Source organism: Inhella sp., assembly GCF_041912635.1.
Classification (GTDB): Bacteria; Pseudomonadota; Gammaproteobacteria; order Burkholderiales; family Burkholderiaceae_C; genus Inhella.
The window spans coordinates 166,145-218,517 of sequence record NZ_JAYRMO010000002.1 but is presented as its reverse complement, the minus strand read 5'-3'; the positions used below and the strand labels follow the sequence as shown (position 1 = coordinate 218,517).

Here is a 52,373-nt window from a genome sequence, read left to right as displayed (position 1 = left end):
GGCTTGAGGCAGCAGCAGCATCTGCTGCGGCTCGTAGGGGAGGTAGGGCGCGGCCATAGCCTCCCAACGCACCTCAGGCCTCACCTGCAGTCAGGGACTTCCCTTCTGCCGCCCAGACTCCTAGGGGACGCGAGCATGTGGCTCCCACACAGCAAGCAAATTTGCTGCAGCGCACAATTGCGCCTTCAACGACCAGGAGCTGCTGTGCGACGCGTGGTGTTCAACCAGAAGGGCGGGGTGGGCAAGTCCACCATCACGACGAACTTGGCGGCAATTGCCGCCGCCCAGGGCCAGCGCGTGCTGCTGATCGACCTGGACCGCCAGGCCAACTCCAGCCGCTACCTGATGGGTGACACCCCGGCCGCCGAGGGCACCGGCAGCGCGCCCTTCTTCGAGAGCTCGCTGAAGTTCAGCGTGCGCCCGGTCAAGCCCGGCGACTTCATCACCGAGACGCCGTTCGAGAACCTGCACCTGATGCCGGCCTCGGGCGAGCTGGACGAGCTGCACACCAAGCTGGAAAGCCGCCACAAGATCTACAAGCTGCGCGATGCGCTGCAGGAGCTGGAGGCGGATTACGACCAGGTCTGGATTGACACCCCGCCGGCGCTGAACTTCTACACGCGCTCGGCGCTGATCGCCGCGCAGGGCTGCCTGATTCCGTTCGACTGCGACGAATTCGCCCGCCGCGCGCTCTACGAGCTGCTGGAGAACGTGCAGGAGATCCAGGCCGATCACAACCCGGATCTGCGCGTCGAGGGCATCGTCGTCAACCAGTTCCAACCGCGCGCCAGCCTGCCGCAGCGCACCGTGCAGGCGCTGATGGACGAGGGCCTGCCGGTGTTGCAGCCCTTTCTCAACAGCAGCGTGAAGGTGAAGGAAAGCCATGAGCGCGCGCTGCCCCTGGTGCACCTGGAGCCCAAGCACCCGCTGACGCTGGCCTACTGCCAGCTGTACGACGCACTGGCCTAAGGCGGCGCTGAATAAGTCCCCGTGATGGCGCGCGCCCTGGCTTGGGATGGGATGCAAGGCGCAAAGCAAAGCCATAGCCCCAGCTATGGCGAGCATTTGCAACGCCGCAGCCCGCCCAAGCCAGGGATGCGCGACGCACGAGGGACTTGTTCAGCGTTGCCCTAAGGCAAGGGCCCGAACACCGCGCTCAGCCGCGCCGCGCCCAAGGGGCTGAGGCCCAGCGCACGTTCGCCCGTACGGGCCTGCAGCCAGCCCTGTGCCAGCGCGTGCTGCAGCAGGGCGCGCGGCCAGGGGCCGGCGAGGTGGTCGCGGCGTTCGCTCCAGTCCAGGCAAGGGTGTGCCGCGGCGCGCGGGCGCAGCCCCCGCGGCCGCCAGGGGGCGGGGTCCATGTCCAGGCTCTGCAGGCCGCGCAGGCCTTGCTCGGTCAGCAGCAGACCCGGCTCCTCGGCCTGCAGCCAACCGCGCTCCAGGCACTGCGATGCCAGGCACACGCCCAGGCGGCCGGCCAGATGGCCGTAGCAGCGGCGTGCATAGCGCAGTGCGGGCTGGCCGGCCCAGGCCTGCTCGGCGCGGCCGCGGTCGGCCACCAGCTGCAGGGCCTGCAGGGCCTGCGCCACCTCGGCATCGGCGAGCCGGTAGTAGCGATGGCGGCCGCGCGGCTCGCAGACCAGCCAGCCGGCATCCAGCAGCTTGCGCAGATGCGCGCTGGCGGTGGCCGCGCCCACGCCGGCGGCGCGCGCCAACTCACCGGCGCTGGCCAGCTCGCCGCTCAGCAGATGGCTGAGCATGGCGGCGCGGCTGGGGTCGGCGATCAGGGTGGCCAGGCTGGCAAGCGAGTTCATCGGGGAGGCACTTGGCCACGGTCGTGCAGGCCGTAGTCTCGGACCACCTCGGCCACGCGCAGCCGGTAGTCGGCGAACAGGCCGGCACGGCCCAGCGCCTGGGCGGCGCGGTGCTCCGGCTGCTCGCGCCAGGCCTTCAGGCTGGCCTCGTCCTGCCAGAAGCTCAGCGAGAGCAGGCGCCCCGGCCGGCTCAGGCTTTCACAGCGCTCGATCGAGACAAAGCCCGGCACGCGCTCCAGCTCGGCGCGCAGCGCGGCCGCCTGCGCCAGGTAGGTCTCGCGCCCGCCGGCCGCGGGTTCGACTTCAAAGATCACGGCGAACACGCTCAGTCCGCCTGCACGGGTTCGGGAAAGCTGCGCCACTCGGCGCGGATGAAGCGCTCGCGCGCGGCAAATTCGAAGTTGGCGCGCGCCTCCGGGTCGGCCTTCAGGCGGCTGCGATAGGCCTCGTACGCGGCCAGGGAGTCGAAGGAGATCAGGCCCCAGGCCTCGGTGCTGCTGCCTTCATGCGGCAGCCAGTAGCCGAGCAGGCGACCGCCCAGGCGCGGAATGATGTGCAGCCAGGCCTGGGCGTAGCGGCGGAAGTCTTCCTTGCGGAAGGGTTCGATCTCGTAGCGGATGAAGCAGGTGAGGGCCATGGCGGGCTCCGGGCGGGTCAAGGCCCTCACTGTGTGGGCCGCGCGGGTTGGAACACTTCGGCCGCGAACGAAGCATGAGCGCCCAGCCGTCGCCCTGGGCGAAGGCCCGATGGGCGGGGCCGCGGCGCTGGGGTTCAATGCGCCCCTGTGAACCCTGAAGTCCTCCCCGCCCCCACCCTGCCGGCCGATCTGGACGGCGTGCTGCGCCTGGCCGCGCAGTCCATGTTCGAGCACTTCGCCGTGGCCGCCACCGGCATGATGCTGCTGGACCGCGAGCACCGCATCGTCTGGATCAGCGAGGGCTACAAGCACTTCCTGCCGGCGCTGGGCTTCACGCATGAATCGGAGTTCGTCGGCCGCCGCGTCGAGGACGTGGTGCCCGGCACCCTGCTGGCCGAGGTGATCGAGAGCGACCGCCCGATCCTCGTCGACCTGCTGACCAACCGCGCCGGCACCTTCGTGGTGAGCCGCCTGCCGCTGCACGACGCGCAGGGCCAGGTGATCGGCGCCATCGGCCTGGTGCTGGCCGACCAGACCAAGCTGCAGCCCGTGGTGCAGAAGTTCGCCCACCTGCAGCAGCAGCTGGACGACGCGCGCCGCCAGCTGAGCGAGCAGCGCCGGCCCAAGTACACGATCAGCAGCTTCATCGGCGTGAGCCCCGCGGCGCAGGAAGTGAAGCGCCAGGCGCGCAAGGTGGCCGCGCTCGATTCCAGCGTGCTGCTGCTGGGCGAGACCGGCACCGGCAAGGAGCTGCTGGCGCATGCCATCCACGCCGCCAGCCCGCGCGCCGCCAAGTCCCTGGTGGGCCTGAACATCGCCGCCATCCCCGACACCTTGCTGGAGGCCGAGCTGTTCGGCGTGGCCGGCGGCGCCTTCACCGGGGCCGACCGCAAGGGCCGCGAGGGCAAGTTCGCCATCGCCGACGGCGGCACCCTGTTCCTGGACGAGATCGGCGACATGCCGCTGGCGCTGCAGAGCAAGCTGCTGCGCGTGCTGCAGGAGCAGGAGTTCGAGCCGCTGGGCTCCAACACCGTGCGGCGCGTGGACGTGCGCGTCATCGCCGCCACCAGCCGCGACCTGCCGGCCATGGTGGCGCGCAACGAGTTCCGTGCCGACCTCTACTACCGCCTGGCCGTGCTGCCCATCCGCGTGCCGCCGCTGCGCGAGCGCCGCGAAGACCTGGAAGCCCTGGCCGAGGCCCTGGGCGAGGACATCGCACGCCGCTCCGGCATGCCGCAGCGCACGCTGGAGCCCGACGCCCTGGCCCTGCTGGCGCAGCAGGCCTGGCCGGGCAACATCCGCGAGCTGCGCAATGTGCTGGAGCAGGCCAGCCTGATGAGCGACGCGCTGCGCCTGGAGGCGCGGCACTTCGCCGGCCTGCTTCCGGGCGGCACGGCCGCCGCTGCGGCGCCGGGTGCGCCCGCACGCATCAGTGCCCCGGCCGTGGACGCCACCGACCCCGCCGCCGCCCTGCGCCCCCTGCCCGAGCAGATTGCCGAGCTGGAGCGCCGCGCCATTGCCGCCGCCCTGGCCCACACCCAGGGCAACAAGGTGGCCACGGCCAAGCTGCTGCGCATCTCGCGCGCGGCGCTGTACGAAAAGCTGGCCCTGTACGGACTCTGAGCAGCTGTCCGGTTTCCGGACAGCTGCCGTTTGTGCGCTCACCAGCCCTGTCCGGAATCCGGGCAACTCACGATCGCCGCCCCGCGCGCCGCCCCGCAAAGTCCGGGTGAACCCGCAATGGCACGGGGCTTGCACCCTTTGCGCCCAGCGCCGGCCCTGTCCCCGTGGGGCCGCCTTCAGGAGACCCCATGCTGAACCGCCGCTCCCTGGCCCATACCGCGGCCGCCGCCGCCCTGCTTGCCCTCAGCTGCGCCGCCCAGGCCCAGGGCAAGGACATCCGCATCGCCCATGTCTACAGCAAGAGCGGCCCGCTGGAGGCCTACGGCAAGCAGACGCACACCGGCCTGCTGCTGGGCCTGCAGTACGCCACCGGCGGCACGATGACCGTGGCCGGCCGCAAGATCGTCGTGCTGGAAAAGGACGACCAGGGCAAGCCCGATGTGGGCAAGAACCTGCTGGCCGCCGCCTACGCGGACGACAAGGTCGATCTGGCCGTCGGCCCCACCAGCTCCAGCGTGGCCCTGGCCCTGCTGCCGGTGGCCGAGGAGGCCGGCAAGATCCTGCTGGTGGAGCCCGCCGTGGCCGACTCCATCACCGGCGAGAAGTGGAACCCCTACATCTTCCGCACCGGCCGCAACAGCTCGCAGGACGCCATCGCCAACGCCGTGGCGCTGGACAAGCCCGGCACCCACATCGCCACCCTGGCGCAGGACTACGCCTTCGGTCGCGACGGCGTCAAAGCCTTCCGCGAGGCGCTCAAGACCGCCAAGCTGGTGCACGAGGAATACCTGCCCACCAGCACCACCGACTTCACCGCCGGCGCGCAGCGCCTGATCGACAAGCTCAAGGGCCTGCCGGGCCGCAAGATCGTCTTCATCCTCTGGGCCGGCGCGGGCAACCCCTTCAAGATCGCCGACCTCGACCTGAAGCGCCACGGCATCGAGATCGCCACCGGCGGCAACATCCTGCCGGCCATGACGGCCTACAAGCAGTTCCCCGGGATGGAGGGCGCGGCCTACTACTACTTCGGCATGCCCAAGAACCCGGCCAACGAGTGGCTGGTGGCCAACCACTACAAGCAGTTCAAGACCCCGCCCGACATGTTCACCGCCGGCGGCATGACGGCCGGCATCGCCATCGTCGAGGCGCTGAAGAAGACCGGCGGCGACAGCAAGACGGCCAAGCTGCAGGCCGCCATGAAGGGCATGAAGTTCCAGAGCCCGAAGGGCGAGATGTGGTTCCGCGCCGAGGACCACCAGGCCATGCAGTCGATGTTCCATTTCAAGATCAAGGTGGACCCGGCGTTCGAGTGGGGCGTGCCGGAGCTGGTGCGGGAGATCAAGCCGAGCGACATGCCGGTGCCCATCCGCAACAAGCGCTGAGGGCCCCGTGCTCGAAACCCAAGACCTGACGATCCGCTTCGGCGGCCATGTGGCCGTCGACCGCGTGTCCTGCACCTTCCAACCCGGCACGCTGACGGCCATCGTCGGCCCCAACGGCGCGGGCAAGACGACCTACTTCAACCTCATCAGTGGGCAGTTGCCGGCCAGTGGCGGGCGGGTGCTCCTGAACGGCGAGGACCTGACTTCACTGAGTGCGCCGCAGCGCACGCGCCGGGGGCTGGGGCGGGCCTTCCAGCTGACGCAGTTGTTCCCGCACCTGACCGTGCTGGAGAACGTGCGCCTGGCGGTGCAGGCGCGCAGTGGTCTGGGCCTGCGACTGTTCTCGGTCTGGCTCAGCCACCGTGCCTTGATCGATGAATCGATGGCCTTGTTGGAGCGCGTGCGACTGTCTGCACGTTCGAACGATCTGGCCGCGAGCTTGCCGCATGGGGATCAGCGCAAGCTGGAAGTGGCGCTGTTGATGGCGCTGCAGCCGAAGGTCTATCTGTTCGATGAACCGACCGCGGGCATGAGCGTGGACGAGGTGCCGGTGGTGCTGGACCTCATCCGCGAGCTCAAGCGCGAGGGCAAGCACACGATCCTACTGGTGGAGCACAAGATGGATGTGGTGCGCGAGCTGGCGGATCGGATCGTGGTCTTGCATCAGGGGGCCTTAGTCGCGGATGGCGAGCCTGCTTCTGTGATGGCTTCGGCTGTGGTGCAGAACGCGTATCTGGGGGTGGCGGCGTGAGCTTCGCTTTTGCGTTGCAGCCCGCAGGGGGCTTCACCCCCTGCACCCCGACCCGCATTTCTTTGTCTTGCCAAAGAAACGCGGGGCAAAGAAAGGCGTCAATGCGCACAGTCGCCCTAGGGGCGAACTGTGATGGCGGTGCTTGGGCTCACACTGACACGAGCCCTCATCTGACTGCGACGGTCAGGACAACGAAGGCGCCCGGAGTACCGGTCGTCCCTGGTACCGCAAACCATCACCTTCGGCGCTCCGAAGAACAGACCCCCAATGAGCATCAAACCCCATCCTCTTCTGGTTGGGGGTCCGTTCATCGCAGAAAGCCCGCGATGGTTTGCGGTGGTCTAGTCGGCCGGTACTCCGGCCAGCTTAGCGGGCAGGTTTTCGCAGTCCCAGAAGGGGTGTGGGAGCCATGTGAGCCAGCCGTGCAGTCGCGGCCGACCCTAGGTCGGCTGCGTGCATTCAGCGCCTTTCTTTTCCCCCCTTTTCTTTGGCGCAGCAAAGAAAAGGGGGTCGGGTGCAGGGGTGAAGCCCCTGCGGGCTCTAACGAACAAAGCACAACCCAATGAGCCTGCTGAAACTCCACCAAGTCCACACCCACATCGGCGCTTACCACATCCTCCACGGCGTCGACCTGGAGGTACCCGAGGGTCAGGTGACCATGCTGCTGGGCCGCAATGGCGCCGGCAAGACCACGACGCTTCGCACCATCATGGGCCTGTGGCCGCACAGCCAGGGCACGATCGACTTCGCCGGCAGCCAGCACAAGCAAAGCACGCCCGAGATTGCCCAGCAAGGCATCGCCTACGTGCCCGAATCCATGGGCATCTTCAACGACCTCAGCGTGGCCGAAAACCTGCTGCTGGCCGCTCGGCAAGCCAAGCGCCTGCAAGACCTGGACGAGGCGCGGCTGAACTGGCTGTTCCGCCTCTTTCCCGCCCTCAAGACCTTCTGGCAATACCCCGCCGGCAAGCTCAGCGGCGGCCAGAAGCAGATGGTGGCGATTGCCCGCGCGCTGATCGAGCCGCGCCGCCTGCTGCTGATCGACGAGCCCAGCAAGGGCCTGGCGCCGGCCATCGTGCAGAACCTCATCGAGGCGCTGCGTGAGCTGAAGAAGCAACAGACCACCGTGCTGCTGGTGGAGCAGAACTTCGCCATGGCCAAGGCCCTGGGCGACCGCGTGGCCGTGATGGACGACGGCCGCGTGGTGCACACCGGCGCCATGCAGGAACTGGCGGAAGACGAAGGGCTGCAGCAACGCCTGCTCGGCCTGAGCCTGGGAGCCCATCAGTGAACGCGACCACAACCACAACGACAGCACCGGCCGCCCTGCCGCGCGAGCGCTTTGACGTCGCGCCCCTGGCCCTGCTCGCCGGCCTGGCCCTGCTGGCCCTCCCCCTGATCGGCAGCCCCAGCTCCTGGGCCACCCTCACCCTGGCTGGTCTGGCCATGGGCCTGATCGTGTTCATCATGGCCTCGGGCCTGACGCTCGTGTTCGGCCTGATGGACGTGCTGAACTTCGGCCACGGCCTGTTCATCGCGCTGGGGGCCTTCATGGCGACGACCGTGCTCGCTTCCCTGAGCGGCTTGGTGGCCAGCCCGAACCTGGGTGCAAACTTGCTCGCGGTGGGTGCAGCCTGCCTGGTGGGCATGGGCATGGCCGGGGCGGTGGGCCTGGCCTTTGAGCGCGTGCTGGTGCGGCCGGTCTACGGCCTGCACCTCAAGCAGATCCTCATCACCATGGGCGGCATGATCGTGGGCGAAGAGCTGCTGAAGATGCAGTACGGCGCGCAGCTCGTGCCCATCACCCCGCCCGAGGGCCTGCGCGGCGCGCTGCTCTTTGGCGACGTGGCGCTGGAGCGCTTCCGCCTGCTGGCGATGGTCGTGGGCCTTGCAGTGCTGGTGGGCCTGCTGTGGCTGCTGAACCGCACCAAGCTGGGCCTCCTGATCCGCGCCGGCGTGCAAGACCGCGAGATGGTCGAGGCCCTGGGCTACCGCATCCGCCGCCTCTTCATCGGCACCTTTGTGGCGGGCTCGGCGCTGGCGGGCCTGGGCGGCGTGCTCTGGGGCCTGTACCAGCAGGGCGTCACGCCGCAGATTGGTGCGCAGCTCAATGTGCTGATCTTCATCGTCATCATCATTGGCGGCCTGGGCTCCACCTTCGGCAGCTTCGTGGGCGCGCTGCTGGTGGGCCTGGTGGCGAACTACACCGGCTTTCTGGCGCCGAAGCTGGCGCTGTTCTCGAACATCGCGCTGATGGTGGCGGTGCTGTTGTGGCGGCCTGAGGGGCTGTACCCGGTGGCGCGGAGGGCTGGCTGATGCTGCGCAATCTGCTCTCGCACGACCTGCCGCGCAGCCGCGTGCTGGCCGCACTCCTGATCGTCACCGTTCTGGGCCTGCTGGCCACGCCCTTCCTGTTCCCCGGCACCAAGCCGATGAACGTAGCGGCCAAGGCCCTGGTGTTCATCGTGCTGGTGGCCAGCTACGACCTGCTGCTCGGCTACACCGGCATCGTCAGCTTTGCGCACACGCTGTTCTTCGGCATCGGCGCCTACGGCGTCGCGATTGCAAGTCACCGCATGGGCCCGGGCTGGGACGCGGTGCTGCTGGGGGCCGGCGCCGCCTTGCTGGCCAGCCTGCTGCTCTCGCTCGTGATCGGGCTGGCCTCGCTGCGGGTCAAGGCGATCTTCTTCGCCATGATCACGCTGGCCGTGGCCTCGGCCTTCCTGACCTTGGCCTCGCAGCTCAGCGACTTCACCGGCGGCGAGGACGGTCTGAACTTCAAGGTGCCGGAGCTGCTGCGCCCGGCCACGGTGTTCCTGGACGAGCCCTTGTTCGGCGTGGACGTGGACGGCCGCCTGCTCAGCTACTACGGCCTGTGCGCGGCGGTGGCCGTGCTGGTGCTGCTGATGCTGCGCATCGTCAACTCGCCCTTCGGCCGCGTGCTGCAGGCCATCCGCGAGAACAGCTTCCGCGCCGAGGCCATCGGCTACCGCACCGTCGTCTACCGCACGCTCTCGAACGTGCTGGCCGCGCTGTTCGCCACGCTGGCTGGTGTGCTGCTGGCACTGTGGCTGCGCTACGTGGGGCCGGAAACGGCGATGTCCTTCGAGATCATGTTGGACATCCTGCTGATCGTCGTCATCGGCGGCATGGGCACGGTGTACGGCGCGGTCATCGGCTCGGTGCTGTTCGTGCTGGCGCAGAACTATTTGCAGGACCTGATGCGCCTGGCGCAAGGGCCGCTCGCCGATGTGCCGGTGCTCGGTGCCATCACCTCGCCGGACCGCTGGCTGCTGTGGCTGGGCGTGCTGTTCATCCTCTCCGTCTATCACTTCCCGACCGGCATCGTCGGCAAGCTGAGGACTCAGAAGTCATGAACTCCCGCTACGCCCGCTGCCTGGGCCGCGAAGTCCATTTCATGGACTGGGGCGACCCGGCCAACCCCGAGGTCGTCGTGGCCTGGCATGGCCTGGCGCGCACCGGGCGGGACATGGACGAATTGGCCGCGCATCTGGCGCCGCAGTTCCGGGTGATCTGCCCGGACACGATCGGCCGCGGCCTTTCGCAATGGAGCCCGCAGCCGCGCGACGAGTACTGCCTGGACTTCTACGCCGAGCTGGCCACCGCGCTGCTGGACCAGCTGGGCGTCGATCAGGCGCATTGGGTCGGCACCTCGATGGGTGGCGCCATCGGCCTCGTGGCGGCAGCCGGCCCGCTGCAGGGGCGCATCCGCCGCCTGGTGCTGAACGACGTCGGCCCCGAGCTGGCCGAACCCGCGCTGGCGCGCATCCGCGCCTATGCCGGCCAGCCGCCCGCCTTCGCCACGCTGACCGAGCTGGAGGCCTACTTCCGGCAGATCTATGCGCCCTACGGCTGGATGAGCGACACGCAGTGGCGGCGCCTGACCGAGACCTCGGCCCGCCGCCTGCCCGACGGCCGCGTGACGCCGCACTACGACCCCGCGATGGTGGAGCAGTTCACCCACCACCCGGACGACTACCGCCGCTGGGCCGAATGGGACCGCCTGAGCCTGCCGGTGCTGGCGCTACGCGGCGTCGATTCCGACCTGCTCACGCCCGAGGTCTTCGAGGCCATGCGCGTGCGCGGCCCGCGCGCAGTGGGCGTGGTCATCGAAGGCTGCGGCCATGCGCCCGCACTGAACACCCCCGAGCAGCTCGGCCTGATCGAGCGCTTTCTGCTCGCCCACTGAATCTGGAGTTCCCATGTCCCTGAACGGCCGCACGGCGCTGGTCACCGGTTCCACCCAAGGCATTGGCCTGGCCATTGCCGAAGCCCTGGCACGCGCCGGCGCGCAGGTCGTGCTGCATGGCATCGAGCCCACCGCGCAAGGCCAAGCCGTGGCCGCGCGCCTGCAAGAGCAGACCGGCGCGCGCTGCGCCTACGTGCCGGCCGACCTGGCCGACGAAGCCGCCGCCGCGGGCTTGGTGCCCGCCGCCGAGGCGGCGCTGGCGCCGATCGACATCCTGGTCAACAACGCCGGCATCCAGCACACCTGCCCGATCGCCGAATTCCCCACCGCGCGCTGGAACGCCATCCTGGCCATCAACCTCAGCAGCGCCTTCCACACCCTGCAGGCTGCCATCCCCGGCATGCGCACGCGCGGCTGGGGCCGCATCGTCAACATCGCCTCCGTGCATGGTCTGGTGGCCTCGGTCAACAAGAGCGCCTACCTTGCCGCCAAGCATGGCCTGGTGGGCCTGAGCAAGGGCGTGGCGTTGGAGACGGCGACTGACGGCATCACCGTGAACTGCATCTGCCCGGGCTGGACGGACACCGCGCTGATCCAACCCCAGATTGAAGCCCGTGCCGCGGCCTTCGGCGGCGACCGCCAGGCCGGCATCCGCGATCTGCTGCGCGAGAAGCAGCCCAACCTCACCCTGCTACCGCCCAGCCACATCGGCGAGGTGGCGGTGTTCCTGTGCGGGCCGGCGGCAGCGGGCATCACGGGGGTGGCCTTGCCTGTGGATGGGGGCTGGACGGCGCAGTAGTCCAGGAGCGCCCCGCGAGGGGCGCAACCGCCTCAGCAGAACGGCGCCGCCAAACCCTCCACCTCAAACACCTTCTGCAAAGCCGGCCGCTCCAGCACCCGCTGCAGATAGGGTCCGATGTGCGCGAAATCGCGTGCCTTCTTGCCGGCGAAATTGCGCGTCCAGCGGCACAGGGTGAAGGCCATGCAGTCCACCGCCGTGAACTCGGGCCCCAGCAGCCAGGGCTGGCCGTGGCGGGCCAGCTGGTCGTCCAGCTGCTGCAGCATCGCCAGCACCTTGGCCTCGGCCTGGGCCTTGATCTGGGCGGGGCGCTCGGCGTCCCAGCGCTCGGGGTAGAAGTAGTTGATCAGCGCAGGCTGCAGGGTGTTGGTCAGCCAGATCAGCCACTGGTAGGCCAGCGCGCGTTCGCGCGTGCCCACGGCGGGCAGCAGGCGGCCGGCCTGGTCGCTCAGGTGCAGCAGGATGGCCGCCGTCTGGTGCAGCACCAAGTCACCGTCCACCAGCACCGGAATCTGGCCGTTCGGGTTGAGCTGGAGGTAGGGCTCACGGCGGTGTTCGCCGCCGGCCACGTCCACCCGCACCAGCTCATGCGGCAAGTCGAGTTCGCGCAGCAGGAAATGGGGCGCCATGGCGGCGCTGCTGGGGCTGAAGTGCAACTGGATCACTGGGGTCTCCGGACTTGGACAAGATGGGCCGCGATCGCCACGGCGATCTCGGCGGGGGTGTGGGCGCCGATGGGCAGACCGACCGGGCCGTGCAGGCGCGCGAGCAACTCGTCTTCGAGGCCGAAATGCTCGCGCAGGCGTTCGCGGCGCTTGGCCTGGTTGGCGCGCGAGCCGATGGCGCCGACGTAATAGGCCGGGCTGCGCAGGGCTTCGAGCAGGGCGAGGTCGTCGAGCTTGGGGTCGTGCGTGAGGGCCACCACGGCGCTGGCGGCGTCGGGGGCGAAGGCCTGCACGGCGTCGTCGGGCATGGTGCGGCTCAGGCGCGCGCCGCCGGGTTCGAAGGCGGCCAGGGCTTCCTCACGCGGCTCACACACGGTGACCTCGAAATCCAGGCTGCGCGCCAGCGGCGCCAGCACGGCCGCGATGGGGCCGGCGCCGATCAGCAGCAGGCGCCAGGGCGGGCCGAAGACTTGCTGAAGCGCGGCCTCGTCGCACTGCAGGCGCGGGGTGTCCGGGGGCGGCGGGCTGATCTGGGTGGCGCCGTCCCGCCGCGCCACCCGGCGCAGGCCGGCCTGGCCTAGCTCCAGCCGGGCGATGAGCGCCGGCAGCGCGCTGTGCGCTCCCAATCGCTCCAGGTGCAGTTCCAGCGTGCCGCCGCAGGGCAGGCCGAAGCGCTGCGCCTCGTCGGCGCTGACGCCGTAGCGCAGCAGCTGCACGGCGGTTTCGCCGAGCAGGCCGCGGCGCACCTTGTCCAGCACATCGTCCTCGATGCAGCCGCCGCTAACCGAACCGACCCAGGCGCCGTCGTCGCGCCAGGCGGCCAGGGAGCCGGGCGGGCGCGGTGCCGAGCCCCAGGTGCGCACCACGGTGGCCAGCCAGACGGCGTGGCCGGCCTCCAGCCAGGCCTGGGCCTGGCGCAGAACGGAAAGATCGACGGGCGTCATGGGCGCGCAGCATCGCAGAGCCGCGCGCGGCATCCAGGCGTCATGCTCCGGGTAAGGCCCATTGGAAGCCCGCACCCCGGGCGCGACGATGGCCCGAAACCATGAGGGGGCTGGGATGCGATACCGGGTGGAATTGATGGTCAACGGCGAGGCCGTGACGCGCGAGGTGCCGGCCACGCGCACGCTGGTGCAGCTGCTGCGCGAGGACCTGGACCTGACCGGCACCCATGTGGGCTGCGACACCGCGCAATGCGGCGCCTGCACGGTGCATCTGAACGGCCACGCCGTGAAGGCCTGCAATGTGCTGGCCCTGCAGGCCGAAGGCTGCGAGGTGCGCACCATCGAAGGGCTGTCGCCGCCCGACAGCTCGCTGCACGTGATGCAGCAGGCCTTCCAGGACTGCCATGGCCTGCAATGTGGCTTTTGCACCCCCGGCATGGTGATGGCCGCGCTCGATCTGGTGACGAACACCCGCTGCGAGACCGAGGCCGACATCCGCAACGGCCTGGACGGCAATTTCTGCCGCTGCACCGGGTATCACAACATCGTGCGCGCCGTGCAGAAGGCCGCTGACCAGTTGGTGCGTCGATGAACACGAACCCGATCGGCCAGGCCCTGCCGCGGCGCGAGGACCACCGCTTCCTGGTGGGGCGCGGCCGCTACACCGACGACCTGGTGCTGCCGCACCAGACCTACGGCTTCTTCCTGCGCAGCCCCTACGCGCATGCGCGCATCCAGCGCCTGGACACCAGCGACGCGCGCGATGCGCCCGGCGTGCGCCTGGTGCTCACCGGGGCCGACTTCCGCGCCTTCGGCGGCCTGCCCTGCGGCTGGCTGATCCACTCGGCCGACAACAGCCCGATGAAGGAGCCGCGCCACCCCATCCTGGCCGACGGAGTGCTGCGGCATGTGGGCGAGCCCTATGCCCTGGTGGTGGCCGACACGCTGGCGCAGGCCAAGGCGGCCGCCGCGCTGATCGTGCTGGAGGCCGAGGAGCTGCCCGCCGTGGCCGACACCGCGCACGCCAGCACGCACGGCACCGCCGTGCACCCGGAGGCGCCGGACAACGTCTGCTACCGCTGGGAGGTGGGCGACGAGGCCGCCACCACGCGCGCCTTCGAGCAGGCCGCGCACGTCACGCGCCTGGCCTTTCGCAACAACCGGCTGATCCCCAACGCCATCGAGCCGCGCGCCGCCAATGCCAGCCACAACCCGGCCGACGACCACACCACGCTCTACGTGGCCAACCAGAACCCACACCTGGAGCGCCTGCTGATGTGCGCCTTCGTGCTCGGCATTCCCGAGCACAAGCTGCGCGTCATCGCGCCCGATGTGGGCGGCGGCTTCGGCAGCAAGATCTTTCTGTACAGCGAGGAAACCGCGCTGGTGCACGCCAGCCGCCAGATCGGCCGGCCGGTGAAGTGGACGGCCGAGCGCAGCGAGTGCTTTCTGAGTGACGCCCATGGCCGTGACCACGTGACCGAGGCCGAGCTGGCGCTGGACGCCCAGGGGCAGTTCACGGGCCTGCGCGTGCGCACCACGGCGAACCTGGGCGCCTACCTGAGCACCTTTGCCTCCTGCGTGCCCACCATCCTCTACGCCACCTTGCTGGCCGGCCAGTACCGCACGCCCGCCATCCATGCCGAGGTGACGGCCGTGTTCACCCACACCGCGCCGGTGGACGCCTACCGCGGCGCCGGCCGGCCCGAAGCCACCTATGTGGTGGAACGCCTGGTGGAAACCGCCGCGCGCGAGCTGGGCTTGAGCCCGGTGGAACTGCGCCGCCGCAACTTCATCCGCCAGTTCCCCTGCGCCACGCCGGTGGGGCTGACCTATGACGTGGGCGATTACGACGCCACGCTGAACGGCGTGCTGGAGCTGGCCGACCTGGCCGGCTACCCGGCCCGCAAAGCGGTCAGTGAGGCTCGCGGCCTCAAGCGCGGCATCGGCTACAGCTGCTACATCGAGGCCTGCGGCCTGGCGCCCTCGCACCTGGCGGGGCAGCTGGGCGCCCGCGCGGGCCTGTTCGAGAGCGCCCTGGTACGCGTGCACCCCACCGGCAAGGTCAGCGTGTTCACCGGCAGCCACAGCCATGGCCAGGGGCATGAGACGAGCTTTGCGCAGCTCGTGGCCGGGCGCCTGGGTATTCCGGTGGAGGACGTCGACATCGTGCATGGCGACACCGGCCGCATCCCCTTCGGCATGGGCACCTACGGCAGCCGCTCGCTGGCGGTGGGGGGCTCGGCCATCGTCAAGGCGCTGGACAAGGTGCTCGACAAGGCGCGCCGCATCGCCGCCTACCTGCTGGACTGCGCGCCCGAGCAGGTGCAGTTCGAGAACGGCGTGTTCCGCCACGGCGAGCGCCAGCGCCGCTTCACCGACATCGCGCTGGCCGCCTACGTGCCCCACCACTACCCGCTCGGCGAGATGGAGCCCGGCCTGGAGAAGCTGGCCTTCTACGACCCCGCCAACTTCACCTTCCCGGCCGGCAGCCATGTCTGCGAGGTCGAGATCGACCCGCGCACCGGCCATGTGAAGGTGGACCGCTTCAGCGCCGTGGACGACTTCGGCAACGTGATGAACCCGATGATCGTCGAAGGCCAGGTGCAAGGCGGCGTGGCCCAGGGCATCGGCCAGGCGCTGCTGGAGCACGGCGTGTACGACCCCGACAGCGGCCAGCTGCTGACCGGCAGCTACATGGACTACGCGATGCCGCGCGCCGATGACATCCCCGACATCGCCGTGCACACCCTGCCCGGCACGCCCTGCCCGCACAACCCCATCGGCGCCAAGGGCTGCGGCGAGGCCGGCACCATCGGCGCGCCAGCGGCCGTCATCAACGCCATTTGCGACGCCCTGGGCGTGAAGGATGTGCCGATGCCAGCCACGCCCTTCCAGGTCTGGCAGATCCTGAAAGAAAACGCGAAATGAACTACACCCGCGCCGAATCGGTCGAGCAGGCGATCGAGGCCTTCCACGCCCACCCGGAGGCGCGCTACCTGGCCGGCGGCCAGAGCCTGCTGCCGGCGCTGCGCCTGGGCCTGGCCACGCCCAGCGCCTTGATCGACCTGGGCCATCTGCATGGCCTGCGCGGCATCCGCGCCGAGGGCGAGCACACCCTGCATGTCGGTGCACTGAGCCGGCACGCCGAGGTGGCCGATTCGCGCGATGTGCAGGGCCTGATCCCCGGCCTGGCCGAGCTGGCCGGGCAGATCGGCGACCGCCAGGTGCGCGAGATGGGCACGCTGGGCGGCAGCATCGCCAACGCCGACCCGGCCGCCTGCTACCCCGCCGCGCTGCTGGGCCTGGGCGCCTTGATCCAGACCGACCGTCGCGTGCTGCCGGCCGATTCCTTCTTCCAGGGCCTGTTCCACACCGCGCTGGAAGAGGGCGAGCTGATCCAGCGCGTCAGCTTCCCGGTGCCCGAGCAGAGCGCTTACGAAAAATTCCGCCAGCCCGCCTCGCGCTTCGCGCTGGTGGGGGTGTTCGTCAGCCGCGGGCCCTTGGGCGTGCGGGTGGGCGTCACCGGCGCCGGGCCCTGCGCCTTTCGCGCCAAGGCGCTCGAAGCCGCGTTGCAGGCCGACTGGCGGCCCGAGGCCGCGCGTGCGGTGGCGCTGGGCGCCGAGGGCTTGCTGAGTGATCTGCACGGCAGCGCGGCCTACCGCGCGGCGCTGATTCCCGAGCTCTGCGCGCGGGCCGTGGCCCGGGCCAGCCTGGGGCGCTGAAGCGGGCGGCCGGAGGTGCACACCGCCCCCGGCAACCCCTTGCGCTGGCGCCGCTGGCTGGGCACGGCCCGGCTGCTGCTGCTGGCACAGGAGCGGCGCGAGAAAGCGGTCGCGGCGCCGGAGCGGCGCCGGCGCCAGCTCGATCTGGGCGCGCTGGGCCTGCTGCTGGCCTGCGCACCCTGGCTGCTGTACTTCGCCTGGCGGGGCGTGTGGCTGCCGGCGCTGCTGTGCGGGCTGGGCGTGCTGCTGGGCCTGGCCCTGGTGCTGTGCGCGCAGCGGGGGCGCTTTCGCCTGGGGGCGCTGCTGCTGTACGGCGGGGTCTGGGCCACCGTGGCCGCTTTCGGGATTTGGGTGGACCGGCCGGTCGACGCGCTGCCGCGTGGCGTGCAATTCGTGCTGCTGCCGCTCTACCTGGCGCGGCCGGTGCTGCTGGCCGGCCTGCGCCCGCTGTGGCGCGCGCTGGCCGGGCTGCTGACGCTGGCGCTGTTCGTGCTGCTGTGCGCCCTGCCGGATGTCGGCACCGGCGCGCCCCCGCTGAGCCACGGCGAACGCCTGGCCGGCCTGGGGCTGAGCCTGGTCGGCGCCGCGCTGCTGACGCAGAACCTGGCGCGCGCCGGCGCGGCGCAGGCGCGCGTGCGCCAGGGCTTGGCGCTGGAGCTGGCGCAGGCGATCGCGCAGGACCAGCTCAGCCTGCACCTGCAGCCGCAGTGCGACGAGAACGGCAGCCTCGTCGGCCTGGAAGCCCTGCTGCGCTGGCCCCACCCGCAGCGGGGTCTGCTGCGGCCGGCGCAATTCCTGTCGCTGGCCGAGCGCGAAGGCCTGATGGTGCCGTTGGGCCTGTGGGTGCTGCGCCAGGCGGCCACGCTGGCGCGCCAGTGGCAGGGCCACCCGCAGCTCGGCACAGTGCCCATCGCCATCAACCTCTCGCTGTTGCAGGTGCAGGACGCCACGGCCCGCCAGCGCCTGCTGGAGCAGCTGGCCCTGCTGGAGCTGCCCCCCGGGCGCCTGCGCCTGGAGCTGGCCGAGCCCGTGTTCGCCGCCCACCCGCAGACCCTGGAGGCGGTGCTGGAAGGGGCGCAGGCGCTGGGCGTGTGCGGAGCACTGGAGCACTTCGGCGCCGGCTGGTCGGCGCTGACCAGCCTGGCCCATCTGCCGCTGGAGCAGCTGAAGATCGACCGCCAGTTCGTGCAGACCCTGGACCCCGGCGCGGCGCAGCGCAACAGCATCGCCCAGGCCGTGGTGCAGCTGGGCCAGCGCCTGGGCCTGGAGGTGGTGGCCGCGGGGGTGGAGACCGCAGCCCAGCAGGAGGCACTGCGCCAGCTGGGCTGCACACGCTTCCAGGGCCACTGGATCGGCCTGCCGATGACCCCGGTGGCGCTGCAGCAGTGGGCGGAGGCGGCGCGGTGAGCCCGGCCCTCGTCAAGGGTGCCGGGCGCGCCTGGAGCCCGCCCGAGCCGCCACCCGACCCGCAGTTCGAGCGCCGCCGCCAGCTGCTGCTGTGGGTGGCCATTGCGCTGATCGGCCTGCTCTCGCTGAGCTTCGCGCTGCGCTTCGGTCTGCAAGGCCAGCAGCGGCTGGCGCAGCTGCAGCTGGGCTACCTCGGCGTGGCCCTGGGCGCCGCCTGGCTGCTGCACGCCGGTCTGGTGCGCGACGCCGCGCTCTTCCTGGTGCTGGCCAGCGCGCTGGGCATCGCCGTCAATGCCTGGTGGGCCGATCTGCCGCAGCACGGCACGCCGCGCACCCTGCATCTCTACCTGATTCCGCTGCTGCTGCTGGCGCGCTTCTGGCTCTCGCGCGAGCCGCGCCTGCTGCGCAGCGCCACCAGCGCCAGCTTGCTGCTGCTGCTGGGCCTGCTGTGCGTGCTGGACAACCCCTTTGCCCAGCCGCTGGTGCTGCCGCCCGGCGAGCACCGCCGCCTGGCCTGGGCCGTGCCGGTGCTGGCGGCCGTGCTGTTCGCGCTGCTCACGCGCCTGCAGGAGCTGGACCTGCACGACCAGCTGCGCCTGGAGCTGGACCTCGCCACCGCGCTGGCCGAGGACGAACTGAGCCTGCACTTCCAGCCGCAGTGCGATGCCACCGGCCGCCCCTTCGGCGCCGAGGCGCTGGTGCGCTGGCAGCACCCGCAGCTCGGCGCCGTCTCCCCGGCGCGCTTCGTGGCGCTGGCCGAGCGCAGCGGCCTGATCCTGGCGCTGGGCGAGCAGGTGGCGCGCAAGGCCTGCGCCTTTGCGGCGCGCTGCCAGCAGCAGCCCGGCCTGCGGGATCTGAGCATCGCCATCAACGTCAGCGCCGCGCAATTCCAGGACGAGGCGGCCTTCGAGCGCCTGCTGCAGACCGTGCAGGCGGCGCAGCTGCCGGTCGGCAGCATCAAGTTCGAGCTCACCGAGTCCTTGATCGTGCAGGACCAGGCCAGCCTGCGCGCGCGCCTGGCGCGCTGCCAGGCCGCCGGCATCCGCACCGCGCTGGACGACTTCGGCACCGGGCATGCCTCGCTGGCCAGCCTGCGCGGCCTGCCATTCGACCAGCTGAAGATCGACCAGGGCTTCGTGAAGAACCTCGGCCGCCACGCACGCGCCGAGGCGTTGGCGCAGTCCGTCATCCAGCTCGGCCGCGAACTCGGGCTGGAAGTGGTGGCCGAAGGCGTCGAGACCGCCGAGCACCTGGCCCTGCTGCAGGGCATGGGCTGCAGCCGCTTCCAGGGCTACTGGTTCGCCCGCCCCCTTCAAGAGGATGAGGCACTGGCCTGGCTGCAGCGCCGCCGTGCGACGGAATCCACGTCGGCCTAGGGTTTCCACCAGAGCCGCTCCGGGGGGCGCGATGAACACACTGGGCTCACACCGGATCAACCGGGATCAGGGAGAGGGCCGTGGAGTTGCCGAGCTCGCGCCTGTTCATGGCGGCCTTGCTGCTGGAGCGCTTTCGCGCCCGGCCCTGGCTGCGCGCGGCCGAGGCCGGCTACGCGCGTCGCCAGCAGCGCATGCTCTGGGCATCGGCACTCGGTCTGGGCCTGTCCCTGCTGCCCTGGTTCCTGTTCTTCAGCTGGCGTGCCGACTGGGGCGCGGCCGGCCTGTACGCCATCGGCCTGAGCCTGGTGGCCCTGCAGGCCCTGCTGATCCGCCAAGGCCACGCGCTCGCGGCCAGCCTGGTGCTCAGCCTGACGGGCTGGCTGGCGATCTCCCTGGTGGCCCTGTGGATCGACCAGCCCAGCGCCGGCACGCCGCGCTCGGTGCTGCTGTTCTGCCTGCCGCTCTTCCTGGTGCAGCGCTTTCTGCTGCAGGAACAGCCGCGCTGGTTGCGCGACGGCGTGCAGGGCGTCAGCCTGGGCCTGCTGGTGCTGTGGGCCAGCCTGCCCGATCTGGCCCCCGGTGCACCGCCCCTGGGGCCGGAGCTGCAGCGCGGGGGCGCGATCTTCAATGTCGCCGCCGCCGCGCTGCTGAGCGCCTGGGTGCTGCATCTGGAAGAAGCCGAGCTGCGCGAGCACAAGGGCCTGGCGCTGGAGCTGGCACGCGCCATTGCCGGCGGCCAGCTGCGCTTGGCGCTGCAGCCGCAATGCGATGCGCAGGGCCGCGTGCTGGGGGTCGAGGCGCTGCTGCGCTGGTCGCACCCGCGCCGCGGTGAGCTGAGCCCCGCCGAGATCCTGCCGCTGGCGCGCGCCGAGGGCCTGCTGCTGCCGCTGGGCGACTGGGCACTGCGCGAGGCCTGCCGCCTGCTGCAGGCCTGGCAGCAGCAGCCCGGCCTGCGCGAGCTGCCGCTGGCACTGAACCTCAGCCCCGCCCAGCTGCACGACGGCGCCGCCTTCGAGCGCCTGCTGGCCCAGGTGGAACGCGCCGGGCTCGCCCCCGGCCGCCTGGTGTTCGAGGTCACCGAGGCGGTCTTTGCCGAGCAGGCCGAGCGCGTGCGCGAGCGCCTGCTGCGCTGCCGCAAACTCGGCATCGCCACCGCGTTGGACGATTTCGGCACCGGCTACTCCTCGCTCGCCTACCTGACCGAACTGCCGTTCGACCAGCTCAAGCTCGACGCCAGCTTCGTGCGCGGCCTGGGGCGCGATGCGCGCTGCCTGCGCATCGCCGAAACCGTGCTCTCGCTCGGTCATCGCCTGGGCATGCAGGTGGTGGCCGAGGGGGTCGAGACCCAGGCGCAACGCCAGCAGCTGCTGGCCCTGGGCTGCACGGTCTTCCAGGGCCGCTGGCTGGCCGCGCCGATGCCGGCCGCCGAGCTGCCGGCCTGGCTGGCACGACAGGCGCAGCGCGCAGACCCGCGGGCCGCGGCATGACGCAGGAAGCCATCTTCGGCCAGCGGCGCCGCTGGACCCTGCAGCTCAGCGCCTGGCTGGCCCTGCTGGCCAGCCTGGGCTTCGTGCTCAGCCTGCTGGCGCTGGGCCAGCCCGAGCGCCTGCTCGGGCCCGGCCTCGGCGCCCTGGGCGCCCTGGCCGTGCTGGCCCTGCTGCAACGGGGCCATGGCCGCGCGGCGGCCTGGGTCTGCATCCTGGCGCTGGCGCTGTGCGTGGTGGTGCTGGGCCTGTGGGTGGATGTACCCCTGGCCGACGCCCCCGAGCACACCCCGCGCAGCGTGCACCTCTACCTGCTGCCGCTCACGCTGATGGCCTACCTGCTGCTGGCGCGCGAGCCCGCCCTGCTGCGCCTGGCCTGCTGCGCCGGCCTGCTGGGCCTGCTGGCCTGGTTGACCCTGCAGCCCAACCCGCTCGGCATCACGCCGGCCCTGGCCGAGGCCGAGCGCGCCCGCCTGGTGGTGGCGGCGCCGCTCTTGAGTGCGCTGCTGCTGGCCGGCATCGTGCACCTGCGCAGCGCCGGGCTGGACGATCAGTCGCGCTTCGAGCTGGACCTGGCCCGGGCCATCGCCGAGGAGCAGCTCGAGCTGCACTACCAGCCGCAATGCGATGCACAGGGCCGCGCGCTTGGCGTCGAGGCCCTGGTGCGCTGGCGCCACCCGGTGCAGGGGCCGATCTCACCGGCCCGCTTCGTGCCGCTGGCCGAGCGCAACGGCCTGATCGTGCCGCTGGGCGAGCTGGTGCTGCGCCAGGCCTGCCGCTTCGCGCAGGACTGGCAGGCCCAGCCCGGTGCGCGGCCGCTGCAGGTGGCCGTGAACGTGAGCGCGCTGCAGCTGGCCGAGGACGCCGGCCTGGAGCGCCTGCTGGAGCTGGTGCGCCAGCACCGCCTGCCGCCGCAGAGCATCAAGTTCGAGCTCACCGAATCCGTGCTGGCCGACCAACCCGAGCGCCTGCGCCGCCTGCTGGCGCGCTGCCGCGAGCAGGGCGTGTGCACCTCGCTGGACGATTTCGGCACCGGCTACGCCTCGCTGGCCTACCTGAGCCAGCTGCCGTTTGACCAGCTGAAGATCGACCAGAGCTTCGTGCGCGCCCTGGGCAGCAGCGAGCGGGCCCTGGAAGTGGCGCGCACCGTGGTGCAGCTGGGCCAGCGCCTGGGCATGGAGGTGATCGCCGAGGGCGTCGAGACCGAGGCCCAGCGCCAGCAGCTGCTGGCAATGGGCTGCGCGCGCTTCCAGGGCTATCTGTTCGCGCGCCCGCTGCCGGCCGGTGAATGCCGGGCCTGGCTGCAGGCGCACGCCTGATCAGGCGCCGCTCATTCGTTGCGCAGCACCAGCTTGCCCACCACGGCACGCGCCGTCATGCGCGCAAAGGCGGCCGGCAGCTCGCGCATCGGCAGCACCTGGTCCAGCACCGGACGCACGCTGCCCTGCTCCCACAGGGGCAGCAGGCCGGCCAGCAGGGCGGCATTGGCGGCCGGCTCACGCTTGGCGAACTCGCCCCACCACACGCCCAGCAGCGCGGCCTCCTTCAGCAGCAGCAGGTTCCAGGGCAGGGCCGGGATCTGCCCTTGCGCGAAGCCCACCACCAAGTAGCGGCCGCGCCAGGCCAGGGCGCGCAGCGCGGCCTCGGCCAGCGGGCCACCCACCGGGTCCAGCACCGCATCCACGCCCTGCGGGGCGGCGGCCTTGAGCGTCTCGCGCAGACTCTCGGTGGGCAGGGCCTGGTCGGCACCGAGGTCCAGGCAGGCCTGACGCTTTTCCGGCGTCGAGGCCACGGCCAGCACCCGCGCGCCGGCCGCCTTGCCGATCTGGATGGCCGCCGTGCCCACGCCGCCGGCCGCGCCCAGCACCAGCAGGGTCTCGCCGGCCCGCAGCGCGGCGCGCTGCAGCGCATGGGCCACGGTACCGTAGGTCAGCAGCAAGGCCGCACCGGCCTCGGGCGGCAGGCTCTCGGGCAAGGGCAGCAGCGCGGCGGCAGGCGCCACCGTCTGCGTGGCAAAGCCGCCCAAGCCCGCGAAGCCGGCCACACGCCGGCCCAGCAGGGCGGCGTCCACGCCCGCGCCCAGCGCCACCACGCGACCGCAGAACTCGGCCCCGGGCACGAAGGGCAGCGGCGGCTTCATCTGGTACTGGCCGTTGACGATCAGCCAGTCGGGAAAGTTCAGGCTGGCGGCCTCGATGGCCACACGCACCTGGCCGGGGCCAGGCTGGGGGTCGGGCAGCTCGGCCCAGCGCAGGCCGTCCAGCCCCGTCGCTTGTTCACAGATCCAGGCGTGCACAGAGAACTCCAAGGGTCTGCCCGCTTGGGCGGGCGAAAGAGCGGCGGCAGCATCCGCCCACGATGCGAACGGAGTGTGCATGCACCTCGATGCCCGATGGAACTGAGCGGCCAGACCCTGCTGCCCGGCACGCCCGAGCAGGCCTGGGCGCTGCTGCACGACCCCGAGCGCCTGCGCGCCGCGCTGCCGGGCTGCGAAACCCTGCAGGCCGACGAGCCGCCCGGCCATTACCGCGCCGAGTTGCTGCTCAGCGTAGGCCCGCTGAAGGCGCGCTTCCAAACCCGGCTGGAGCTCTACGACCTGCAGCCGCCGCAGCGCTACCGCCTGCGCGCCCAGGCCCAGGGCGGCGCGGCCGGCCATGGCAAGGGCGAGGCCGAGGTGGAACTGCGGCCCGAGGCCGACCAGGGCACGCGCCTGCAGTACCGCGCCCAGGTGCAGGTGGGCGGGCGCCTGGCCCAGCTGGGCGCGCGCCTGATCGAACCGGCGGCCCGGCAACTCAGCCAGGCCTTCTTCGAGGCCCTGGCCAGCGAATTGGCCGCCGCAGCAGCAACAGCGCCGTCGGCCCCGCCGCCCGCGCCCCCCGCGGTACGCCCCTGGTGGCGGCGCTGCTGGGATTGGCTGTGCGGACGGCGGAGCTAGGGCCTGTGGGCTCGACGGGGAGCCAGCAGGCCCTGGTTACAGTAGTTCACACGCACAAGAGCACCAAGGGAGCGGCGCGGGTCGGAAGGGGGCTGAAGCCACCGCCACAGCACCCGCGCCTTGACGCATGAGCGCCACCGAGCCGCAAATCGAAGCCGCGCTGGACGAACAGCGCCAGCGCCTGGACGAAAGCACCCGGCGTGGGCTGCGCGTCGCGCTCTGGCTTGTCTTCGCCGCCGGCCTGGCCCAGGCCCTGGCCACTTGGTGGGGCGCGGGCAGCCAGCCCATCGCCACCTGGCGCCTGGTGCTGCTGAGCACTATCGGCGTGGGCATGAGCGGCGTGGCGCTGCTGGCGCAGCGCAGCCTGCGCCGTCGGGGCGTGGCGGTGGCCGCCGAGCTCTTCAGCTGGGCCGCGCTGGCGGTGCTGCTGGTGCTGCCCTGGATCACCGGCGACGGGCTCTCCGACCCCAGCCTGCCGGCGCTGGGCGTGGTGGTGGTCTGCATGGGCCTGCTGGTGTCACCGAAGGCGGCCTGGCAGGCGCTGTGGCTGAGCGTGGCGGGCCTGCTGTTGGTCACGCTGGCGCAGGCGCTCGGCTGGATCGAGGGGCCCAGCGACCTGCGCCGCGCGCCGCTGCCGGTGGTGGCGCTGGGCCATCTGCTGCCCCTGCTGCTGAGCGGCTGCCTGGTGGTGCATTACGGCCGCCTGTTCTGGAGCGCCACGCGCTCGCTGGACGAGGCGCAGGGCCTGCTGAGCCGTGCCCAGCAGGAGCAGCAGGCCTCGGTGGCACGGCTGGACGCGGCCGAGCGGCGCCAGCGCGAGCTGCTCGACGCCTCGCTCACCGCCATCCTGATCTACGACGCCCGCGATGGCAGCCTGCTCTACGCCAACCCGCAGGCGCTGGGGCGCTACGGCGTCAGCACCCTGGCCGAGCTGGACCCGGCCTGGCTGGCCCCGGGCGATGGCTACGGCCCCGAGGAGGCGCGCGCCCTCATCCAGCGCACGCTGGAGAAGGGCCCGCAGGAGCAGTGGTGGTGCTCGCGCCGGCGCGACGGCGGCCTGCTGTGGTGGGACATCAAGACCCAGCGCCTGCAGCTCGACGGCCGCGACGCGGTGGTGGTGTTCGGCCACGACATCAGCGACCAGGTGGCGGCCCGCTCCGCCCTGGCCCATGCGCGTGAGGAACTGGAACAGCAGGTGCGCAGCCGCACGCGCGAGTTGCAGCAGCAGCAGCAGCGCCTGCAGGCCGTGCTGGACGCGCTGCCCGCCACCCTGGCCATCCGCGATGCCGGCGGCCGTCACCAGCTCGTCAATCGCCACTTCGAGCTGGCCACCGGCTGGCGGCGTGAGCAGGCGCTGGGCCAGCACAGCCGCCTGTGGCTGGGCGCCGAACTGGGCGCGCAGCAGGACCGGCGCGATGCCGAGCTGCTCGCCGGCGGCGGGCTGCAGCAGTTCGAACAGGCCGTGCTGCACCCCAAGGAAGGCCCGCGCACGCTGCTGGTGAGCGCCGTGCCCCTGCCCGACGCCGAGGGCGGCACCCAGGTGCTGAGCCTGGGGGTGGACATCACCGCGCTGAAGCGCCAGCAGGAGCAGCTGGTGCAGGCGCGCGACGAGGCGCTGCGCCTGGCGCAGGCCAAGCATGAGCTGCTGGCGCGCATGAGCCACGAGCTGCGCACCCCGCTCAATGCCGTGCTCGGTCTGGCCCAGATGGCCCTGATGTCGCGCCCCGAGGGCGAGGCCCAGCCCGCCGAAGCCCGCCAGGTCTTCGAGCGCATCCACACCGCCGGCCAGCACCTGCTGGGCGTGGTGAACGAGGTGCTGGACCTGGCCAAGCTGGAGGCCGACAAGTTCAGCCCGGCGCTCGAAGCCCTGGACCCCGCCGAGCTGGCACGCGACGCGCTTACCCTGGTGGAGCCGCGGGCGCGCGAGAAACAGTTGCCGCTGCGCCTGCAGCTCGACCCGCCGCTGCCCGCGGCGGCCCGGCTGGACCGCCAGCGCGTGCGCCAGGTGCTCGTCAATCTGCTCGGCAACGCCATCAAGTTCACCAGCCAGGGCGAGGTCTGCCTGCAACTGCACACCGAGGGCCAGGAGCTGGTGTTCACCGTGCACGACACCGGCCCCGGCATTGCCGCCGCCGAGCGCGAACGGGTGTTCCAGGACTTCGAGCAGGCCGAGGGCGCGGCCGCCGAGCCGGGCACCGGCCTGGGCCTGGGCATCAGCCGGCGGCTGGCGCGCGCCATGGGCGGCGAGATCCGCCTGCACAGCCAGCCCGGCCTGGGCTCGCAGTTCAGCCTGCACCTGCCCTGGCGCCCTGCGGCGGCCGCGCTGCCGGCACCCGCAGTGGCCCCCGTGCCCCCGCCGCCTGAGGGCGGTCGCTTCAGCCGCGCCGCGCTGCAGGGCTTGCGCGTGCTGATCGTCGACGACGTGGCGATCAACCGCGAAATCCTGGGTGAGATGTTGCTGCAGCTGGGCGCCCAGTTCGAACAGGTGGGTGGCGGCGCCGAGGCACTGGCCTGGATCGCCCAGCATGGCGTGGCCCGCATCGACCTGGTGCTGATGGACATCCAGATGCCCGGCATGGACGGCTACGAGGCCACGCGCCGCCTGCACCAAGTGCACCCGCAGCTGCCGGTGCTGGCGCTCACCGCCAACGCCCTGCCCGAGCAGCGCGCCGAATCGGCCGCCGCCGGCATGCGCGGCCACATCACCAAGCCGGTGGAGCTGGCCGAGCTCGTCAGCACCCTGCGCGAGCAGGCCCAGGCACTCGGGCTGTGGCTCGGGGCCGAGCCGGAGCCGCCGGCCGCCCCGGTGGCAGCGCCGGCGCCCAACCGTCCGCCGCCGCCGCGCGAGGACCTGCCGTTGGACTGGGACCACGAAGCCGCGCTGGCGCGCTGCGCCGGCAAACTGGAGCTGCTGTGCCGGCTGCTCGGCGGATTCGTCAGCCAATACCGCCAGGAGGGCCTGCCCAGCGAGACGGCGGCCCAACTGGCCTGGGTGCACCGGCTCAAGGGCACGGCGGCCAATCTGGGCCTGATGGGCCTGTCCCGCCTGGCCGCGGCCTGCGAGGCCGAGCTGCGCAGCGAGCCCGCCGCCGCCGCCCAGCGCTCGCTGCAGCGCCTGCAAGCCGCGCTGGACCTGCAGCTCACCCAGCTGCAGGCCTGGCTGGAGCTGCAGGGCTAAACAAGCGAAAGCCTGGGGGTCCCGACGTTTACGCCTCCCTCGGGGGGGACTGCAAAAGTCACCCGCAAGCAAGGTGCAGCCAAGACGCCACAGCAGGGGTTTACCCACTGATGGCACCCCTTGGCCGGGGTTCAACAATCCCGCCCCACCCAAAGGGACATTCGCCCCTGGTCCGTGCTGCCACGAGCAGCCTAATTGTTTCGATTCGTATCTGGAGGAGTTCTGATGCGTCATCCCACCCGTCTTTGCGCTGCGCTGGCCGTGGCATTCGGCGGCCTCGCCGCCGGCCAGGTCCAGGCCCAAGACCAAAACAGCCAACAACTTGAGCGCGTGGTCGTCACCGGCTCGTCGATCAAGCGCCTGGAGAGTGAGACCGCCCTGCCGGTCACCACCATCACCCGCGCCCAGATCGAGAAGACCGGCGCCACCAATGTCGAGGACCTGCTGCGCCGCGTCTCGGCCGCCACCGCCGCCTTCTCCGACACCACGCAGGGCGCCGGCTACGCCACCAGCAACGCCAACCTGCGCGGCCTGGGTGCCAACTCCACCCTGGTGCTGCTGAACGGCCGCCGCCTGGCCAACCACCCCTTCGGCAACATCGGCGGCACCGTTGCCGTCGACCTGAACAGCATCCCCTTCGCCGCGCTGGAGCGCGTGGAAGTGCTGCGTGACGGCGCCTCGGCCGTGTACGGCACCGACGCCGTCGGCGGCGTGATCAACTTCATCACCCGCAAGGACTACGGCGGCGGCAACATCAGCCTGCGCGCCGGCAACACCGAAGACAACATCGGCGGCAAGGAAACCGGTGCCAGCCTGGCCCTGGGTTTTGGCGACATCAGCAGTGACGGCTTCAACCTGCTCGTCACCGGCAATGTGCAGAAGAACACCCGCCTGAAGGCGATCGAGCAGAAGTTCTACAACCGCGGCGTCGACGAAATCCCCGGCTCCGCGCCCCCGACCTCGGGTGGTGCCTTCCCGGGCCGCCTGGTCGATTTCGGCATCAGCCCGGGCGCCTACTCCAATGCCGGCGCCAACTTCGAGGCCTGCGACCCGAACTTCACGACGCGCGTCTCGCGCGGCCCTTCGCCCAACGGCACCGAGCGCTTCATCTGCCGCTTTATCTACGCCGCCACGCTGGACAACCTGCCCGACCAGGACAAGGCCGATGTGTTCGGCCGCGCCACCTGGAACCTGAACAAGGACGCGCAGATGTTTGCCGAGGTCTCGTTCGCGCGCAGCGCGTCGATCGGCCGCATCGCCCCGACCCCGATCTTCTGGGGTGCCACCAGCCTGGATCCGGTCAAGGGCGACTACGCGCACCCGATGATGCCGGTCAACAGCCCCTTCTTCCCGCGCGCACTGCTCAAGAGCCTGGGCTGGACGGATGCGCAACTCGCCGGCGATGCCAATGGCCTGACCGAGATCGCCATGCGCGCGATCCCCGCCGGCAACCGCATCAACGACAACACCAACACCCAGGCCCGCTTCGTGCTCGGCTCCACCGGTGTGGTAGCCGGTTGGGACTACGACACCGCCTTCAACTACGCCAAGGCCAAGGGCGACCTGGAGTACCGCGGCTACATCCACGAAGGCCGCTTCCTGACTGAGCTGGCCGCCGGCAACATCAACCCCTTCGGCTCCAGCGGCGCCGGCGGTGATGCAGCCTGGGCGCGTGCCGCCATGACCGGCCCGATGCGCAAGTCCGACAGCACCACCATGGAAGTCGACTTCAAGGTCAGCCGCGAGCTGGGCGCGATGGCCGGCGGCAACATGGCCGTGGCCATGGGCGTGGACTTCCGCCGCGAGAAGGCCGAGGACCGTCCGGTCAACGCCGACTACTCGGCCGGCAAGCACATCGGCGGCGAAGGCTCGGTGCCCGCCACCGTCGCCTCGCGCAACATCTCGGCCGTGTTTGGCGAGCTGAGCATGCCCTTCGCCAAGGGCGTCGAGGCCGGTCTGTCGGCCCGCTATGACCGCTACAGCGACTTCGGCGGCACCTTCAACCCGCGCGCCACCATCCGCTGGAACCCGAGCAAGGAACTGCTGTTCCGCGGCGCCATGGGCACGGGCTTCCGCGCCCCCACGCTGTGGGACGTGAACTCGCCGGTCTCCTCGACCAACACCGCCAACTCCCTGGTCGATCCGGACTGCCCGGCCGGCTTCTCCGGTGACCCGCGCTGCGAGATCCAGTTCAATGTGCGCAACTTCTCGTCGCCCAACCTGAAGCCGGAAAAGTCGCGTCAGGCCAGCCTGGGTGTGGTGTTCGAGCCGAATCGTCACTTCACGGCTGCGGTGGACTTCTGGACCATCACCAAGCGTGACCTGATCGGCCAGATCGGTGGTGACGCGTTGATGTCCAGCCCGAGCCTGTACCAGCGCTTCAAGAGCCGCGTGAAGCGCAATGCGCAGGGCTTCATCCTCTACATCGAGACCCCGGTGGAGAACCTGGGTGAGCTGAAGACCTCGGGCATCGACATCGACCTGCGCGGTTCGATCCCCCTGGGCGACATGGGCACCCTGCGTCCCGCACTGAACGCCACCCACATCGCGAAGTGGAAGCGCCAGAGCGAGAAGGGCGGCGCCTTCACCGACTTCGAGGGCACGGCTGGCGACGGCTCCGGCGTGCAGCCGGTGCCGACCTGGCAACACACCCTCTCGCTGGACTGGGCGCTGGGCAGCTTCAACTTCACGGTGGAGAACACCTTCGTGAAGGGCTGGACCGAGTCCGCCGGCTTGGTGGACGCCAACGTCGGCGTCAATGCCCCGCACAAGGTCAAGGACACCAACCGCTTCAACCTGGCGGCTGGCTACACCGGCTTCAAGGGCCTGAACCTGCGCCTGGGCGTGAAGAACGTGACGGACAAGGAACCGCCGTTCACCGCTGTGTCGAGCTATGGCTCGCACGCTGCGGGCTACGCCGGCTCCTTCGCCGACCCGCGCGGCCGCTACTGGTACGGCACGATCTCGTACGAGTTCAAGTAAGCCCTGCGCACTTGAACAACAAGGCCCCGCTCCGGCGGGGCCTTTTTCATGCCTGCGCGCTGCCGCGGCAGGCCCGGGTTTGAAGGAAACTGGCGCCGCCCGCCCCTTGTCGGGCTCTGCCACTCCCGCCGTGCCTGACCCCTCCCCCAAAGCTCCGCACAACGCCATGTCCTTGCCCGCACCGCGTCTGGGCCTGCGCGGCAAATCGCTGCTGGCACTCTTCTTCAGCAGCCTGCTGGCCCTGGGGCCGGCCTTCTGGCTGGGCTGGCAGGTGGTCGACAGCGTGCGCGCCCAGCTTGGCAGCGCCTATGCACGCGACACGGTGCTGCTCAAGCGCGAGCAGGTCGCCGGCCTGCTGTCGCGCGAATTGGCACTGTCGCTGCGCCAGGCGCGCTCGGAGGCCACCCGCCAGTGGCTGCTGGCCGAGGACGACCCGCAGGCGCGGGCCACCTTCTGGCGCGAGGCCGCCAGCTTCCGGCAGGACTTCGCCTCGCGGGCCTTCTCCATCACCCCGGCCCAGAGCCTGAACTACTACTTCCAGTCGGACGACAAGCCCGGCACCGCACCGCTGGAGCGGCTGAAACCCGACGCCGAGAAGGACAGCTGGTTCTTCAACACCCTGAAGTCGGACCGCCCCTACAACATCAATGTGGACGTCAACCACCAAGTGGGCGCCACGCGGGTCTGGATCAATGTGCTGGTGCGCGACGGCGGTCGCGCGCTCGGGTCGGTCGGGGCGAGCCTGGATCTGGGGGATCTGACGCGGCGCCTCGTCAGTGATGTGGCGCCGGGCCAGCAGGTGCTGATCGTCAACCGCGCCGGCGCGATCCAGATCGACCGGGACCTGGCGCGCATTGCGCTGAACTCCGGCACCCAGGCCCAGGCCGCGCGCGACCACACCATCGAGGCCCTGCTGGATTCCCCCACCGACGTCCAGGCGGTCCGCACCGCCATGGCCCGCGCCGAGGCCAAGCCTGGCACCGCGCAGGTGGTCAGCGTCAAGCTGCGCGGCGTGCCCGAGCTGCTGGCCAGCGCCTACATCCCCGACCTGGACTGGCATGTGGTGTCCACCCTGGACCTGCGCGTGGCGCCGCTGCTGCGGCTGGACACCCTGGCCGGGCCGCTGGTCGCCATCGGCCTGCTGGGCCTGGGCCTGTTCCTGGGCATTGCCCTGTCAGTGGAGCGCTTGATCCTGGCGCCTCTGCGCCAGCTCAAGCGCTCGGCCCAGGCGATTGCGGACGGGCACTACGAAGTGACGCTGCCGGCACCGCGGGCCGATGAAATCGGCGATCTGACGCGCGCCTTCGGCACCATGGCCAGCCAGGTACGGGGGCATACCGAATCGCTGGAACGCGAGGTGCAGGCGCGCACCCGCGAGCTGGAGCAGGCCAACCGCGACATGGCGCAGGCACACCGCGCCATCAGCGATTCGATCGACTACGCCCGCCTGATCCAGCGCGCCATCCTGCCCGACCGCCTGCTTGAGCAGCAACTCGGCAGCGAGCACTTCGTGCTCTGGCAGCCGCGCGATGTCGTCGGCGGGGACTTCTATGTGTTCCGCGCCAGTGCCGAGGGCGAGCTGCTCGGCGTGGTGGACTGTGCCGGCCATGGCGTGCCGGGCGCGCTGATGACGATGCTGGCGCGCTCCGCCATCGACCACGCCTTGGAGGAGGTCGGCCTGACCGACCCCGCCACGCTGCTGCATCGCATCGACGCCTCGATTCGCAGCATGCTGGTGGCGGCCGACATCCCACGCACGATCGCCACCACCATGGATGTCGGCCTGGTGCACATCGACCGCCGGACCCAACGTGCCCGCTTTGCCGGCGCCAAGGTTTCACTGTTCCGCAGCGATGGCCACATGGTTGAGGAGATCAAGCCCGGCCGGCGTGCACTCAACGAGACGCGCCGCGGCCAGTACGAGAACGTCGAGTTCAATTTGAGCGCAGGCACCAGCTATTACCTCGTCACCGACGGCTTCCTTGATCAGGCCGGCGGCGAGCATGGTTTCGGCTTCGGCAACAAGCGCTTCGCCGAGTTGGTGCGTGAGCATGCGGCGCTGCCACCCGGCCAGCAGCGCGAGGCCTTCGTCAGCGCGCTGCGCAGTTACCAGGGCGGCTTCACGCAGCGCGACGACATCACCGTCATGTGCTTCCGGGTCGACCAGGGCACCAAGGCAAGCCAACCTCAGGAGTGAGCATGGAGACACTGGATTTGTTCGAGATGCGCGCCAACTGCATTCGGCAGCGCGTCATGTTGTGTTTCAACGGCCCCATTTCGCGCAGCCTGATCGAAGAGATAGGGCACGCACTGCGCAAGTACCTGGAGGACGCCGAAGCGTCGCCGGGCGGCGCCATGGATGTGTTTGCCGTCTATGTGGAGATGACACAGAACATCCGCCACTACGCCAGCAAGATGAACTACTCCGAGGCCGACGGCGCGGCCACCGTGGTGGTGTCGCGTGATGAACAGGGCCGCTACATGATCTCTGTCGGCAATCTGGTCGAAGCGCCGGATGCCGAGCGCCTGCTGCAGCGCATCCAGCAGCTGGCCGCGCTGGACAAGGCCCAACTCAAGGCCGCCTACAAGGAACAACTGCGCCGCCCGCGCGACGCGGACTCACCTTCCGGCGCCGGGCTGGGTCTGCTCGACATGGCCCGGCGCGCGTCCGAGCCGCTGCAAGCCAGCCTCCAACCCATGCCCGCGGCCGCAGCTTCTTCTGCCTGCGCGCGGCCTTTGCCAATGCCTGAGCTGCCCATGAATTCCTTGCACATCGAAGGTTCCGTCTCCTCGCCCTCCATCCATGCCGACGCCGAGCGCGGCACGCTGGAGATGGCCGGCGACTCCTATCCAGAGAATTCGTTCGAGCTCTTCGGCCCGCTGATCGACTGGATCGAGGCCTACTTCCGCGCCGACGACAAGCCCTTGCAGCTGCGCCTGAAGCTGCGCTACCTCAACACCAGCAGCGTCAAGATCATGATGGACATCTTCGACTTGCTGGAAGACCAGCACCGTAGCGGCCGCGAGGTGGGCGTGCTTTGGCTCTATGACGCCCGCAACGAACGGGTGGCCGAACTGGCCGAGGAGTTCAAGGAGGATTGCAGCTTCCCCTTCCAGATCCAGGCCCTGGCGGAGTAAGGGCCATGTCCAAGGTCCATGGGGATGAGCTGCTGGTCAAGCTGGAAGCCCTGGCCGACCTGGCCGAGCACGACGGCAACCCCCTGCAAGAGCCGCTGCGTCAAGCGCTCCAGCTGTGCCGCGAGCAGCAGCACCGCATCGAGCGCATGCTGCGCATCGCCGATGGCTTCAATGCGGCCGCGCTGGGCCACTCGACCTCCGCCTTGCGCCGCCAACGCTCGCGACTCGAAAAGGTGGCCCGCATCGCCGACCGTTACCAGGAGCTGATGCACGAGCAGAACCTGCATCTGACGCAAGCCTCCAGCGTCGACCCGTTGACCGGCCTGGCCAATCGGCGCCAGATCGACAGCGTGCTGGGCGACGAGCTGGCGCGTGCCCACCGCCGTGGCCAGGCCTTGTGTGTGGCCATGCTGGACGTGGATCATTTCAAGCACATCAACGACGGCTTTGGCCACGCCGTGGGCGACCGCGCACTCACCAGCCTGGCGCAGGTGCTCAAGGCCAGCCTGCGCGAGCAGGACTTCTGCGGCCGCTGGGGTGGCGAAGAGTTCGTTCTGGTGCTGCCCGGCAGCACGACGGCGGGCGCCCGCACCACCCTGGAGCGCGTGCTGAGCGCCATCCGGCAGCTGGAAGTCGACACGGGCCAAGGCCTGGTGCGCATGACCGCCAGCGCTGGCCTGGCGCAGCGCCTGCCGGCTGAAGCGGCCCAGGATCTGGTGCGCCGCGCCGACATTGCCCTGCTCATGGCCAAGCGCAACGGGCGCGACCGCATCGAACTGGCACCGGAAGCGGCCTCGGCCGGCGGCGCCTGAGCCGGCCCTGCCGCCGGCTCAGCCTCTCAGGCGTTGATGCGCTGCACACCCGCCAAACGGCAGGCCATCACCGCATTGCGCAGCGCGGCAATTGCCTCGTAGCGCGTGAAGCTGCGCCGCCAGGCCAGCACTACGCGGCGGCTCGGCACCGGCTCGGTGAAGTGCAGGAACTTCAGATGCGGGGGCGGCTCGGCCGGCACCGAGAGTTCGGGCACCACGGTGATGCCCATTCCCGAGGCCACCATGTGCTTGATGGTCTCCAGCGACGAGCCCTCGAAGCTGCGCTGGATGCCCTCGGCCCCGCTGGCGAAGCGGGCGAACTCGGGGCAGACCTCGAGCACATGGTCGCGGAAGCAATGGCCGTTGCCGAGCAGCAGCAGGGTCTCCTGCTTCAGCTCCTCGGCACTCAGGGACTCGCGCTGCGCCAGCGGGTGGCTGGCCGGCACGGCAATGCGGAAGGGCTCGTCGTACAGCGGCGCAATCGCCAGGCCGGCGTCGGGAAAGGGTTCGGCCAGGATGGCGCAATCCAGTTCACCACTGCGCAGCATGTCCAGCAGCTTGACGGTGAAGTTCTCCTGCAGCAGCAGCGGCATCTGCGGGGTGCGCTCGATGACCTGGCGCACCAGATCGGGCAGCAGGTAGGGGCCGATGGTGTAGATCACCCCCAGGCGCAGCGGCCCGGCCAGCGGATCGCGGCCGCGCTTGGCGATCTCCTTGATCAGCTGCGCCTGCTCGATCACCACCTGGGCCTGGCGCACGATCTCCTGGCCCAGCGGGGTGACGGCGATCTCGTTGCTGCTGCGCTCGAAGATCTTGACGTCAAGCTCCTCCTCGAGCTTCTTGATCGCCACGGAGAGCGTGGGCTGGGAGACATGGCAGGCCTCGGCGGCTCGGCCAAAGTGGCGCTCGCGTGCCACGGCCACCAGGTAGCGCAGTTCGGTCAGGGTCATGGGGGGTGATCGTAGGGCGCCGAGGCGCGCGCATGGCTACACTGCGCCCCCTCTCGGAAGCTCGGGAAACCCCCATGCCCGAACGCAAAGCTGTGACCCTGCACAAGCTGCAGGAGATGCATGCCAGCGGCGAAAAGATCGCCATGCTGACCTGCTATGACGCCGCCTTCGCCAGCGTGCTGGACGAGGCGGGGGTGGACATCCTGCTGGTGGGCGATTCGCTCGGCACCGTGCTGCAGGCGGAACCCACCACCACGCCGGTGCAACTGGCCGACATGGTCTATCACACGCGCTGTGTGGCGCGCGGCAATAAGACCGCCTGGCTGCTGGGCGACCTGCCCTTCGGCAGCTACCACGCCAGCCCCGAGCAGGCCTGGCATTCCAGCCTGGCGCTGATGCAGGCCGGTGCGCACATGGTCAAGCTGGAATGTGGCGACTGGGCCGCCGACACCGTGCACTTCCTGACGCAGCGCGGTGTGCCCGTGTGCGCGCACCTGGGCTTCACGCCGCAAACGGTGTCGGCCCTGGGCGGCTTCAAGGTGCAGGGGCGCGGCGAGGCGGCCGAGCACGTCAAGGCACAAGCCAAGGCCATGGTCGAGGCCGGCGCGCAGATGCTGCTGTTCGAGATGATCCCGGCCGCGTTGGCGCGCGAGATCACCGCCTGGAGCCCGGTGCCGGTGATCGGCATCGGCGCGGGCCTGGGCTGTTCGGGTCAGGTGCTGGTGCTGCACGACATGCTGGACATCACCCCCGGCCGCCGACCGCGCTTTGTCAAGAACTTCATGTCGGGTTCCGACTCCATTGCCGCCGCCATCCGGCGCTATGTGGCCGAGGTCAAATCCGGCCAGTTCCCCGACGAGGCGGTGCACGCCTTTAGCTGATGAAGCTGATCCACACGATTGCCGAACTGCGCAGCGCGCTCGGCCCCGGCCAGGCCGCCTTCGTGCCCACCATGGGCAATCTGCATGCCGGCCACCTGGCCCTGGTGGCGCAGGCGCGCGCCGTGGCGGGGCCGCTGGCGCCGGTGGTGGTGTCGCTGTTCGTCAACCGCCTGCAGTTCCTGCCGCACGAAGACTTCGACCGCTACCCGCGCACGCTGGAAGCCGATTGCGCGCAACTGCAAGCCCAGGGCCATTGCGACCTCGTGTTCGCCCCCAGCGAGCAGGAGCTCTACCCCGAGCCGCAGAGCTACAAGGTGGTGCCGCCCGCCGCGCTGGCCGAGATCCTGGAAGGACAGTTCCGCCCCGGCTTCTTCACCGGCGTATGCACAGTGGTGCACAAGCTCTTCAACCTGGTGCAGCCCGCGCACGCCGTGTTCGGCAAGAAGGACTACCAGCAGCTGATGGTGCTGCGCCGCATGGTGGCGCAGATGGGCCTGCCGATCCAGATCCACGGCGGCGAGACCCTGCGCAGCCCGGAGGGGCTGGCGCTCTCCAGCCGCAACCAGTACCTCAGCGCCGAGCAAAAGGCCCAGGCCTTGCAGCTCAGCGCCGCGCTGCGCGCCTTGATTGCCGAATGGCAGAGCGGCCTGCGCGACCGCGAGCGCATGGAGGGCGAGGCCATGGACCGCCTGGCCGCGCAGGGCTGGCAGCCCGACTATCTGACGCTGCGCCGCCAGCACGATCTGGGCCCCGCGCAGGCAGGCGAGCCCCTGGTGGCGCTGGGTGCCGCCAAGCTGGGCAACACCCGACTGATTGACAACCTCGAGGCCTGAGCCTCGGCACGGTCAACGCCGGCGCACACTGCACCGTTGCCGGGCGCTCTGCCTGAATCGGGTGCATCCATGCGCACAACACGCCTTCTCTCTGCCAGCCTGCTGGCCCTGTTGCTGAGCGCCTGCGGGGGCGGCATCTACGTCGAAGTGGGCGACCCCGCCCCGCCGCTGCCACCGGTTCCGCAGCCCAACCCGCAGCCCAACGCGCCCACCCAGAACTGCAGCACCGCCGGCCTGGCCGCCGCCGCGCAAAGCCGCTGGCCGGTGGTCTGCATGCTGACCAGCAGCGGCGAGCTGGTGATTGAGCTCTACGACGAGTACGCCCCCATCACCGTGGCCAACTTCCTGGCCCATGTGAACACCAACTACTACCGCAACACCCTGGTGCACCGGGTGGACAAGGATTTCGTCGTGCAGGGCGGCGGCTACAGCCCGGGCATGGTGCGCAAACCCAACCCCTTCGCGCCCATCCAGCTGGAGGACAACACCATCTTGTCCAATCTGCGCGGCACCATCGCCATGGCGCGCAGCAGCGACCCCAACAGCGCCACCTCGGAGTGGTTCCTGAACGTGCGCGACAACACCGGGCTCGATGGCACCAGCGCCAAGCGCGGCTACGCCATCTTCGGCAAGATCATCTCGGGCCTGCCGGTACTGGACGCGATGAACATCGTGCCCGTCTACCGCTACACCGACACCGACCTGCGCCCCCGCACCGAGATCCTGACCTACTGGGTGCAGCGGGTGCGCTGACTACCTGGGTTGGATGCGGCTACGCAGCCAGGTGGCGAATTCGGCTTCGCTGAGTTCGCCGGCCGCCAAGGACACCACCGCCCCGGTCGCTTCAGCCTGTGACACCTTCAGGCACCAGCCGTTCAAGGCCAGGAACAGGCCCAAAGCCAGGAAGGCCGCACGCTTGTTGCCATCCACAAAAGCGTGGTTCTTGACGAGCCCATGGGCGTACAGGCTTGCCAACTCGGCAACATCCGCCTCGCCGTAGTGCGCAGCCTGCTCCGGCCGGGCCAGCGCCGATTCCAACAGGCCTGGGTCGCGCAGACCCGGCGCACCGCCATGTTCGGCAATCGATTCGTCGTGCAGCAGGCGCAGCACCCGCGCATCGATCCAACGCCAGGGCGTCCGGCTCATTTGGCCAGAGCGTGGAAGGTGTCGCGAAACTCGCGCATGAACTCCCGGCCAAGCGCCACCTGATCTTCGAAGCCCGGATCCAGCGGCGTCAAGGCCACGCCATCCGGCGTCTCCGTCACGAACAGGGTGTCGCCCTTCTCCACCTTCAGCCGCGCCAGCAGTTCCTTCGGAAGAATCACGCCCACGGAATTGCCCACCTGAACCAGCTTGAGTGCCTGCATCTCGGTCTCCGCGTAATTACGAACGTTATATTTTGCGCCCATGCCCCACACCCTGTCCGACTTTGATTACGAACTGCCACCCGAGCTGATTGCCCAGCGCCCTGCGCCTGAACGCACGGGTTCGCGCCTGCTGGACGGGCGGGGCCCCGCGCCGGTGGACCGTGCCTTCCGCGAGCTGCCCGGCTTGCTTGCGCCCGAGGACCTACTGGTTTTCAACGACACCCAGGTCATCAAGGCGCGCCTGCATGGGCAAAAGGCGAGCGGCGGTTCGGTCGAAGGCCTGATCGAGCGCCTGCTGCCCGGCACGCAGGAGGTCTGGGCGCATCTGCGCGCCAGCAAGAGCCCCAAGCCGGGCAGCCGGGTGCGCTTTGCCGACGCATTTGACGCCGAGGTGCTGGGCCGCTGCGGGCCCGAAAACTCGCTCTTTCACCTGCGCTTCCCGGACGACCCGCTGGCCCTGCTGGAGCGGCACGGCCATGTGCCGCTGCCGCCCTACATCACGCACGAAGACGGGGCGGAAGATGTGCAGCGCTACCAGACCGTGTTTGCCGCCAAACCCGGTGCAGTGGCCGCGCCCACGGCCTCGCTGCATTTCGATGAAGCCCTGCTGGCCCAGCTGCCCTGCCCGCGCGCGCAGGTGACCCTGCATGTGGGCGCCGGCACCTTCCAGCCGGTGCGCAGCGAGAACCTGGCCGAGCACCAAATGCACAGCGAGTGGTTCGAGGTGCCGCAGGCCACGGTCGATGCCATCGCCGCCTGCCGCGCCCGCGGCGGCCGGGTGATGGCGGTGGGCACGACCGCCCTGCGGGCGCTGGAAAGTGCAGCGGCCGGCGGGGCGCTGCAAGCTGGCGCGGCCGAGACCCAGCTTTTCATCACCCCGGGCTACCGGTTCCGGGTGGTGGACCGGCTGCTGACCAACTTCCACCTGCCCAAGAGCACGCTGATGATGCTGGTCAGCGCCCTGGCCGGCTACGAACACATCCGCGCCCTGTACCGGCATGCCGTCGAACAGCGCTACCGCTTCTTCAGCTATGGCGACGCGATGCTGTTGGATCGAACGACGGATTGAGCCCGGCGCCGTGCGGTGCTAATGTGCCCCGGCCCATGAGCGCCTACCGCAGCACCGACGAGATCCCGTACCCGCGCTTCCGCGCCCATGGCCGGGTGGACTTTCACGTCGACGGCCGCCTGCTGCGGACCGAGGCCATCGGCCCTTTTAATGCCGAGTTGGTGCAGGCCGTGCAAGGCCTGGTGCGCGAGGTGTACGGCGAAATGGCCGCCGGGCCACCCTGGGGCCAGCTGGTGCGCTTCCATGAAAGCGCGCTGGCCTCGCCCGAGACGCTGGAGCAGCTCACCCTGCTGCTGTGCGCGCTGCGTGCGCAGGGCCTGACACCCCATGCCACCGCCTATGTGCTGCCGCCGAATGTGGAAGGGGCCACGCTGATGGCGCGGCCCCTGCAGCAATGCTTCGAACAGGCCGGCTTGCGCTTCGCGCACTTCGCCGGCGATGGCGAAGCGCGCGCCTGGCTGCAGGCGCAGCTCAGCTGATCAGTCCTGCCCGCCCGTCAGCAAGGGGATGCTGCCGCCCGAGTCCTTGCCCAGCAGGCCGCTGCGCACGTACACGCCCAGCTTCTCGCGCGTGTCGGCGATGTCGAGGTTGCGCATGGTCAGCTGGCCGATGCGGTCGGCTGGCGTGAAGGCGGCGTCCTCGACCTTTTCCATGCTCAGGCGCTCGGGCGCGTAGGTCAGGTTGGGGCTTTCGGTGTTCAGGATCGAGTAGTCGTTGCCGCGGCGCAGCTCCAGCGTCACCTCGCCGGTGATGGCGCGCGCCACCCAGCGCTGGGCGGTCTCGCGCAGCATCAGGCATTGCGGGTCGAACCAGCGGCCCTGGTAGAGCAGACGGCCGAGGCGGCGGCCGTTGATGCGGTACTGCTCGATCGTGTCTTCGTTGTGAATGCCGGTGACCAGGCGCTCGTAGGCGATGTGCAGCAGCGCCATGCCCGGGGCCTCGTAGATGCCGCGGCTCTTGGCTTCGATGATGCGGTTCTCGATCTGGTCGCACATGCCCAGGCCATGGCGGCCACCGATGCGGTTGGCTTCCAGGAAGAGCTCGACCGAATCGGCGAACTCGCGGCCATTCAGCGCAACCGGCACGCCTTCCTCGAAGCGCACCGACGCCGTCTCGGCCTTCACCGCCACGTCCTCGCGCCAGAAGGCCACGCCCATGATGGGCTTGACGATGTGCATGCCGGCGTTCAGGAACTCCAGGTCCTTGGCTTCGTGCGTGGCGCCGAGCAGGTTGGAGTCGGTGCTGTAGGCCTTCTCCACGCTCATCTTGTAGTCGAAGCCGTTGGCGATCAGGTACTCGCTCATTTCCTTGCGGCCGCCCAGCTCGTCGATGAAGCGCTGGTCCAGCCAGGGCTTGTAGATCTTCAGCGCCGGGTTGGCCAGCAGGCCGTAGCGGTAGAAGCGCTCGATGTCATTGCCCTTGTAGGTGCTGCCGTCGCCCCAGACGTTGACGCCGTCCTCCTTCATCGCCACCACCAGCGCAGTGCCGGTCACCGCGCGGCCCAGCGGCGTGGTGTTGAAGTAGGTGGCGCCGCCGGTGCTGATGTGGAAGGCGCCGCTCTGGATGGCGGCGATGCCCTCGGCCACCAGCTGGGCGCGGCAGTCGATCAGGCGGGCGACCTCGGCGCCATAGGCCTTGGCCTTGCGCGGGATCTCCTCGTAGTCGCTTTCGTCCGGCTGGCCCAGGTTGGCGGTGTACGCGCAGGGGATGGCGCCCTTGGCGCGCATCCAGTGCACGGCCGCGCTGGTGTCCAGGCCGCCCGAGAAGGCGATGCCGACGCGCTGGCCGGCGGGGATGGATTGCAGGATGGTGGCGGACACGGGCAGCTTCCTTGAATGCGGGTCAGCGGGAAAACCCGGTACTTTAGGCGCTGCCACCCGTTCGGGCGGACAGGGCATGTTCGCGGCCCGCAAAGGGCCCACGCTGCCCAGAATGGCCCTCCCCCATCAGGAGAGCGCCATGCCCCCGAACCCGCTGAGCAACAACAACCTGGATCCCATGCAGATGAAGAACCTGCTGGAGCAGCGCATTCGCCAGCTGGAAGAGCGCCTCAATGGCCTGCTGCGCAACGACGGCAGCATCGAGCTGAGCTCGCACCGGCGCATCGAGCTGGTGGTCGGCAACAGCCGGCTGCTGATCGACAACAGCGGGGTGACGGTGCGCTCCTCCGGCACGGTGAAGGTGGATGCACCGCGCGTGGAGCTGCTGGGCGCGCAGACGCAGGTCAAGGGCGCGACCGTGGAGCTCGCGGCCGGCGTGGTCAAGCTGGACTGCGCCATGGCCGATGCGGCCGGTGTCCTGAAGTGCCAGACCCTGCAGGCGACCTCGGTGATTTCGGCCAGCTATTCCCCGGGGGCCGGCAACGTCTGGTGATCAGTCCGCGTCGCGCCAGTCGATTCGGCCTTGGGTCGCGTCGGTCAAACGCTGGCGCAGCGCCGCCACTTGGTCGGCCGGGGCCTGCCAGCGCAGCAGGGCCAGGGCGCCATGCTCGGCCCCCTCCACCTCCAGCCCGGCGGCGGCCAGCTCGCGCCGCAGCACGCCTTCCAACGCATAGGGCACGGCCGCGGCCAAGGCCTGGCGGCGGACCAGGGCGATGCGCTCGGCCCCCTGCAGGGCTTGGGAGACGGCGTCGCCATAGGCGCGCACCAGGCCACCCGCGCCCAGCTTCACGCCGCCGAAGTAGCGCACCACCGTGGCCAGCACGCCTTCGAGCTGCTGGTGGCGCAGCACCTCCAGCATCGGCCGCCCGGCGGTGCCGCCAGGCTCGCCATCGTCATTGGCGGCGCTGTGGCCGCCGGCCATCAACGCCCAGCAGACATGCGCGGCCTGCGGGTGCTGGGCGCGCAGCGCCGCCACGCGGCCCAGCGCCTGCTCACGGTCCGCGCAGGGCTCCACGCAAGCCAGGAAGCGGCTCTTCTTGATCAGGGTTTCGGCATGGGCCGGCGCGGCCAGGGTGTCGGACATCAAATATTTCTGCGCGGCCCTGAATCCAAACCGGGCGGGGCGTGCATCCAAGCATCACCATCCACCCTTTCGGAGCCCAACGGCCATGGAAAACGACATTTTCGTGCTCAAGCACATCTTTCCCTTCCTGATCCCCATCGTGGCGCTGCTGATCCCCATCGTGGCGATCGTGGCCCACTACGTCAGCAAGTCCAACCGCGAGCGCGCCATCCATGAAACCGTGCGCCAGCTCAGCGCCGCTGGCCAGCCCATTCCGCAGCAGCTGCTGGATGGCTCGGCCTTCCGCGGTGACGAGGCCATGAACACCAGCAAGAACAGCCCGCACAACCAGCTGCGCGCCGGCGCCATCAATTTGGCGGTAGGCCTGGGCCTGGCCGGCATGTTCTTCGTCATGCGCCCGGGTTCCTGGCTGTGGGCCATCGGCCTGATCCCGTTCTGCCTGGGCGTGGCCTTCCTGCTGCTCTGGAAGTACGAGAGCACCCACCCGGCCTGACGGCATGACCGAACAGCAGCTGGAGGCGCAGGCCATCGCCGCCGCCCGGCGCGGCGATCGGCCCAGCTTCGAGCGCCTGGTGCGCGCGCACCAGGCCTATTTGCGCCAGCTGCTGCGCCGGCTCTGCCGCGGCGACCACGGGCTGGCGGATGACCTGGCGCAAGAGGCCTTCGTGGCCGCCTGGCGCGCCTTGCCGGGCTTTCGCGGCGAGGCGCGCTTTCGCACCTGGCTCACGCGCCTGGCCATCAATGCCTTTCGCCAGCACGCGCGCCGGGTCTGGCCCGAAGCCCTCCCGGAGGAGCAGCCCGAGGCACCGGACAGCGACTTCGCGCCCGCCGCCGGCGAGCGCCTGGACCTGCAGCGTGCGCTGGCGCGCCTGCGCGAGCCCGAGCGTGAGGCCCTGCTGATGTGCTTCTACGCCGACCTCTCGCACGCCGAAGCGGCCGAGGCCCTGGGCTGGCCGCTGGGCACGCTCAAGACCCAGGTGCTGCGCGCGCGCACCAAGCTGCGCGCCTGGCTGACCGAGGGCCAGCTCCCACAGGAGAGTCCGACATGAACGAGCACCCCACGGACCCTGAACTTGACCGCTGGCTCAGCCGCGCGGATCCGGACCTGCAGGACGATGAAGCCTTTGTGCAGCGCGTGATGGCCGCCTTGCCGGCGCCGGCGCGCAAGGCCAGCCTGGCTTCTGTACACCGCCTGCTGCCCCATCTGCAAGCCCTGGCCCTGGGCTGCCTGCTGGCCCTGCTGCTGGCGCTGTGGCCGGATCAGGCCCAGGCCCTGAGCAGCGGCGGCAGCGCCGCGCTGGAAGCCGGCCTGCTGGGCCTGTGCGGCCTGGGCCTGCTCGCCTGGTGGAGCATGCCGCAGGCCTGGGCCTCGCCCTGGCGCTGATTACTTGATCATGTGCACGGCCAGCGGGCCGAAGTGCTTGCGGCCCAGGCGCTGCAGGGTGCCGTCGGCGCGCAGGGATTCGGCCGCCTCGCGCAGCTGTTTGCGGTCCGCCGCGCTCACGGTCTTGCGGTTCAGGGCCCAGCCGCCGTAGGCGGTCTCTTCGGGCCACCAGTCCAGCAGCTGGTAGCGCTCCAGCCAATCGGCCTCACGGGCTACCAGGGCCATGGGGTAGAGCAGCAACGCGTCCGCCCGGCCGACGCCGAAGGCCCGCAGCGCCGAGGGCATGTCCCCCGCCTCGCTGACGCGCCCCTGGGCGCGCAGCCGCTCCAGCCAAGCCGCCACGCGCGGGGTGTACGAGGTACCGCGCACGATCATCACCCGCGCCTTCGAAGCCTCCAAGGCTTCGCGGGAGCCCAGCCCGGCCGGCACCGGCTTGGGCATCAACAGCAGCACCCGCGTCCGGGCAAACAGCAGAAACTCATACTTCTGCGCGCGCTCGGGCGTCTGCAGGGCCGAGACCATCAGGTCCATCTGCGCGTCCGCCATCGCCTGCCAGGCCCGTTTGGAGCTGCTGTACACCGGCTCGATGCGACAGCCACTGCGCTCTTCCATGGCACTGCGGAGGTCCACGTCAAAGCCACTCTCGGCCCCACCGGGTTGCCGCTGGTAGAGGCCGGGGTACTCGTAGTACGCCATGCGCAGGGGCCCGCAGGCCAGGGCTTGAGATCCCAGCACGGCAGCGAGCAATCCAGCAAGCGAGCGCATGTGGCGAGTATGCAGCCGCCGCGCCACCGACAATCGCGCCCATGCTTCGCTATGAACTCCTGCGCCAGGAAGGCGCCGCCCGCCGCGGGCGCATGACGCTGAACCATGGCGTCGTCGAAACCCCCATCTTCATGCCCGTGGGCACCTATGGCACCGTCAAGGGCGTGATGCCGCGCGACCTCGAGGCCATGGGCGCGCAGATCATCCTGGGCAACACCTTCCACCTCTGGCTGCGCCCGGGGCTGGACGTGATGGCCCAGTTCGGCGGCCTGCACCGCTTCGAGAACTGGAACAAGCCCATCCTCACCGACAGCGGCGGCTTCCAGGTCTGGAGCCTGGGGGCGATGCGCAAGATCAGCGAGGAGGGCGTCAAGTTCGCCAGCCCGATCAACGGCGACAAGCTGTTCCTCACCCCCGAGGTCAGCATGCAGATCCAGACCGTGCTGAACAGCGACATCGTCATGCAGTTCGACGAATGCACGCCCTACGAGACCAAGGGCCGCCTGACGACCGAGCGCGAGGCGCGCGCCAGCATGGAGATGAGCCTGCGCTGGGCCAAGCGCTGCGCCGACGAGTTCGCCAAGCTGCAGAACCCGAACGCGCTGTTCGGCATCGTTCAGGGCGGCATGTTCGAGAGCCTGCGCGAGGTCTCCGCCGCCGGCCTGATCGAGCTGGACTTCCCCGGCTACGCGATCGGCGGCCTTTCCGTGGGCGAACCCAAGGCCGAGATGCAGCGCATCTTGACCCACACCGCCCCGCTGCTGCCCACCCACAAGCCGCGCTACCTGATGGGCGTGGGCACGCCCGAGGACTTGGTCGAGGGCGTGGCCAACGGCATCGACCTGTTCGACTGCGTGATGCCCACCCGCAACGCGCGCAACGGGCACCTCTTCACCCGCTTTGGCGATCTGCGCCTGCGCAACGCCCGCTACAAGAGCGACGAGTCGCCCATCGACCCGACCTGCAGCTGCCAGGCCTGCACCGGCTTCAGCCGCGCCTACCTGCACCACCTGGACCGCTGCGGCGAGATGCTGGGCCCGATGCTGACCAGCATCCACAACCTGCACTACTACCTGAACCTGATGCGCGAGATCCGCGAGGCGCTGGATGGTGGGCGGTTTGCCGAGTGGAAGGCGCAGTTCCACGCGGACCGGGCGCGCGGGGTTTAGTCGTCCCCCTGCATTGACCGAGCGCGATCAGGTCGCCGGGGTGCGGCCCTCCGCTCATGTCCTCCGGCGCGGCTGCGCCGCACCTCCCCCTTTACTTCGCTACGAGCCGCACCCCACCGTCCTGATCCACCACCAGCGTGGCGTGCCCGCACGAAGTCCTCGGTGCGGCAGGCCGAGGGTGTGGGGTGGGCACTGCAGCGAAGTAAAGGGGGAAGTCAACTGCCGCCAGGCTGTTGACGGAGGACATGAGCGGAAGTGCCCACCCCGCGACCTCGGCCCGCTCCGGCCTTAGCAGGCCGCGCTCACAACCCCCGCACGCAATCCATCGCCTCCTCGATGCGCTCGACCGCATGCACGGTCAGCCCCTCGATCGGCTTCTTGGGCGCATTGGCCTTGGGAATCACGGCCACCGAGAAGCCCAGCTTGGCCGCTTCCTTCAAGCGTTCCTGACCGCGCGGCGCGGGACGCACCTCGCCGGCGAGGCCGACTTCGCCAAACGCCAGAAAGCCACGCGGCAGCGGGCGGCCGCGCAGCGAGCTCTGGATTGCCAGCAGCACCGCCAGATCAGCCGCCGGTTCGCTGATGCGCACGCCGCCCACCGCGTTGACGAACACGTCCTGGTCGTTCGTGGCCACGCCGGCGTGGCGGTGCAGCACCGCCAGCAGCATCGCCAGGCGGTCGCGATCCAGACCCACGGAGAGGCGGCGCGCGCCGCCCACATCCACCAAAGCCTGCAGCTCCACCAGCAGCGGGCGCGTGCCTTCCAGCGTCACCAGCACGCAGCTGCCGGGCACCGGCTCGGCATGGGCCGAGAGAAAAATCGCGCTCGGGTTGCTGACACCCTTCAGGCCTTTCTCCGTCATGGCGAACACGCCGATCTCGTTCACCGCGCCGAAGCGGTTCTTGATGGCGCGCACCAGGCGGAAGCTGGAGTGCGTATCGCCCTCGAAGTACAGCACCGTATCGACGATGTGCTCCAGCACGCGCGGGCCAGCCAGGGCGCCTTCTTTGGTGACATGGCCCACCAGCACCATGCTGCAGCCGCTGCCCTTGGCGGCACGCGTCAGCAGCGCCGCGCACTCGCGCACCTGGGCCACCGAGCCCGGTGCGCTGGTCAGCTGCTCGGTGTAGACGGTCTGGATGGAGTCGATGACGCAGAAGTCCGGGGTTTCGGAGGTCAGCGTGGCCAGCACGCGCTCCAGATTGATTTCAGCCAGCACCCGCACTGCGGTGCCAGGCAGACCCAGGCGGCGAGCGCGCATGGCCACCTGGGCGCCGCTCTCCTCGCCCGTCACGTACAGCACCTTCATGTTGCGGCTCAGCGCGTCCAGCGCCTGCAGCAGCAGGGTGGACTTGCCAACGCCCGGGTCGCCGCCAATCAGCGTGACGCCGCCGGCCACGATGCCGCCGCCCAGCACGCGGTCCAGCTCCTCGATGCCAGTGGGCGTGCGCGCGGTGTCCACAGCCTCGATTTCCGACAACGTGGCCACGGCGCTGGTTTTGGCCAGGGCCTGGAAACGGTGGCTCTTGCCGCCGCCGGCCGGCTCGGCCGGGCTCTCCACCAGAGTGTTCCAGGCATTGCAGCCGGGGCACTTGCCGAGCCAGCGCGGGCTGCTGGCGCCGCATTCATTGCAGGTGTAGACGGATTTCTCTTTGGCCATGCGGCCATTCTCAGTGGGCGTGGGAATGGCCCGCTTCGCCCTTTTCGCTGGCGGCCTGCCGCCACACGCTGAAGGCCGCGCTCAGGCCCAGGCCAGCCATCAAGGCCGCCACGCCAAGGTCCGGCCAGGCCGTGCCGGTGCCGAACACGCCCAGCGCCGCCGCCATCACCGCCAGGTTGCCGATGGCGTCGTTGCGCGAGCACAGCCAGACGGATTGCAGGTTCGCGTCCCCCGTGCGGTAGCGGTACAGCACCCAGGCCACGGCCAGGTTGGCGATCAGGGCCAGCAGACCCACCGCCCCCATCACTGGCGCCTGCGGCACCTCGCCCTGGCCCAGGCGCCAAACGGCCTGTGCCAGCACCGCCAGGCCCAGCCCGCCCATCATCAGGGCCTTGGCGCGCGCCACCCGCAGGCGCGCCGCCAGGCCCGCACCCAGCACGGCCAGGGTCATGGCGTAACTCAGGGTGTCACCGAGGAAATCGATGGCGTCAGCCCACAGCGCCAGCGAGTCGGCCTGCAGCCCGGCCAGGATCTCCAGGCCGAACATGGCGCCGTTGACGAGCAGCGCAAACCAGAGCGCACGGCGCAGGCGGGGGTCTTCGGCCGGGGTGGTGGGGGTGTGGCAGCAGTGGGCGCCCATGGTGGTGCAAGTGGAAGTCGAAACCGACGGGATTGCAAAGCCTGAAGCCTGTGCAAGGTCAAGCACCATGACCACGGGTTAACCAGGGGTTTCATGTTTCAATCGGCGCCCCGCTGTTGGAGATCTCCCATGGAACTGAGCACCTGGCTCGCCTTTTTTGCCGCCTCCTGGGCGATCAGTCTGTCCCCCGGCGCCGGTGCAGTGGCCGCCATGAGCAGCGGGCTCAGCCATGGCTTCCAGCGCGGCTACTGGACGACCGGCGGGCTGATCCTCGGCATCTGGACCCAGGTGCTGCTGGTGGGTGTGGGCCTGGGCGCACTGGTGGCCACTTCCACCACGCTGTTCACGGTCATCAAGTGGGCCGGTGTGGCCTATCTGATCTACCTGGGCGTGCAGCAGTGGCGCGCCCCGGTGGTGGCCCTGAAGGCCCAGGACGATGGCGTGAGCGGCGGCGCGAAGGCGCGCCGGCGCGATCTGGTGCTGCGCGGCTGGATGGTCAACACCATCAACCCCAAGGGCACGGTGTTCCTGCTCGCCGTGGTGCCGCAGTTCCTGCACCTGGATCAGCCGCTGGCGCCGCAATACCTCGTCATCGCGGCGACGCTGGGCTTCACCGACCTGGTGGTGATGGGCGGCTACACCGCCCTGGCCGCCAAGGTGCTGGGCGCGCTGAAGGACCTGCGCCTGATCCAGCTGATGAACCGCGCCTTCGGTGGCCTGTTCGTGGCCGCCGGCCTGCTGCTGGCCACCATCAAGAAAAGCTGAGCGGCCGCCGATGCCGACCTGGCTGCTGTTCCTGGGCCCGACGCTGATCTGGGCCAGCACCTGGCATGTCATCCTGTACCAGCTCGGCCAGGTGCCGGTGCTGAACTCCGTGGGCTGGCGTTTTGCACTGGCCGCCCTGGTTCTGGCGGGGCTGGCGCGCTGGCAAGGCCAGAGCCTGAAGCTGCCCAGGAGCGCGCACGGCCTGATGCTGGCCGCCGGCATCGTGCAGTACAGCGGCAATTACTGGGCGGTGTATGAAGCCGAGCAGTACATCCCTTCCGGCCTGGTGGCGGTGCTGTTTGCGCTGATGGTGTTCGGCAATGCGCTGGGCGCCTGGTGGGCTTTCGGGCAGAAGAGCAGCCGCGGCTTTCTGCTGGCGGCGCTGGGCGGCACGGTGGGCGTGGCCTTGGTGTTCTGGCCCGAGATTGCCGCCAGCGGCGCGCGCCCGCAGGCCAGCTACGGGCTGGCGATCGGCCTGGGTGCGGTGCTGGCGGCCTGCATCGGCAATGTGCTCACCCTCACGCTGACCCGCCGCGGCCTGCCCCTGCTGCCCATCCTGGCCTGGAGCATGGGCTATGGCGCGGCCTTCCTGCTGCTGCTCTCGGTGGTCAGCGGCGTAGGCCTGCAGTTCGACTGGCGCTGGCCCTATGTGCTGAGCTGGCTCTACCTGAGCCTGTTCGGCACGGTGATCGCCTTCGTCCTGTACTTCAAGCTGGCGCAGCGCCAGGGTCCGGCACGGGCGTCACTGATGGGCGTGGTGATCCCCGTCATCGCGCTGTCCGTCTCGGCCCTGTTCGAGGGCTGGAGGGCCACGCCCATGGCACTGGCCGGCATGGCGATGTGCGTGGGCAGCGTGTGGCTGGCACAGCGTCAGCCGACACCGACTGCCCGCAAGGTCACGGAATCGTCATGAGCGCGACACAGGGCTTTCATCGACGCTGACCACAGTGCGCGGGTCTGTAGACCCAACCCCCGCACACCATGAGCCAGCGCACCGAAGCCCCCCGCATCGACTTCAACGACGAAGACTCGAACCGCAGCGACAACCCGCACTTTGACCAGGTGCTGACGGCGCGCCTGAGCCGTCGCAGCATCCTGCGCGGCAGCCTGGGCGCCAGCAGCGCAGCGCTGGGTGGCGTGCTGCTGAGCGCCTGCGGCAGCGATGACCCCGCGCCGGCACCCGCTCCTGCCCCGGCCCCCGCACCAGCTCCGGCCCCGGCTCCCTCGCCCATCGTCACCACCCTGGGCTTTGCCGCCGTGGCCAAGAACCTGGACGACAAGGTCACCGTGCCGGCCGGCTACAGCGTCAGCATCCTCTACGCCCTGGGCGACCCGCTGCGCGCCGCCACCGCCGACTTCAAGAACGACGGCAGCGACACCGACTGGGAGAACCGCGCCGGCGACCACCATGACGGCATGGACTGGTTCGGCCTGAGCAGCAGCGGCGTGCCCTCCAACACCGCGGTGGACCGCGGCCTGCTGGCCATCAACCACGAGGCCACCACGGACGAGGTCAGCTCCTTCTTCATCCACGCCAACGGCGGCACCAAGACCCTGCCGCGCCCGGCGGCCGAGGTGGACAAGGAGCTCGCCATCCACGGCATCTCGGTGGTGGAAGTGAAGAAGACCGGCAGCAGCTGGGCCTATGTGAAGGACTCCGCCTTCAACTTCCGCATCCACCAGAACACCGAGGTGGACATTGCAGGCCCGGTGCGCGGCAGCCTGCAGGTCATCACCAAGTTCTCGCCCACCGGCAGCACCACGCGCGGCACGCTGAACAACTGCGGCGCCGGCAAGACGCCCTGGGGCAGCTACGTCTCGGGCGAGGAAAACTGGGCCGGCTACTTCTTCCGCGCCGGCAATGACGACACCGTGCGCGGCAACGACAAGAGCGTCACCGCGCTCAAGCGCTATGGCCGCGCGGCCGGTGCGGCCTCGCGCCACGGCTGGGAAACCGGCGGCGCCGACGACCGCTACCAGCGCTGGAACATCAGCAAGAGCGGCGTCTCGGTGGACGGCAGCGACGACTACCGCAACGAGATGAACGGCCAGGGCTACATCCTCGAAGTGGACCCCTACAGCAAGAGCAAGAAGGCGGTGAAGCGCACCGCCCTGGGCCGCTTCGCGCACGAGAGCGCGGCCTTCAGCAAGCCGGTGGCCGGCCAGCCCATCGCCGCCTACATGGGCGACGACTCGCGCAACGAGTACATCTACAAATTCGTCTCCACCGCGCTGTGGAGCGAGGCCGACGCCAACCCGGCCGACCGCCTCGCCACCGGCGCCAAGTACCTGGACCAGGGCAAGCTGTTCGTCGCCAAGTTCAACGCCGACGGCAGCGGCCAGTGGGTCGAGCTGAGCCTGAGCAATCCCCAGGTGCGCGACAACACGGTCTACCCCTTCAGCGACCAGGCCGACATCTGCGTCAACACCCGCCTGGCCGCCGATGCCGTGGGCGCCACCAAGATGGACCGCCCCGAGTGGTGCTCAGTGAACCCGAAGAACGGCGAGGTTTACTTCACGCTGACCAACAACAGCAACCGCCGCGCCGAACCCGCTGCCGGCGGCAGCCAGCTGGCACCGGACGGCCCCAACCCGCGCGCCTACACCGACATCAAGGGTGCCGGCACCAGCCAGGCCGGCAACCCCAACGGCCACATCCTGCGCCTCAAGGAAGGCACGGGCGGCGCTGGCGCGACCACCTTCACCTGGGACGTCTACCTGTTCGCCGCCGAGGCCAGCGCCGCGCCGGGCATGGTGAACCTCAGCAACCTCACGGCCGACCAGGACATGAGCAGCCCCGACGGCCTGGCCTTCAGCCCCGCCACCGGCATCTGCTGGATCCAGACCGATGACGGCGCCTACACCGATGTCACCAACTGCATGATGCTGGCCGCCATCCCCGGCCAGGTGGGCGACGGTGCCAAGAAGACCCTGAGCTACAGCCGCAGCACCGGTGGCGCACTCACCGTCGACACCTTCATCGGCAAGACGCCGGCGGCCAATGAGCTCAAGCGCTTCCTGGTCGGCCCCAAGGATTGCGAGATCACCGGCATCTGCGAAACCCCGGACGGCAAGGCCCTGTTCATCAACATCCAGCACCCGGGCGAAGGCACGGCGATGGCCAACATCGCCGATCCGACGAAGTACACCAGCCAGTGGCCCAGCAATGCCGGCTACGGCGCCGGCAAGCGCCCGCGCTCGGCCACCATCGTCATCACCAAGAACGATGGGGATGTGATCGGGCGTTGACCCCCCGATTGCGCGACAGCCGCAGGGCGGTGCAGCGGGGCACCGCCCTGGACCCAGAGAATGCGGGGCTTCGGCCCCGCTTCTGCTTTTGCGCCATGAACGACTCCCTCGAAAAACTCAACCGCCTGACCGAATCGCACGGCGCCATCCAGCCCGGCAAGGGTCTGGCCTCGGGGGTCATCGCGCTGTCGCTGGCCATCCTGTGCTTCCTGGGCGTGCTGGCCTTCCACTTCCCCGAGTACCTGACCACGCCGCAGCTGCGCAAGAGCTATTCCGTGCCGGTGCTGCGCCAGCTGCTGTTCGGCTCGCTGGTGCTGAGCGGCGCCATCGCGCTCTTCAACATCCTGCGCGGCCGGGTGCGCTGGCTGAGCCTGGGCACCTTCGTGCTGGTGGGCCTCTCGCTGGCCTTGGGCGGCAGCAAGGTCGAGGTGGACCCGAACTTCCCCGACCACACGCCCTACATCGGCCTGGACTGGTTCATCCTCGACCTACTGGGCTCCACGCTGATCTTCGTGTTCGTGGAAAAGCTCTGGCCGCTGCGCAAGCACCAGCCCGTGTTCCGGCCCGAGTGGCAGACCGACTTCCACCACTTCATCGTCAACCACATGGTGGTGGGCTTCGTGCTGCTGGCCACCAACCTGCTGGTGCACAAGCTGTTCGGCTGGGCGGCCAAGGACGGCGTGCAGGCCTGGGTGCAGGACCTGCCCTTCCCGGTGGCGCTGTTCCTCATCATCCTGGTGGCCGACCTGGTGCAGTACTGGACGCACCGCGCCTACCACGAGGTGCCCATGCTTTGGCGCCTGCACGCGGTGCACCA

The 52,373-nt window shown here is 70.0% G+C and carries 50 protein-coding genes (1 of these 50 cut by a window edge); 36 read left to right on the top strand and 14 right to left on the bottom strand.

The window, feature by feature from the left end:
• The first annotated feature begins 204 nt into the window (after positions 1–204).
• Entirely contained in the window at positions 205–969 is a 765-nt protein-coding gene (locus ACE3QP_RS02065; protein ID WP_374433171.1) for a ParA family protein, read from the top strand.
• 161 nt (positions 970–1,130) lie between these two features.
• Here the strand turns inward: ACE3QP_RS02065 and ACE3QP_RS02060 are convergent, their stop codons facing one another.
• The 3 genes from ACE3QP_RS02060 to ACE3QP_RS02050 are packed head-to-tail and all read right to left on the bottom strand — an operon-like array spanning position 1,131 to position 2,448.
• The gene (locus ACE3QP_RS02060) at positions 1,131–1,811 is read right to left on the bottom strand and encodes an ArsR/SmtB family transcription factor (protein ID WP_374433169.1); all 681 of its coding nucleotides are present in this window, start codon (positions 1,809–1,811) and stop codon (positions 1,131–1,133) included.
• Positions 1,808–2,134 (bottom strand): antibiotic biosynthesis monooxygenase, encoded by a 327-nt coding sequence (locus ACE3QP_RS02055; protein ID WP_374433167.1) that lies wholly within the window; start codon positions 2,132–2,134, stop codon positions 1,808–1,810. Before ACE3QP_RS02055 ends, ACE3QP_RS02060 begins: the two co-directional genes overlap by 4 nt.
• A gap of 2 nt (positions 2,135–2,136) precedes the next feature.
• Positions 2,137–2,448, bottom strand: a complete 312-nt coding sequence (locus tag ACE3QP_RS02050) for an NIPSNAP family protein (RefSeq protein WP_198110330.1) — start codon at positions 2,446–2,448, stop codon at positions 2,137–2,139.
• Between the two features lie 222 nt (positions 2,449–2,670).
• Here ACE3QP_RS02050 and ACE3QP_RS02045 point away from each other — a divergent pair, with 222 nt between their 5' ends.
• The 8 genes from ACE3QP_RS02045 to ACE3QP_RS02010 all read left to right on the top strand — a co-directional run bounded on the left by ACE3QP_RS02045 (position 2,671) and on the right by ACE3QP_RS02010 (position 11,213).
• Positions 2,671–4,071, top strand: a complete 1,401-nt coding sequence (locus ACE3QP_RS02045) for a sigma-54 interaction domain-containing protein (RefSeq protein ID WP_374433177.1) — start codon at positions 2,671–2,673, stop codon at positions 4,069–4,071.
• Between the two features lie 188 nt (positions 4,072–4,259).
• On the top strand, positions 4,260–5,453 hold the full coding sequence (locus ACE3QP_RS02040; RefSeq protein WP_374433165.1) for a substrate-binding domain-containing protein: 1,194 nt from the start codon (positions 4,260–4,262) through the stop codon (positions 5,451–5,453).
• A gap of 7 nt (positions 5,454–5,460) precedes the next feature.
• Positions 5,461–6,204, top strand: coding sequence for an ABC transporter ATP-binding protein (locus ACE3QP_RS02035; RefSeq protein ID WP_374433163.1), 744 nt, complete (start codon positions 5,461–5,463; stop codon positions 6,202–6,204).
• Positions 6,205–6,766: 562 nt separating this feature from the next.
• On the top strand, positions 6,767–7,495 hold the full coding sequence (locus ACE3QP_RS02030) for an ABC transporter ATP-binding protein (RefSeq protein WP_374433162.1): 729 nt from the start codon (positions 6,767–6,769) through the stop codon (positions 7,493–7,495).
• The gene (locus ACE3QP_RS02025) at positions 7,492–8,520 is read left to right on the top strand and encodes a branched-chain amino acid ABC transporter permease (protein ID WP_374433160.1); all 1,029 of its coding nucleotides are present in this window, start codon (positions 7,492–7,494) and stop codon (positions 8,518–8,520) included. Before ACE3QP_RS02030 ends, ACE3QP_RS02025 begins: the two co-directional genes overlap by 4 nt.
• Complete coding sequence (locus ACE3QP_RS02020) at positions 8,520–9,581, top strand: branched-chain amino acid ABC transporter permease (protein WP_374433159.1); 1,062 nt, start codon at positions 8,520–8,522, stop codon at positions 9,579–9,581. The genes ACE3QP_RS02025 and ACE3QP_RS02020 overlap by 1 nt, the downstream gene beginning before the upstream one ends.
• Positions 9,578–10,414: an alpha/beta fold hydrolase gene (locus ACE3QP_RS02015; RefSeq protein WP_374433157.1), complete on the top strand. Its 837-nt coding sequence runs from the start codon at positions 9,578–9,580 to the stop codon at positions 10,412–10,414. Before ACE3QP_RS02020 ends, ACE3QP_RS02015 begins: the two co-directional genes overlap by 4 nt.
• 13 nt (positions 10,415–10,427) lie before the next feature.
• Complete coding sequence (locus tag ACE3QP_RS02010; protein WP_374433155.1) at positions 10,428–11,213, top strand: 3-hydroxybutyrate dehydrogenase; 786 nt, start codon at positions 10,428–10,430, stop codon at positions 11,211–11,213.
• A 32-nt stretch (positions 11,214–11,245) separates the two neighbouring features.
• On the opposite strand, the gene ACE3QP_RS02005 is transcribed toward ACE3QP_RS02010, so the two are convergent.
• Together ACE3QP_RS02005 and ACE3QP_RS02000 are read right to left on the bottom strand one after the other, a co-directional pair.
• Positions 11,246–11,878 carry a glutathione S-transferase family protein gene (locus tag ACE3QP_RS02005; RefSeq protein ID WP_374433154.1) on the bottom strand — a complete coding sequence of 211 codons (633 nt, stop codon included), beginning with the start codon at positions 11,876–11,878 and terminating at the stop codon, positions 11,246–11,248.
• Entirely contained in the window at positions 11,875–12,822 is a 948-nt protein-coding gene (locus ACE3QP_RS02000) for an XdhC family protein (RefSeq protein WP_374433152.1), read from the bottom strand. Before ACE3QP_RS02000 ends, ACE3QP_RS02005 begins: the two co-directional genes overlap by 4 nt.
• Positions 12,823–12,937: 115 nt before the next feature.
• Between ACE3QP_RS02000 and ACE3QP_RS01995 the strand changes: the two genes are divergently transcribed.
• From ACE3QP_RS01995 to ACE3QP_RS01965, 7 genes are all read left to right on the top strand, one after another.
• Entirely contained in the window at positions 12,938–13,414 is a 477-nt protein-coding gene (locus ACE3QP_RS01995) for a (2Fe-2S)-binding protein (RefSeq protein WP_198110367.1), read from the top strand.
• Positions 13,411–15,753 carry a xanthine dehydrogenase family protein molybdopterin-binding subunit gene (locus tag ACE3QP_RS01990; protein WP_374433150.1) on the top strand — a complete coding sequence of 781 codons (2,343 nt, stop codon included), beginning with the start codon at positions 13,411–13,413 and terminating at the stop codon, positions 15,751–15,753. The genes ACE3QP_RS01995 and ACE3QP_RS01990 overlap by 4 nt, the downstream gene beginning before the upstream one ends.
• Positions 15,750–16,547 carry a xanthine dehydrogenase family protein subunit M gene (locus ACE3QP_RS01985; RefSeq protein ID WP_374433148.1) on the top strand — a complete coding sequence of 266 codons (798 nt, stop codon included), beginning with the start codon at positions 15,750–15,752 and terminating at the stop codon, positions 16,545–16,547. Before ACE3QP_RS01990 ends, ACE3QP_RS01985 begins: the two co-directional genes overlap by 4 nt.
• A gap of 15 nt (positions 16,548–16,562) precedes the next feature.
• Complete coding sequence (locus ACE3QP_RS01980) at positions 16,563–17,954, top strand: EAL domain-containing protein (RefSeq protein ID WP_374433147.1); 1,392 nt, start codon at positions 16,563–16,565, stop codon at positions 17,952–17,954.
• The gene (locus ACE3QP_RS01975; protein WP_374433145.1) at positions 17,951–19,330 is read left to right on the top strand and encodes a putative bifunctional diguanylate cyclase/phosphodiesterase; all 1,380 of its coding nucleotides are present in this window, start codon (positions 17,951–17,953) and stop codon (positions 19,328–19,330) included. Before ACE3QP_RS01980 ends, ACE3QP_RS01975 begins: the two co-directional genes overlap by 4 nt.
• Before the next feature lie 80 nt (positions 19,331–19,410).
• A complete protein-coding gene (locus ACE3QP_RS01970) occupies positions 19,411–20,817 on the top strand; it encodes an EAL domain-containing protein (protein WP_374433143.1) in 1,407 nt (468 codons plus the stop codon).
• Complete coding sequence (locus tag ACE3QP_RS01965; RefSeq protein WP_374433141.1) at positions 20,814–22,133, top strand: putative bifunctional diguanylate cyclase/phosphodiesterase; 1,320 nt, start codon at positions 20,814–20,816, stop codon at positions 22,131–22,133. Before ACE3QP_RS01970 ends, ACE3QP_RS01965 begins: the two co-directional genes overlap by 4 nt.
• Before the next feature lie 11 nt (positions 22,134–22,144).
• Here ACE3QP_RS01965 and ACE3QP_RS01960 read toward each other — a convergent pair whose 3' ends face one another.
• Positions 22,145–23,110, bottom strand: coding sequence for an NADPH:quinone oxidoreductase family protein (locus tag ACE3QP_RS01960; RefSeq protein ID WP_374433139.1), 966 nt, complete (start codon positions 23,108–23,110; stop codon positions 22,145–22,147).
• A gap of 96 nt (positions 23,111–23,206) precedes the next feature.
• Between ACE3QP_RS01960 and ACE3QP_RS01955 the strand changes: the two genes are divergently transcribed.
• From ACE3QP_RS01955 to ACE3QP_RS01930, 6 genes are all read left to right on the top strand, one after another.
• Complete coding sequence (locus ACE3QP_RS01955; RefSeq protein WP_374433138.1) at positions 23,207–23,749, top strand: carbon monoxide dehydrogenase subunit G; 543 nt, start codon at positions 23,207–23,209, stop codon at positions 23,747–23,749.
• Between the two features lie 127 nt (positions 23,750–23,876).
• Complete coding sequence (locus tag ACE3QP_RS01950) at positions 23,877–26,927, top strand: ATP-binding protein (protein ID WP_374433136.1); 3,051 nt, start codon at positions 23,877–23,879, stop codon at positions 26,925–26,927.
• 225 nt (positions 26,928–27,152) lie between these two features.
• On the top strand, positions 27,153–29,909 hold the full coding sequence (locus ACE3QP_RS01945; RefSeq protein ID WP_374433134.1) for a TonB-dependent receptor: 2,757 nt from the start codon (positions 27,153–27,155) through the stop codon (positions 29,907–29,909).
• A 166-nt stretch (positions 29,910–30,075) separates the two neighbouring features.
• Positions 30,076–32,106 (top strand): biofilm regulation protein phosphatase SiaA, encoded by a 2,031-nt coding sequence (siaA, locus tag ACE3QP_RS01940; protein WP_374433132.1) that lies wholly within the window; start codon positions 30,076–30,078, stop codon positions 32,104–32,106.
• Positions 32,107–32,108: 2 nt separating this feature from the next.
• Complete coding sequence (gene siaB, locus ACE3QP_RS01935) at positions 32,109–33,047, top strand: biofilm regulation protein kinase SiaB (RefSeq protein WP_374433130.1); 939 nt, start codon at positions 32,109–32,111, stop codon at positions 33,045–33,047.
• Positions 33,048–33,052: 5 nt separating this feature from the next.
• Positions 33,053–33,859 carry a diguanylate cyclase gene (locus ACE3QP_RS01930; protein WP_374433129.1) on the top strand — a complete coding sequence of 269 codons (807 nt, stop codon included), beginning with the start codon at positions 33,053–33,055 and terminating at the stop codon, positions 33,857–33,859.
• Between the two features lie 26 nt (positions 33,860–33,885).
• Here ACE3QP_RS01930 and ACE3QP_RS01925 read toward each other — a convergent pair whose 3' ends face one another.
• On the bottom strand, positions 33,886–34,809 hold the full coding sequence (locus tag ACE3QP_RS01925; RefSeq protein ID WP_198110381.1) for a LysR substrate-binding domain-containing protein: 924 nt from the start codon (positions 34,807–34,809) through the stop codon (positions 33,886–33,888).
• Between the two features lie 74 nt (positions 34,810–34,883).
• On the opposite strand from ACE3QP_RS01925, the gene panB reads away from it, so the two are divergent.
• From panB to ACE3QP_RS01910, 3 genes are all read left to right on the top strand, one after another.
• The gene (gene panB / locus ACE3QP_RS01920; RefSeq protein WP_374433126.1) at positions 34,884–35,690 is read left to right on the top strand and encodes a 3-methyl-2-oxobutanoate hydroxymethyltransferase; all 807 of its coding nucleotides are present in this window, start codon (positions 34,884–34,886) and stop codon (positions 35,688–35,690) included.
• The gene (gene panC, locus ACE3QP_RS01915) at positions 35,690–36,523 is read left to right on the top strand and encodes a pantoate--beta-alanine ligase (protein WP_374433125.1); all 834 of its coding nucleotides are present in this window, start codon (positions 35,690–35,692) and stop codon (positions 36,521–36,523) included. The genes panB and panC overlap by 1 nt, the downstream gene beginning before the upstream one ends.
• Before the next feature lie 69 nt (positions 36,524–36,592).
• Positions 36,593–37,276 (top strand): peptidylprolyl isomerase, encoded by a 684-nt coding sequence (locus ACE3QP_RS01910; protein ID WP_374433123.1) that lies wholly within the window; start codon positions 36,593–36,595, stop codon positions 37,274–37,276.
• On the opposite strand, the gene ACE3QP_RS01905 is transcribed toward ACE3QP_RS01910, so the two are convergent.
• Positions 37,277–37,669, bottom strand: a complete 393-nt coding sequence (locus tag ACE3QP_RS01905) for a type II toxin-antitoxin system death-on-curing family toxin (RefSeq protein ID WP_374433121.1) — start codon at positions 37,667–37,669, stop codon at positions 37,277–37,279.
• Positions 37,666–37,890 carry an AbrB/MazE/SpoVT family DNA-binding domain-containing protein gene (locus tag ACE3QP_RS01900; RefSeq protein ID WP_374433119.1) on the bottom strand — a complete coding sequence of 75 codons (225 nt, stop codon included), beginning with the start codon at positions 37,888–37,890 and terminating at the stop codon, positions 37,666–37,668. Before ACE3QP_RS01900 ends, ACE3QP_RS01905 begins: the two co-directional genes overlap by 4 nt.
• A gap of 40 nt (positions 37,891–37,930) precedes the next feature.
• On the opposite strand from ACE3QP_RS01900, the gene queA reads away from it, so the two are divergent.
• On the top strand, positions 37,931–38,959 hold the full coding sequence (gene queA, locus ACE3QP_RS01895) for a tRNA preQ1(34) S-adenosylmethionine ribosyltransferase-isomerase QueA (RefSeq protein WP_374433117.1): 1,029 nt from the start codon (positions 37,931–37,933) through the stop codon (positions 38,957–38,959).
• Positions 38,960–38,994: 35 nt separating this feature from the next.
• Positions 38,995–39,438 (top strand): hypothetical protein, encoded by a 444-nt coding sequence (locus ACE3QP_RS01890; RefSeq protein ID WP_374433115.1) that lies wholly within the window; start codon positions 38,995–38,997, stop codon positions 39,436–39,438.
• Here the strand turns inward: ACE3QP_RS01890 and argG are convergent, their stop codons facing one another.
• Positions 39,439–40,779, bottom strand: coding sequence for an argininosuccinate synthase (argG, locus tag ACE3QP_RS01885; RefSeq protein ID WP_374433113.1), 1,341 nt, complete (start codon positions 40,777–40,779; stop codon positions 39,439–39,441).
• Between the two features lie 139 nt (positions 40,780–40,918).
• Here argG and ACE3QP_RS01880 point away from each other — a divergent pair, with 139 nt between their 5' ends.
• Positions 40,919–41,332: a hypothetical protein gene (locus ACE3QP_RS01880; protein WP_374433111.1), complete on the top strand. Its 414-nt coding sequence runs from the start codon at positions 40,919–40,921 to the stop codon at positions 41,330–41,332.
• Here the strand turns inward: ACE3QP_RS01880 and ACE3QP_RS01875 are convergent, their stop codons facing one another.
• Complete coding sequence (locus ACE3QP_RS01875) at positions 41,333–41,923, bottom strand: YigZ family protein (protein WP_374433110.1); 591 nt, start codon at positions 41,921–41,923, stop codon at positions 41,333–41,335. It lies immediately after the preceding gene.
• Positions 41,924–42,008: 85 nt separating this feature from the next.
• On the opposite strand from ACE3QP_RS01875, the gene ACE3QP_RS01870 reads away from it, so the two are divergent.
• The 3 genes from ACE3QP_RS01870 to ACE3QP_RS01860 are packed head-to-tail and all read left to right on the top strand — an operon-like array spanning position 42,009 to position 43,307.
• A complete protein-coding gene (locus ACE3QP_RS01870; protein ID WP_374433108.1) occupies positions 42,009–42,416 on the top strand; it encodes a DUF6249 domain-containing protein in 408 nt (135 codons plus the stop codon).
• Positions 42,417–42,420: 4 nt separating this feature from the next.
• Positions 42,421–42,972 (top strand): RNA polymerase sigma factor, encoded by a 552-nt coding sequence (locus tag ACE3QP_RS01865; protein WP_374433106.1) that lies wholly within the window; start codon positions 42,421–42,423, stop codon positions 42,970–42,972.
• Positions 42,969–43,307 (top strand): hypothetical protein, encoded by a 339-nt coding sequence (locus ACE3QP_RS01860; protein ID WP_374433105.1) that lies wholly within the window; start codon positions 42,969–42,971, stop codon positions 43,305–43,307. Before ACE3QP_RS01865 ends, ACE3QP_RS01860 begins: the two co-directional genes overlap by 4 nt.
• On the opposite strand, the gene ACE3QP_RS01855 is transcribed toward ACE3QP_RS01860, so the two are convergent.
• Positions 43,308–44,042 (bottom strand): substrate-binding periplasmic protein, encoded by a 735-nt coding sequence (locus ACE3QP_RS01855; RefSeq protein ID WP_374433104.1) that lies wholly within the window; start codon positions 44,040–44,042, stop codon positions 43,308–43,310.
• 71 nt (positions 44,043–44,113) lie between these two features.
• On the opposite strand from ACE3QP_RS01855, the gene tgt reads away from it, so the two are divergent.
• On the top strand, positions 44,114–45,241 hold the full coding sequence (tgt, locus tag ACE3QP_RS01850) for a tRNA guanosine(34) transglycosylase Tgt (protein ID WP_374433103.1): 1,128 nt from the start codon (positions 44,114–44,116) through the stop codon (positions 45,239–45,241).
• Between the two features lie 302 nt (positions 45,242–45,543).
• On the opposite strand, the gene radA is transcribed toward tgt, so the two are convergent.
• Positions 45,544–46,902, bottom strand: coding sequence for a DNA repair protein RadA (gene radA / locus ACE3QP_RS01845; protein ID WP_374433102.1), 1,359 nt, complete (start codon positions 46,900–46,902; stop codon positions 45,544–45,546).
• Positions 46,903–46,912: 10 nt separating this feature from the next.
• Positions 46,913–47,542 (bottom strand): cation transporter, encoded by a 630-nt coding sequence (locus ACE3QP_RS01840; protein WP_374433101.1) that lies wholly within the window; start codon positions 47,540–47,542, stop codon positions 46,913–46,915.
• 129 nt (positions 47,543–47,671) lie between these two features.
• On the opposite strand from ACE3QP_RS01840, the gene ACE3QP_RS01835 reads away from it, so the two are divergent.
• The 4 genes from ACE3QP_RS01835 to ACE3QP_RS01820 all read left to right on the top strand — a co-directional run.
• Complete coding sequence (locus tag ACE3QP_RS01835; protein ID WP_374433100.1) at positions 47,672–48,307, top strand: LysE family transporter; 636 nt, start codon at positions 47,672–47,674, stop codon at positions 48,305–48,307.
• Between the two features lie 10 nt (positions 48,308–48,317).
• Positions 48,318–49,220, top strand: coding sequence for a DMT family transporter (locus ACE3QP_RS01830; protein ID WP_374433099.1), 903 nt, complete (start codon positions 48,318–48,320; stop codon positions 49,218–49,220).
• Positions 49,221–49,288: 68 nt separating this feature from the next.
• A complete protein-coding gene (locus ACE3QP_RS01825) occupies positions 49,289–51,556 on the top strand; it encodes a PhoX family phosphatase (protein WP_374433098.1) in 2,268 nt (755 codons plus the stop codon).
• Between the two features lie 95 nt (positions 51,557–51,651).
• On the top strand, positions 51,652–52,373 hold the 5' portion of the coding sequence (locus ACE3QP_RS01820; protein ID WP_374433097.1) for a sterol desaturase family protein. 415 nt of this gene lie beyond the right edge of the window; only the first 722 of its 1,137 coding nucleotides appear in the window; its start codon is at positions 51,652–51,654; its stop codon lies off the right edge, out of view.

What these genes read in the sequence shown, in the direction of transcription:
- ACE3QP_RS02060 (WP_374433169.1), bottom strand. Translation starts at nt 1,811, where the DNA reads ATGAACTCGCTTGCCAGCCTGGCCACCCTGATCGCCGACCCCAGCCGC.
- ACE3QP_RS02050 (WP_198110330.1), bottom strand. Translation starts at nt 2,448, where the DNA reads ATGGCCCTCACCTGCTTCATCCGCTACGAGATCGAACCCTTCCGCAAG.
- ACE3QP_RS02045 (WP_374433177.1), top strand. Translation starts at nt 2,671, where the DNA reads ATGTTCGAGCACTTCGCCGTGGCCGCCACCGGCATGATGCTGCTGGAC.
- ACE3QP_RS02040 (WP_374433165.1), top strand. Translation starts at nt 4,260, where the DNA reads ATGCTGAACCGCCGCTCCCTGGCCCATACCGCGGCCGCCGCCGCCCTG.
- ACE3QP_RS02030 (WP_374433162.1), top strand. Translation starts at nt 6,767, where the DNA reads ATGAGCCTGCTGAAACTCCACCAAGTCCACACCCACATCGGCGCTTAC.
- ACE3QP_RS02020 (WP_374433159.1), top strand. Translation starts at nt 8,520, where the DNA reads ATGCTGCGCAATCTGCTCTCGCACGACCTGCCGCGCAGCCGCGTGCTG.
- ACE3QP_RS02015 (WP_374433157.1), top strand. Translation starts at nt 9,578, where the DNA reads ATGAACTCCCGCTACGCCCGCTGCCTGGGCCGCGAAGTCCATTTCATG.
- ACE3QP_RS02010 (WP_374433155.1), top strand. Translation starts at nt 10,428, where the DNA reads ATGTCCCTGAACGGCCGCACGGCGCTGGTCACCGGTTCCACCCAAGGC.
- ACE3QP_RS02000 (WP_374433152.1), bottom strand. Translation starts at nt 12,822, where the DNA reads ATGACGCCCGTCGATCTTTCCGTTCTGCGCCAGGCCCAGGCCTGGCTG.
- ACE3QP_RS01995 (WP_198110367.1), top strand. Translation starts at nt 12,938, where the DNA reads ATGCGATACCGGGTGGAATTGATGGTCAACGGCGAGGCCGTGACGCGC.
- ACE3QP_RS01990 (WP_374433150.1), top strand. Translation starts at nt 13,411, where the DNA reads ATGAACACGAACCCGATCGGCCAGGCCCTGCCGCGGCGCGAGGACCAC.
- ACE3QP_RS01985 (WP_374433148.1), top strand. Translation starts at nt 15,750, where the DNA reads ATGAACTACACCCGCGCCGAATCGGTCGAGCAGGCGATCGAGGCCTTC.
- ACE3QP_RS01965 (WP_374433141.1), top strand. Translation starts at nt 20,814, where the DNA reads ATGACGCAGGAAGCCATCTTCGGCCAGCGGCGCCGCTGGACCCTGCAG.
- ACE3QP_RS01955 (WP_374433138.1), top strand. Translation starts at nt 23,207, where the DNA reads ATGGAACTGAGCGGCCAGACCCTGCTGCCCGGCACGCCCGAGCAGGCC.
- ACE3QP_RS01950 (WP_374433136.1), top strand. Translation starts at nt 23,877, where the DNA reads ATGAGCGCCACCGAGCCGCAAATCGAAGCCGCGCTGGACGAACAGCGC.
- ACE3QP_RS01945 (WP_374433134.1), top strand. Translation starts at nt 27,153, where the DNA reads ATGCGTCATCCCACCCGTCTTTGCGCTGCGCTGGCCGTGGCATTCGGC.
- siaA (WP_374433132.1), top strand. Translation starts at nt 30,076, where the DNA reads ATGTCCTTGCCCGCACCGCGTCTGGGCCTGCGCGGCAAATCGCTGCTG.
- siaB (WP_374433130.1), top strand. Translation starts at nt 32,109, where the DNA reads ATGGAGACACTGGATTTGTTCGAGATGCGCGCCAACTGCATTCGGCAG.
- ACE3QP_RS01930 (WP_374433129.1), top strand. Translation starts at nt 33,053, where the DNA reads ATGTCCAAGGTCCATGGGGATGAGCTGCTGGTCAAGCTGGAAGCCCTG.
- ACE3QP_RS01925 (WP_198110381.1), bottom strand. Translation starts at nt 34,809, where the DNA reads ATGACCCTGACCGAACTGCGCTACCTGGTGGCCGTGGCACGCGAGCGC.
- panB (WP_374433126.1), top strand. Translation starts at nt 34,884, where the DNA reads ATGCCCGAACGCAAAGCTGTGACCCTGCACAAGCTGCAGGAGATGCAT.
- panC (WP_374433125.1), top strand. Translation starts at nt 35,690, where the DNA reads ATGAAGCTGATCCACACGATTGCCGAACTGCGCAGCGCGCTCGGCCCC.
- ACE3QP_RS01910 (WP_374433123.1), top strand. Translation starts at nt 36,593, where the DNA reads ATGCGCACAACACGCCTTCTCTCTGCCAGCCTGCTGGCCCTGTTGCTG.
- ACE3QP_RS01905 (WP_374433121.1), bottom strand. Translation starts at nt 37,669, where the DNA reads ATGAGCCGGACGCCCTGGCGTTGGATCGATGCGCGGGTGCTGCGCCTG.
- ACE3QP_RS01900 (WP_374433119.1), bottom strand. Translation starts at nt 37,890, where the DNA reads ATGCAGGCACTCAAGCTGGTTCAGGTGGGCAATTCCGTGGGCGTGATT.
- queA (WP_374433117.1), top strand. Translation starts at nt 37,931, where the DNA reads ATGCCCCACACCCTGTCCGACTTTGATTACGAACTGCCACCCGAGCTG.
- ACE3QP_RS01890 (WP_374433115.1), top strand. Translation starts at nt 38,995, where the DNA reads ATGAGCGCCTACCGCAGCACCGACGAGATCCCGTACCCGCGCTTCCGC.
- ACE3QP_RS01880 (WP_374433111.1), top strand. Translation starts at nt 40,919, where the DNA reads ATGCCCCCGAACCCGCTGAGCAACAACAACCTGGATCCCATGCAGATG.
- ACE3QP_RS01875 (WP_374433110.1), bottom strand. Translation starts at nt 41,923, where the DNA reads ATGTCCGACACCCTGGCCGCGCCGGCCCATGCCGAAACCCTGATCAAG.
- ACE3QP_RS01870 (WP_374433108.1), top strand. Translation starts at nt 42,009, where the DNA reads ATGGAAAACGACATTTTCGTGCTCAAGCACATCTTTCCCTTCCTGATC.
- ACE3QP_RS01865 (WP_374433106.1), top strand. Translation starts at nt 42,421, where the DNA reads ATGACCGAACAGCAGCTGGAGGCGCAGGCCATCGCCGCCGCCCGGCGC.
- ACE3QP_RS01860 (WP_374433105.1), top strand. Translation starts at nt 42,969, where the DNA reads ATGAACGAGCACCCCACGGACCCTGAACTTGACCGCTGGCTCAGCCGC.
- tgt (WP_374433103.1), top strand. Translation starts at nt 44,114, where the DNA reads ATGCTTCGCTATGAACTCCTGCGCCAGGAAGGCGCCGCCCGCCGCGGG.
- radA (WP_374433102.1), bottom strand. Translation starts at nt 46,902, where the DNA reads ATGGCCAAAGAGAAATCCGTCTACACCTGCAATGAATGCGGCGCCAGC.
- ACE3QP_RS01840 (WP_374433101.1), bottom strand. Translation starts at nt 47,542, where the DNA reads ATGGGCGCCCACTGCTGCCACACCCCCACCACCCCGGCCGAAGACCCC.
- ACE3QP_RS01835 (WP_374433100.1), top strand. Translation starts at nt 47,672, where the DNA reads ATGGAACTGAGCACCTGGCTCGCCTTTTTTGCCGCCTCCTGGGCGATC.
- ACE3QP_RS01830 (WP_374433099.1), top strand. Translation starts at nt 48,318, where the DNA reads ATGCCGACCTGGCTGCTGTTCCTGGGCCCGACGCTGATCTGGGCCAGC.
- ACE3QP_RS01825 (WP_374433098.1), top strand. Translation starts at nt 49,289, where the DNA reads ATGAGCCAGCGCACCGAAGCCCCCCGCATCGACTTCAACGACGAAGAC.